The 57,671-nt window shown below is 43.9% G+C and carries 61 protein-coding genes and 2 tRNA genes (2 of these 63 only partly in view); 25 read left to right on the top strand and 38 right to left on the bottom strand.

Annotated features, from left to right (window positions below; all coding sequences use genetic code 11):
* Positions 1–550 carry part of the coding region annotated (locus VX730_01075; GenBank protein MEC9290973.1) for a thioredoxin family protein on the top strand (this coding region is incomplete at its 5' end). 975 nt of the annotated region lie to the left of the window's left edge, so 550 of the 1,525 annotated nt are shown.
* A 48-nt stretch (positions 551–598) separates the two neighbouring features.
* Positions 599–2,002 carry a sodium:alanine symporter family protein gene (locus VX730_01070; GenBank protein MEC9290972.1) on the top strand — a complete coding sequence of 468 codons (1,404 nt, stop codon included), beginning with the start codon at positions 599–601 and terminating at the stop codon, positions 2,000–2,002.
* A gap of 6 nt (positions 2,003–2,008) precedes the next feature.
* Here the strand turns inward: VX730_01070 and VX730_01065 are convergent, their stop codons facing one another.
* The 7 genes from VX730_01065 to VX730_01035 all read right to left on the bottom strand — a co-directional run bounded on the left by VX730_01065 (position 2,009) and on the right by VX730_01035 (position 12,241).
* Positions 2,009–2,476, bottom strand: coding sequence for a DUF192 domain-containing protein (locus tag VX730_01065; protein MEC9290971.1), 468 nt, complete (start codon positions 2,474–2,476; stop codon positions 2,009–2,011).
* Between the two features lie 9 nt (positions 2,477–2,485).
* On the bottom strand, positions 2,486–5,620 hold the full coding sequence (locus VX730_01060; protein ID MEC9290970.1) for an AsmA-like C-terminal domain-containing protein: 3,135 nt from the start codon (positions 5,618–5,620) through the stop codon (positions 2,486–2,488).
* A protein-coding gene (prfB, locus tag VX730_01055) for a peptide chain release factor 2 (protein ID MEC9290969.1) occupies positions 5,617–6,733 on the bottom strand; the annotation gives its coding sequence in 2 pieces (ribosomal slippage) (positions 5,617–6,663 and positions 6,665–6,733; 1,116 coding nt in all). Before prfB ends, VX730_01060 begins: the two co-directional genes overlap by 4 nt.
* Positions 6,734–6,749: 16 nt before the next feature.
* The gene (locus VX730_01050) at positions 6,750–9,161 is read right to left on the bottom strand and encodes a PBP1A family penicillin-binding protein (protein ID MEC9290968.1); all 2,412 of its coding nucleotides are present in this window, start codon (positions 9,159–9,161) and stop codon (positions 6,750–6,752) included.
* Positions 9,162–9,181: 20 nt separating this feature from the next.
* Complete coding sequence (locus tag VX730_01045) at positions 9,182–10,309, bottom strand: N-acetylmuramoyl-L-alanine amidase (protein ID MEC9290967.1); 1,128 nt, start codon at positions 10,307–10,309, stop codon at positions 9,182–9,184.
* A gap of 235 nt (positions 10,310–10,544) precedes the next feature.
* Positions 10,545–11,315, bottom strand: coding sequence for an ABC transporter permease (locus VX730_01040; GenBank protein MEC9290966.1), 771 nt, complete (start codon positions 11,313–11,315; stop codon positions 10,545–10,547).
* A gap of 2 nt (positions 11,316–11,317) precedes the next feature.
* Entirely contained in the window at positions 11,318–12,241 is a 924-nt protein-coding gene (locus tag VX730_01035; GenBank protein ID MEC9290965.1) for an ABC transporter permease, read from the bottom strand.
* A gap of 448 nt (positions 12,242–12,689) precedes the next feature.
* On the opposite strand from VX730_01035, the gene VX730_01030 reads away from it, so the two are divergent.
* The 6 genes from VX730_01030 to VX730_01005 all read left to right on the top strand — a co-directional run bounded on the left by VX730_01030 (position 12,690) and on the right by VX730_01005 (position 19,276).
* On the top strand, positions 12,690–15,326 hold the full coding sequence (locus VX730_01030; protein ID MEC9290964.1) for an Rne/Rng family ribonuclease: 2,637 nt from the start codon (positions 12,690–12,692) through the stop codon (positions 15,324–15,326).
* Between the two features lie 67 nt (positions 15,327–15,393).
* Positions 15,394–16,662 (top strand): M48 family metalloprotease, encoded by a 1,269-nt coding sequence (locus VX730_01025; GenBank protein MEC9290963.1) that lies wholly within the window; start codon positions 15,394–15,396, stop codon positions 16,660–16,662.
* Positions 16,663–16,668: 6 nt separating this feature from the next.
* Positions 16,669–16,923, top strand: a complete 255-nt coding sequence (locus VX730_01020) for a hypothetical protein (protein ID MEC9290962.1) — start codon at positions 16,669–16,671, stop codon at positions 16,921–16,923.
* 5 nt (positions 16,924–16,928) lie between these two features.
* Complete coding sequence (gene accB, locus VX730_01015) at positions 16,929–17,384, top strand: acetyl-CoA carboxylase biotin carboxyl carrier protein (GenBank protein MEC9290961.1); 456 nt, start codon at positions 16,929–16,931, stop codon at positions 17,382–17,384.
* Between the two features lie 17 nt (positions 17,385–17,401).
* Positions 17,402–18,742, top strand: a complete 1,341-nt coding sequence (gene accC / locus VX730_01010; GenBank protein ID MEC9290960.1) for an acetyl-CoA carboxylase biotin carboxylase subunit — start codon at positions 17,402–17,404, stop codon at positions 18,740–18,742.
* A gap of 6 nt (positions 18,743–18,748) precedes the next feature.
* A complete protein-coding gene (locus tag VX730_01005) occupies positions 18,749–19,276 on the top strand; it encodes a phosphoribosyltransferase family protein (GenBank protein ID MEC9290959.1) in 528 nt (175 codons plus the stop codon).
* A gap of 56 nt (positions 19,277–19,332) precedes the next feature.
* Here VX730_01005 and VX730_01000 read toward each other — a convergent pair whose 3' ends face one another.
* From VX730_01000 to VX730_00965, 8 genes are all read right to left on the bottom strand, one after another.
* Positions 19,333–20,016 (bottom strand): hypothetical protein, encoded by a 684-nt coding sequence (locus VX730_01000; protein ID MEC9290958.1) that lies wholly within the window; start codon positions 20,014–20,016, stop codon positions 19,333–19,335.
* Entirely contained in the window at positions 20,013–20,534 is a 522-nt protein-coding gene (locus VX730_00995; protein MEC9290957.1) for a DUF2155 domain-containing protein, read from the bottom strand. The genes VX730_01000 and VX730_00995 overlap by 4 nt, the downstream gene beginning before the upstream one ends.
* A gap of 70 nt (positions 20,535–20,604) precedes the next feature.
* The gene (locus tag VX730_00990) at positions 20,605–21,006 is read right to left on the bottom strand and encodes a MerR family transcriptional regulator (protein MEC9290956.1); all 402 of its coding nucleotides are present in this window, start codon (positions 21,004–21,006) and stop codon (positions 20,605–20,607) included.
* Positions 21,003–21,299, bottom strand: coding sequence for an integration host factor subunit alpha (locus tag VX730_00985; GenBank protein ID MEC9290955.1), 297 nt, complete (start codon positions 21,297–21,299; stop codon positions 21,003–21,005). Before VX730_00985 ends, VX730_00990 begins: the two co-directional genes overlap by 4 nt.
* A 150-nt stretch (positions 21,300–21,449) precedes the next feature.
* Positions 21,450–22,397 carry a beta-ketoacyl-ACP synthase III gene (locus VX730_00980; GenBank protein MEC9290954.1) on the bottom strand — a complete coding sequence of 316 codons (948 nt, stop codon included), beginning with the start codon at positions 22,395–22,397 and terminating at the stop codon, positions 21,450–21,452.
* 89 nt (positions 22,398–22,486) lie between these two features.
* Complete coding sequence (rpmF, locus tag VX730_00975) at positions 22,487–22,678, bottom strand: 50S ribosomal protein L32 (protein ID MEC9290953.1); 192 nt, start codon at positions 22,676–22,678, stop codon at positions 22,487–22,489.
* A 93-nt stretch (positions 22,679–22,771) separates the two neighbouring features.
* On the bottom strand, positions 22,772–23,323 hold the full coding sequence (locus VX730_00970) for a YceD family protein (protein MEC9290952.1): 552 nt from the start codon (positions 23,321–23,323) through the stop codon (positions 22,772–22,774).
* Positions 23,320–23,853 carry a ubiquinol-cytochrome C chaperone family protein gene (locus VX730_00965; GenBank protein MEC9290951.1) on the bottom strand — a complete coding sequence of 178 codons (534 nt, stop codon included), beginning with the start codon at positions 23,851–23,853 and terminating at the stop codon, positions 23,320–23,322. The genes VX730_00970 and VX730_00965 overlap by 4 nt, the downstream gene beginning before the upstream one ends.
* Positions 23,854–23,955: 102 nt before the next feature.
* On the opposite strand from VX730_00965, the gene bamE reads away from it, so the two are divergent.
* From bamE to VX730_00945, 4 genes are read left to right on the top strand one after another with little or no spacing between them, the layout of a single operon-like run.
* Positions 23,956–24,390: an outer membrane protein assembly factor BamE gene (gene bamE, locus VX730_00960; GenBank protein ID MEC9290950.1), complete on the top strand. Its 435-nt coding sequence runs from the start codon at positions 23,956–23,958 to the stop codon at positions 24,388–24,390.
* Between the two features lie 3 nt (positions 24,391–24,393).
* Complete coding sequence (locus VX730_00955) at positions 24,394–24,996, top strand: hypothetical protein (protein MEC9290949.1); 603 nt, start codon at positions 24,394–24,396, stop codon at positions 24,994–24,996.
* An 18-nt stretch (positions 24,997–25,014) separates the two neighbouring features.
* Complete coding sequence (locus tag VX730_00950) at positions 25,015–25,677, top strand: hypothetical protein (protein MEC9290948.1); 663 nt, start codon at positions 25,015–25,017, stop codon at positions 25,675–25,677.
* Positions 25,678–25,691: 14 nt separating this feature from the next.
* Positions 25,692–26,294, top strand: coding sequence for a hypothetical protein (locus VX730_00945; GenBank protein ID MEC9290947.1), 603 nt, complete (start codon positions 25,692–25,694; stop codon positions 26,292–26,294).
* Positions 26,295–26,351: 57 nt separating this feature from the next.
* On the opposite strand, the gene nusB is transcribed toward VX730_00945, so the two are convergent.
* The 5 genes from nusB to VX730_00920 form a co-directional block, all read right to left on the bottom strand.
* A complete protein-coding gene (gene nusB, locus VX730_00940) occupies positions 26,352–26,903 on the bottom strand; it encodes a transcription antitermination factor NusB (protein MEC9290946.1) in 552 nt (183 codons plus the stop codon).
* Positions 26,893–27,339 (bottom strand): transcriptional regulator NrdR, encoded by a 447-nt coding sequence (gene nrdR, locus VX730_00935; protein MEC9290945.1) that lies wholly within the window; start codon positions 27,337–27,339, stop codon positions 26,893–26,895. The genes nusB and nrdR overlap by 11 nt, the downstream gene beginning before the upstream one ends.
* 175 nt (positions 27,340–27,514) lie before the next feature.
* A complete protein-coding gene (gene glyA, locus VX730_00930) occupies positions 27,515–28,789 on the bottom strand; it encodes a serine hydroxymethyltransferase (GenBank protein MEC9290944.1) in 1,275 nt (424 codons plus the stop codon).
* Between the two features lie 2 nt (positions 28,790–28,791).
* A complete protein-coding gene (locus VX730_00925; protein MEC9290943.1) occupies positions 28,792–29,235 on the bottom strand; it encodes an RpiB/LacA/LacB family sugar-phosphate isomerase in 444 nt (147 codons plus the stop codon).
* A 102-nt stretch (positions 29,236–29,337) separates the two neighbouring features.
* Entirely contained in the window at positions 29,338–30,264 is a 927-nt protein-coding gene (locus VX730_00920) for a hypothetical protein (protein ID MEC9290942.1), read from the bottom strand.
* A gap of 206 nt (positions 30,265–30,470) precedes the next feature.
* Between VX730_00920 and VX730_00915 the strand changes: the two genes are divergently transcribed.
* Positions 30,471–31,001 carry a hypothetical protein gene (locus VX730_00915; GenBank protein ID MEC9290941.1) on the top strand — a complete coding sequence of 177 codons (531 nt, stop codon included), beginning with the start codon at positions 30,471–30,473 and terminating at the stop codon, positions 30,999–31,001.
* 7 nt (positions 31,002–31,008) lie between these two features.
* Here the strand turns inward: VX730_00915 and VX730_00910 are convergent, their stop codons facing one another.
* From VX730_00910 to VX730_00900, 3 genes are all read right to left on the bottom strand, one after another.
* Positions 31,009–31,668, bottom strand: a complete 660-nt coding sequence (locus tag VX730_00910; protein ID MEC9290940.1) for a hypothetical protein — start codon at positions 31,666–31,668, stop codon at positions 31,009–31,011.
* Between the two features lies 1 nt (position 31,669).
* The gene (gene murA / locus VX730_00905; GenBank protein ID MEC9290939.1) at positions 31,670–33,001 is read right to left on the bottom strand and encodes a UDP-N-acetylglucosamine 1-carboxyvinyltransferase; all 1,332 of its coding nucleotides are present in this window, start codon (positions 32,999–33,001) and stop codon (positions 31,670–31,672) included.
* 86 nt (positions 33,002–33,087) lie between these two features.
* Complete coding sequence (locus VX730_00900; GenBank protein MEC9290938.1) at positions 33,088–33,294, bottom strand: YdcH family protein; 207 nt, start codon at positions 33,292–33,294, stop codon at positions 33,088–33,090.
* Positions 33,295–33,490: 196 nt separating this feature from the next.
* Here VX730_00900 and glnA point away from each other — a divergent pair, with 196 nt between their 5' ends.
* Positions 33,491–34,903, top strand: a complete 1,413-nt coding sequence (gene glnA / locus VX730_00895; GenBank protein MEC9290937.1) for a type I glutamate--ammonia ligase — start codon at positions 33,491–33,493, stop codon at positions 34,901–34,903.
* Positions 34,904–34,943: 40 nt separating this feature from the next.
* On the opposite strand, the gene VX730_00890 is transcribed toward glnA, so the two are convergent.
* Positions 34,944–35,543 (bottom strand): CDP-alcohol phosphatidyltransferase family protein, encoded by a 600-nt coding sequence (locus tag VX730_00890; GenBank protein MEC9290936.1) that lies wholly within the window; start codon positions 35,541–35,543, stop codon positions 34,944–34,946.
* Between the two features lie 151 nt (positions 35,544–35,694).
* Here VX730_00890 and VX730_00885 point away from each other — a divergent pair, with 151 nt between their 5' ends.
* The 3 genes from VX730_00885 to parE all read left to right on the top strand — a co-directional run bounded on the left by VX730_00885 (position 35,695) and on the right by parE (position 38,681).
* On the top strand, positions 35,695–36,267 hold the full coding sequence (locus VX730_00885; GenBank protein MEC9290935.1) for an NUDIX hydrolase: 573 nt from the start codon (positions 35,695–35,697) through the stop codon (positions 36,265–36,267).
* Positions 36,268–36,351: 84 nt separating this feature from the next.
* On the top strand, positions 36,352–36,738 hold the full coding sequence (locus tag VX730_00880; GenBank protein ID MEC9290934.1) for a hotdog domain-containing protein: 387 nt from the start codon (positions 36,352–36,354) through the stop codon (positions 36,736–36,738).
* A complete protein-coding gene (gene parE / locus VX730_00875) occupies positions 36,738–38,681 on the top strand; it encodes a DNA topoisomerase IV subunit B (protein MEC9290933.1) in 1,944 nt (647 codons plus the stop codon). Before VX730_00880 ends, parE begins: the two co-directional genes overlap by 1 nt.
* 37 nt (positions 38,682–38,718) lie before the next feature.
* On the opposite strand, the gene VX730_00870 is transcribed toward parE, so the two are convergent.
* Entirely contained in the window at positions 38,719–40,227 is a 1,509-nt protein-coding gene (locus tag VX730_00870; GenBank protein MEC9290932.1) for a GH3 auxin-responsive promoter family protein, read from the bottom strand.
* A 3-nt stretch (positions 40,228–40,230) separates the two neighbouring features.
* Complete coding sequence (locus VX730_00865) at positions 40,231–40,545, bottom strand: 2Fe-2S iron-sulfur cluster-binding protein (protein ID MEC9290931.1); 315 nt, start codon at positions 40,543–40,545, stop codon at positions 40,231–40,233.
* Positions 40,546–40,623: 78 nt separating this feature from the next.
* On the opposite strand from VX730_00865, the gene VX730_00860 reads away from it, so the two are divergent.
* Positions 40,624–40,809, top strand: coding sequence for a hypothetical protein (locus VX730_00860; protein ID MEC9290930.1), 186 nt, complete (start codon positions 40,624–40,626; stop codon positions 40,807–40,809).
* Here VX730_00860 and corA read toward each other — a convergent pair.
* Together corA and VX730_00850 are read right to left on the bottom strand one after the other, a co-directional pair.
* Positions 40,806–41,918: a magnesium/cobalt transporter CorA gene (gene corA, locus VX730_00855; protein MEC9290929.1), complete on the bottom strand. Its 1,113-nt coding sequence runs from the start codon at positions 41,916–41,918 to the stop codon at positions 40,806–40,808. The genes VX730_00860 and corA overlap by 4 nt on opposite strands.
* A gap of 3 nt (positions 41,919–41,921) precedes the next feature.
* Positions 41,922–42,410 carry an adenylyltransferase/cytidyltransferase family protein gene (locus tag VX730_00850; protein MEC9290928.1) on the bottom strand — a complete coding sequence of 163 codons (489 nt, stop codon included), beginning with the start codon at positions 42,408–42,410 and terminating at the stop codon, positions 41,922–41,924.
* Between the two features lie 112 nt (positions 42,411–42,522).
* On the opposite strand from VX730_00850, the gene VX730_00845 reads away from it, so the two are divergent.
* Positions 42,523–42,597: transfer RNA gene (locus VX730_00845), tRNA-Gly, on the top strand.
* Positions 42,598–42,664: 67 nt separating this feature from the next.
* Entirely contained in the window at positions 42,665–44,284 is a 1,620-nt protein-coding gene (locus VX730_00840) for a PQQ-binding-like beta-propeller repeat protein (protein MEC9290927.1), read from the top strand.
* On the opposite strand, the gene VX730_00835 is transcribed toward VX730_00840, so the two are convergent.
* From VX730_00835 to VX730_00825, 3 genes are all read right to left on the bottom strand, one after another.
* Positions 44,281–46,167 carry an ATP-binding protein gene (locus VX730_00835; protein MEC9290926.1) on the bottom strand — a complete coding sequence of 629 codons (1,887 nt, stop codon included), beginning with the start codon at positions 46,165–46,167 and terminating at the stop codon, positions 44,281–44,283. The two genes, VX730_00840 and VX730_00835, sit on opposite strands and share 4 nt — an antisense overlap.
* 9 nt (positions 46,168–46,176) lie before the next feature.
* A complete protein-coding gene (locus tag VX730_00830; GenBank protein ID MEC9290925.1) occupies positions 46,177–47,010 on the bottom strand; it encodes a PhnD/SsuA/transferrin family substrate-binding protein in 834 nt (277 codons plus the stop codon).
* A 261-nt stretch (positions 47,011–47,271) separates the two neighbouring features.
* Positions 47,272–47,348, bottom strand: a tRNA-Glu gene (locus VX730_00825).
* Between the two features lie 105 nt (positions 47,349–47,453).
* Here VX730_00825 and VX730_00820 point away from each other — a divergent pair.
* Both VX730_00820 and rpoH read left to right on the top strand, forming a co-directional pair.
* Entirely contained in the window at positions 47,454–48,428 is a 975-nt protein-coding gene (locus VX730_00820; GenBank protein MEC9290924.1) for an RluA family pseudouridine synthase, read from the top strand.
* A 138-nt stretch (positions 48,429–48,566) separates the two neighbouring features.
* On the top strand, positions 48,567–49,433 hold the full coding sequence (gene rpoH, locus VX730_00815) for an RNA polymerase sigma factor RpoH (protein MEC9290923.1): 867 nt from the start codon (positions 48,567–48,569) through the stop codon (positions 49,431–49,433).
* Between the two features lie 59 nt (positions 49,434–49,492).
* Here the strand turns inward: rpoH and VX730_00810 are convergent, their stop codons facing one another.
* The 5 genes from VX730_00810 to VX730_00790 all read right to left on the bottom strand — a co-directional run bounded on the left by VX730_00810 (position 49,493) and on the right by VX730_00790 (position 54,910).
* The gene (locus tag VX730_00810; protein MEC9290922.1) at positions 49,493–49,945 is read right to left on the bottom strand and encodes a hypothetical protein; all 453 of its coding nucleotides are present in this window, start codon (positions 49,943–49,945) and stop codon (positions 49,493–49,495) included.
* Complete coding sequence (locus VX730_00805; GenBank protein MEC9290921.1) at positions 49,942–51,693, bottom strand: hypothetical protein; 1,752 nt, start codon at positions 51,691–51,693, stop codon at positions 49,942–49,944. Before VX730_00805 ends, VX730_00810 begins: the two co-directional genes overlap by 4 nt.
* Positions 51,686–52,627 (bottom strand): AAA family ATPase, encoded by a 942-nt coding sequence (locus VX730_00800; protein MEC9290920.1) that lies wholly within the window; start codon positions 52,625–52,627, stop codon positions 51,686–51,688. The genes VX730_00805 and VX730_00800 overlap by 8 nt, the downstream gene beginning before the upstream one ends.
* 96 nt (positions 52,628–52,723) lie before the next feature.
* Positions 52,724–53,239 (bottom strand): hypothetical protein, encoded by a 516-nt coding sequence (locus VX730_00795; GenBank protein MEC9290919.1) that lies wholly within the window; start codon positions 53,237–53,239, stop codon positions 52,724–52,726.
* Between the two features lie 123 nt (positions 53,240–53,362).
* The gene (locus VX730_00790; GenBank protein MEC9290918.1) at positions 53,363–54,910 is read right to left on the bottom strand and encodes an aldehyde dehydrogenase family protein; all 1,548 of its coding nucleotides are present in this window, start codon (positions 54,908–54,910) and stop codon (positions 53,363–53,365) included.
* Between the two features lie 96 nt (positions 54,911–55,006).
* Between VX730_00790 and VX730_00785 the strand changes: the two genes are divergently transcribed.
* Positions 55,007–55,492 (top strand): hypothetical protein, encoded by a 486-nt coding sequence (locus tag VX730_00785; protein ID MEC9290917.1) that lies wholly within the window; start codon positions 55,007–55,009, stop codon positions 55,490–55,492.
* Here the strand turns inward: VX730_00785 and VX730_00780 are convergent.
* Both VX730_00780 and VX730_00775 read right to left on the bottom strand, forming a co-directional pair.
* Complete coding sequence (locus VX730_00780) at positions 55,473–55,871, bottom strand: hypothetical protein (GenBank protein MEC9290916.1); 399 nt, start codon at positions 55,869–55,871, stop codon at positions 55,473–55,475. The two genes, VX730_00785 and VX730_00780, sit on opposite strands and share 20 nt — an antisense overlap.
* Before the next feature lie 7 nt (positions 55,872–55,878).
* On the bottom strand, positions 55,879–56,340 hold the full coding sequence (locus VX730_00775) for a nucleoside 2-deoxyribosyltransferase domain-containing protein (GenBank protein ID MEC9290915.1): 462 nt from the start codon (positions 56,338–56,340) through the stop codon (positions 55,879–55,881).
* 123 nt (positions 56,341–56,463) lie between these two features.
* Between VX730_00775 and gcvT the strand changes: the two genes are divergently transcribed.
* Entirely contained in the window at positions 56,464–57,546 is a 1,083-nt protein-coding gene (gene gcvT / locus VX730_00770; protein ID MEC9290914.1) for a glycine cleavage system aminomethyltransferase GcvT, read from the top strand.
* Positions 57,547–57,590: 44 nt separating this feature from the next.
* Positions 57,591–57,671, top strand: partial view of a glycine cleavage system protein GcvH gene (gene gcvH / locus VX730_00765; GenBank protein ID MEC9290913.1) — the 5' portion only. The gene runs 306 nt beyond the window's last position; 81 of the gene's 387 nt are visible here — the first part of the coding sequence; its start codon is at positions 57,591–57,593; the stop codon falls past the right edge of the window.

Genomic DNA, 57,671 nt, shown 5'->3' with positions numbered 1-57,671 from the left:
ATCATTCTTCTGTGCATGGTGCTACGGCAAACTCATGACACTTGGAGCCGGCCTTATGCGTAAGCTCTTTGCCTTCCTCTTCATGCTTGCTTCTATTGGTGCCTTCATGGGGTATGGTATGAATGATATTGAAGGGTCTCCTCTTTACCAAAAGCTATGGCCTACAGAAAAAACTGTAGAGGTTGAAGTCCCTCACACAACAAATGGCAAAGAAGTGACATGGCGCACTTGGACAGAAAAAGATTTCTACGCAAGCCTAAGCGCTGGTGAAGCTGTCTTTGTGAACATGACAGCAGACTGGTGCATAACATGTAAAGTGAACGAGCGTACGACGCTTAAAAGCAAACGCGTTATGGACCTATTTGCCAAGCATGACATTACCCTCTACAAAGGTGACTGGACACGCTTTAACGCAGATATCACAAAAATCCTAGAGACTTACGGCCGTAAGGGTGTTCCACTTTACCTTTATTTCCCTAAGGGTCAAAAAGATGCAATTGTTTTGCCTCAACTTTTGACACCTGCTATCATCAGCGAAATTTTTGAATAGGATAAAAGCTGCCTCAAATAAGCAGGCCCGACTTAAGGAGAGTTAAATATGTCCCAAACGCAAGCTTTGGATTTTTTCAATTACGTTAATGATGTACTTTGGGGCTGGCCGATGCTGATCATCCTAGTGGTGACAGCTCTTATCCTTACAATCGGCTTACGCGGCCTACAAATCACGCAGTTCAAATATGCGTGGGAGCTGATCTTCTGTAAAAAAGAGCGCCCTGACAGCAGTGGCGATATCACGCACCTTCAAGCCCTTATGACAGCACTTAGCGCAACGGTAGGTACAGGTAACATTGCTGGTGTAGCAACAGCCATTGCTATGGGTGGTCCAGGCGCAATTTTCTGGATGTGGATGACGGGGCTCCTCGGTATGGCAACAAAATTCAGTGAAGCCATTCTTGGTATTCACTACCGTATTCAAAATGAAAATGGCACAATGAGTGGTGGTCCGATGTACTACATCCGATACGGACTTGGTAGCCCTCTTCTTGCGAGTATCTTTGCAGCCTTCATGGCCATTGCAGCCCTAAACCTTGGTAACATGATCCAAAGTAACAGTGTGGCTGACATCATGGAATCTACATTTAATGTACCATTTGGCGTGACAGGTACAATCCTAGCTGTCACAACAGGCCTCGTTATCCTTGGCGGTATTACACGTATTGCAGCCGTAGCAAGTGCTATTGTTCCTGTTATGATTGCTGTTTATGTCCTTGCAGCTCTGTACGTAGTTGCAATGAATGCTTCAGCTATCCCCGGCGCCTTCGGCCTTATCTTTGAGGGTGCATTTAGTGGTACAGCTGCTGTAGGTGGCTTTATGGGCGCTGCAGTTAAAACAGCCATGCAACTCGGCCTTGCACGTGGTGTGTTCTCTAATGAATCTGGCCTTGGTAGTGCGCCTATTGCCGCTGCTGCTGCCAAAACAACGCACCCAACAGAGCAAGCTCTTGTCTCTATGCTGCAAACATTTATTGATACACTGGTTGTTTGTACCCTTACCGCACTGGTAATTCTCACAACTGGTATTTGGACAGGCGGAGAAAACGGAGCCTCTCTTACAGGGCAAGCATTCTCAAGTGTCTTCCCTTCTATTGCCGGCTTTAACATTGGTTCTGTTATTGTATCTCTTAGCCTTATGTTCTTTGCTTACTCAACACTACTTGGCTGGTGTTACTACGGTGAAAAAGCGACAGAGTACCTGATGGGTGTAAAATCTATTATTTGGTACCGCCTACTCTTTATCGCCTGCATCTTTGCTGGTGCAGTTCTGAAGCTAGAGCTTGTATGGGCAATGGCGACAACATTCACAGGCATGATGATTCTGCCAAACTTGTACGCTCTGGTACGCCTAAGAGGTAAGGTGTATGACCTTACAAAAGACTACCTGAGATACAAACACGTGGAAGATAAACCTTACGAAAATCCATTCCACTTTGAGAAAAATTAATTAGGTTTATTCACCATACGAGATTGTATGGCCAACCTGAATCCCGAGAGCTTCCACGCGTCCTGCTGGGAGCTCTAATACTTTATCAACAGATACAACACCACCAAGCTCTTCCAAAGAGTGTGGCACTGTACCAAGCGCCATATCTAAAATCGTATCATGTTTAATGAACAACATATCGAGAGAAATCTCTGTGTTCTTCATCCACATTTTATAAAAGTGAGGGCGTTCCCAAATAAAGAGCATGCCGCGGTCATTGGCCATAGATGTTCGATACATGAGGCCTTGGGCACGCTCTTCATATGTATCGGCAACCTCAACCTGAAAAGCTCCAATAACTTCATTATCAAAGCCATGAATCTCTAAAGGTGTCAGATCGCCAGAGTGAACCGTATCCACCTTATCTTCACTTGCAGGGGCACATGCTGTTAAACTTACAGCTAGAAGTGCACTCACGATAAAGTTCTTATGCATTCCCATCACCTATTTTTTATTTTTCTTAGTATTTCTCTTTTCGAGATACTTTTTCAAGTCATTTTGAACAGATTCAACAGATTCTCCATCGTCGCCCATAAGGCCTGAGAAGAAATCTTTAACTAAACCAGGTGTCAGAAGTGAGAGCGGGTTCACACTTACACTCGGGTCTTTCATGCTTCCGATAATTGAAAAGTTTGCAACGCTCACCCCTTCTTGTGAGCCTGTTAGAATTGTACCAATAAGTGGAATATTACTCACAGCCTTATTTAAGCCCTCAGCAGGAATCATCTGCCCGCGTGCAGCAAGCACATTTTCTTTCACATGAACACTTGCAAGAGCACGAAGCCCAATTGATGGGCCACTCATCTTAATGCGGTTTATATTTAAAAAGTGGTCTTTATAAACAAACTCACCATACGCCTCACCAAACTTAATGCCAGACTGAGAACTCAAAAGCTCTTCCAGTGAGAAGAAAGAAATCAGCTTAACAAGTAAAGGGGCTTTTACAATGCGGACATCGTTCAGGTTTACGTGCCCCTGACCTTCTGTAAAACTTTCATTAAAGTGAGCATTAAGAGACAAGCGTCCCCCACGCATTTTGTCATATATCCCAAGCGACCTCAAAAACATCCCTGCATGCTCAGTATCTACTTTAATATGCTTTGCCTGCTTCACTTGAGGGTTTTCAGTGTCTTTTAGGCTCATTTGAACAGGTGTCCCGTTAATTTGCGCAGAGACATCAGCACGATCCCAGTTTTCACCTTTTTTCTTCACGGTACCACGCACAAAATTCCAAAGCTGACCTTCTGCCAGAAAGGCATCATCTACATGTATATCTGCTGTAAAGTCCACAATATCCTCCAAAGGAGATTTTTCTTTGTTCTCAGACTTCTTAAGAAGATTTCTTACATCCAAGCTTCGGCCTTTAACCACAAGGTTCTGCCCATCAAAAGAGAAATTCTTTAAGTGATTCCGCTCACCCACATGAAATACAGATGCATTAAAGTGAGGAATACCTTCTTTATCTCTTAGGTCTTTACTGACAGTTCCCTGCACATCAACACCGTCACCCGTTACTTGAAGTGAGCTTAGCTTTACGCTCTTACCTTGCTCAAAGACACCTTTAGCTTTTGCAAAGAGAGGAACGCCTGCTTCCTTCTTCCAGTTAAAGAGCTTTAGGTCCACAACATTATTATTGAGAGTGCTTTCAACCCAAATGTTCTGCGGCTCTTTATTCTTCTGCATCATTTTAAGTGTAAATGGCACAACGCCCTCAATGCCGGCAATAGTTTCAGGGACATCCTTTAATAAAACTTCTGGCGTTTCTTCGCCTTTTAGCTCAAGAACTTGATGTTCATCCTCACCTTTTTTCTCGAGTGACCACACCAGAGAAACAGGCATATCTTCTAGAACTGCTGCCTCAGACTTAAAGTATGAATAGCCGTTGCGCCCATTAAACTCAGCCTTTTCTGTTTTAAGAGATCTTTTACCTTCAGGGATAACTAACTTTAAATCGGTCAGCGTGCTTGAAACATCATAACGAATATCATCCTGCTTTTCTTTACGCGTCGACATCTTTAATTTCACATGAGACGTATGATTCCCTTCAAGTGGAGGAATTTTACTATCAGGCACCATCTCTTTAATATGGCGCACAACCTCAGCTGCAGGGCCAGTCGCTTCTGTATCAATATAAACAAATGTCTCGCCCGTTGAGAACAGCTCATCCAACCTTACTTTAATATTGCTCGCAGATTGATTACTTAAAGAGCCGTACTTAGAGCTCACACGAATTTCGTTTTGGCCGAGGAAGAATTTACCCGCAAGGCCTGTCGCAGGAGGAAGTGTTTTAATACCTGAAACATTGAGACCCGAATAGTTAAACTGAATCTCAAATCCACAATCTACGCCACAAAACGGCATCGGTGCGGCTGGCTTAAACGTGAGAAGGAAATCTTTAACCTTCGCATCCATATTCAGGTGTTCATTCACCCACTTAATACCATTGGGAGAAACATTATCTGGCACATATTCAAGCACAGTTCCAAGATCAGCATCTGAAACACGCAGCGCAATATCCAACTGAGGGTCCTCTGAAAGAACCTTGCTCACATCACCTGTTGCAGTAAATGTCACACCTTCTGGGTCAACAGCGGTAAGCTTATTCAATGTTAAACGCCCAAAGCGATTTACTGAAAACTCACCATCAAGGTCAATTGAATTAAACATAAGAGACTGCGAAAAAACTTTAGGAATTGTCACCACAGTTTCAGGCGCCTGCAATTTAACCTTAAGGCCGTCAAATAAAGTAATATCATTCCAATCCGTTTCAACCTGACCAGACAGGCGACTCTTCACCATATCAGTCAGGTGGTTTGGAATATAACCTTTCACAATATCGCCAGAGAGTTCAGAAAACTCAGCTTTCACATTCAGGTTCTTCTCACCCCAGTTATGACTCAGATTAAGTGAGAGAGGAAGCTCTTCTGTAATACCAGAACGCTTCACAAGTCCTGCAAGCCTTGCAGAAATATTATCAAAGTCACTATCAAGGAAGATTGAAAGATCCGTAAACGCCCAAGATACGCCCTTCACAGAATCTTTAAACTGAATTTGCGCATCCTCAATTTCAAACTTTTGCCAGCCGGAAAGCGAGACATCCTTATGCATACTCTCAAGCATGGCAACAAGCGGTAGGTTCACCTGCACATCCCCTTGCCCTTTCTGGAGCGGGAAAGAATGCTTATCGCCAATTTTAACTTCTGTTTCTGTAAGCTCTGTTGCGACCTTCAACCCCTTTGCATGCACCTCACGTGGCACAAACTTTAAACGCAAAAGGTTTGAGTTAGAAAAACGCAGCGTTGCTGATTCAAGGTTCACGAGCCCTTCACGGCTCTTTTTGTCCACAAGCTTTACATTGTTCCCTGAAATCACCAAACGGCCATCATAGCTCATGGTCAGGTCTTGCATCTCAACAGCGTACTTGTAAAACTCTAAACGTTTTTCAACATACGGCAAAAGATGTGTGAGTGTAATTGGTGCCATCTGTAAACGAATGGCCACAATAGCAGACACAGCAATAAAAAGCCCAAGTGCACATAGACAGAGCATAAGAGTGTACTTAGAGAGCTTTTTAATCACGAATCAGCATTTCCTTTTGAAGCACTTTGTGACAGCATCTCTTGGATAAATGGATCAAGATCCCCATCCAACACGCCGTCTGTGTTACTTGTTTCATGAGATGTACGCAAGTCTTTGACCATTTTGTATGGATGCAGCACGTATGAGCGAATTTGGTTCCCCCATGCGTTATCTGTTTTAGAGGCTTCCATAGCATTTTTCTCAGCTTCTTTTCTTTGCATTTCAGCTTCAAATAGACGTGCCTTTAACATCTTCATTGCAGCATCTTTGTTTTGGTGTTGGGAACGCTGGTTTTGACATTGCACCACAATACCTGTTGGCAAGTGCGTAATACGAATAGCACTATCAGTCGTGTTTACGTGCTGGCCACCAGCACCACTGGCACGGAAAGTATCAATACGAAGATCTTTTTCTTCAACCGTAATTTCAATAGAGTCATCCACTTCAGGGTAAGCAAATACACTTGCAAATGACGTATGACGGCGCTGATTTGAATCAAACGGTGAAATACGAACTAGGCGGTGTACGCCTGACTCATTCTTGGAGTAACCATAAGCAAACATGCCAGAGACTTTAACGGTTGCTGACTTAATCCCAGCTTCATCGCCACGAGATTCATCTACGATCTCAACATTATAGCCACGACGTTCAGCCCAGCGCAGGTACATACGCAGCAGCATACTCGCCCAATCTTGAGACTCTGTGCCCCCTGCTCCTGCATGGATTTCAATAAAGGCATTGTTCCCGTCAGCTTCACCAGAAAGCAGACGTTCAATCTTCATTTCAGAGACTTTTTTCTCGAGCTTTTCAAGCTCTTTTGTTGCTTCCGAGGTTGTATCATCATCCTGCTCTGCTTCAGCGAGCTCAAATAGAACTTCTACATCACTCATACGCTCATCGAGCGAGTTCATACTGCCAAGGACAGATTCAAGGTACGATTTTTTCTGGAGAACAGTTTTGGCCTTATCCTGATCATTCCAAAGGTCTGGATCAGCCGCTTTTTCTTCTAGGTCTGCAAGGTCACTTTTTAACTGACCGAGGTCAAAGATACCCCCTCAGTAGCTCAACCTCTTTCTGGAGGGCTACTAAATTTTCTTTATAATCAAATGACATTTCTTCTTTTCCCCTCTTAGTAAATGCCTAGGTCTTCAAAATCTTCAACAGGTTCAGCTGTACCACCAAACGTATTTGGAATAGTCTTAAGTTCAGGCTCTGTGCCCGGTACAAAGGCTTCCATAATGGTGCGCTCACTTAGAGCTGTAGGACGCTCACCTGTATCGGCATCAATACGCACAAATGAGATGCCCTTTGGTACAACCATTTCACGACGCTCCACATGTGTCAGGGCTTGCCCCATAAAGTCGACCCAAATTGGTAGAGCCGCACGTGAACCACTTTCACCATGGCCGAGTGTTACAGGGTTATCAAAGCCAATCCAAACCCCAACAGCAAGCTCTGGCGAGAAGCCCATAAACCATGCATCAATGTAGTCGTTTGTTGTGCCTGTTTTCCCACCAACAAAGCCTGGAAGCTTTTTGGCACGGCGCGCAGTACCGCGTTCAACCACACCACGCAACATGTTTGCTGTCTGGTATGCTGCTGTTGCTGGCATGACCTGTACTTTTTCGTGGAAAGGCTCTGGGATATCAGTAACATCCGAGCAGTTACGGCAAAGCGAATCATGGCTTTGTAGTGTTTGGCCATGGCCAGACATCACACGCTCAACCATGTAAGGCTTCACAATAAAGCCACCATTTACAAAGCTTGCATAAGCTGATGTAAGGCTTGCAAGAGAAACGTTACCGGAACCAAGAGCCGTGGACAGGTCTGGCTGAAAATCACCATCAAGTCCAAAGCTTTCCGCAAAACGAATAATGCGACGAATACCAAGATCTTGAGCAAGACGAATCGTCATCAGGTTACGAGACTTTTCAAGTCCGACACGCAGTGGCGTATCACCGTAAAAACGCTTGTTGTAGTTCTGTGGTTTCCAAGCCTTACCAAACTCACCTTCACGTACAACAACGGGTGCATCTAGTACTGTTGTCGCAGGCGTGTAACCATTCATAAGGGCATAGCCATATACAAACGGCTTAAATGATGAACCAACCTGACGCTTACCTTGCAGCGCACGGTTAAAGCCTTTGGTATCACCAAAACCACCAACCAAAGCACGAATAGCGCCTGTTAATGGATCAATCGCAACAAGAGCCACTTGCACCTTTGGCATAAAACTGAGGGCATACGTGCCTTCAGGTCCAGAAGGCTTCACAGCAATCAAATCACCTACAGTCATAAACTCAGCAAAGCTCTTAGGCTCAGCACCAAGCTTTGGTTTTTCAAGAAGTTCACCATTCTCATCCATTGTGGTTACTTCTTTAGCCCACTCAACATCTTTAAAAGGCATAAACCCAATATCACCATCGCCAAGATAAAGCTCAACAACACTGTCAGAAACAGATGTTACAACAGCAAATGTACCGAAGGCTTGGTACTCTTTGTACTTCTCTTCGTACTTCATAATCAGCGCATCTGCCGCCTCTTCTTCAAACTCTTCCATCTGTTGGTAAGGTCCTTGGTAGCCGTGGCGCTTATGGTAATCTACAGCACCACGCATTGCAGCGTCTTCAGCTGCTTTTTGCAGAACAGGGTCAAGCGTTGTGAAAACGCTGTAGCCTTTTTCATAAAGGGCATCTGTTCCAAAATCATCTTCGACTTGGCGGCGTACAGCTTCACGGTAAAATCCACCAACTGGGAAGCTTGATCCTGCACGTGGCGCAAGGTTCAAATCTGATGCTTTAACGGTTTCGTATTCTTCTTGAGTAATCACATTTTCATCCAGCATACGCATCAACACTACATTACGACGAGAGATCGCACGCTCATAACGGCGGTACGGATTATAGCTAGAAGGTGCCTTTGGCAGACCTGCCAGCATGGCACGCTCACCAATATCAAGTTCATCAAGGCGCTTACCAAAGTAACCTTTAGCTGCTGCAGCAACGCCGTAAGTTCCGTTACCAAGGTAAATTTGGTTCAGGTACAGCTCTAAAATTTGGTTCTTTGTAAAATGACTCTCAATACGGCGCGCAAGGATAAGTTCTTTAATTTTACGTGTGTATGTACGTTCACTACTCAGAAGGAAGGTTTTTGCGACCTGTTGAGTAATGGTACTCGCCCCTTGTAGCTTGTTTGTCATAATGTTCACAAGCATGGCACGCACAATACCTTTAATATCAAACCCGCCGTGCGTATAGAAACTTGTATCCTCAGCCGCAAGGTATGCCGCAATCACATCTTTTGGAATTTCAGAGATTGGCGTATAAATACGCTTCTCTTTTGCAAACTCATCAATCAAAGTACCGTCTTCAGCGTACACTTTGGTAATTTGTAGAGGGCGGTAATCTTCTAGTCCTGTGAAGTCTGGCAGATCTTTAGAAAAGTGGATGTAAACACCCAGCACAAGTAGTACAGATGAAACCGTTCCAAACAGGAACAGGTAAAACATTTTCTTCCAAAAATTTCTAAAAATAAAACCCATCACTCTTACTCTTTTATCTGCTATTTGCGCATGTGGTTATTAATGTAATCTTCTATACCTTTTGCCACTGCTTTCGCAATTTTTTTCTGGCCTGCAGTCGATTTTAGAACACGCGCATCTGTTGGGTTAGATAAGTAACTTGTCTCTACAAGAGTACTTGGCACCACATGAGATTTAAGAACCTTAAACCCAGCAAACAGAACCTCCTTACGACGAAGCCTCACAACACCATTGAGCTTATCTAGCACAGAGCGTGCCAGTAGAGATGACTTATTCTTTGTTTGGCGACGGGTAAGATCAGCTAAAATATTACGAACAGCAGGCACTTCATTAGAGAAATCTACACCGGCCATAATATCACCTTTGTTGGCATCTCTTGCAAGGCGCGCTGCTTCTCTATCTGATGACTTTTCACTCAACACGTAAATAGAGCCACCCTTGGCGCGCGGATCATTGTGAGAGTCCGCATGAATACTCACAAATACGTCGGCTTGTTTGCGCTGCGCAAAGTTTACACGATCTGCCAGAGGTACAAAGATATCCTTCTCACGTGTTAGGTATACTTTCACATTCTTATTACGAGACAGCTCTTTCCTAATGTACTTGGCAATTTTAAGAACAATATGCTTTTCATAAGCACCATTCGCAACCGCACCAGGGTCAACACCTCCATGTCCAGGGTCAATTACCACAATAACAGGCGCTTCTTTTGGTTTAGGCGCTACCTTAGGCTGAATTGTTCTCACAGACTCAAGAGTTGGTGTTTTACGTTTAATCTTTGTGATTTTGCCCTTACGCGGCTTTAGATCAATCACCATACGGAAACCAAATTCTCCATTCGCAGGAATCGCAAATACAGTTGGCTCAACAGGACTGTTTAAATCCAAGACCATACGCACCACGCCCGGCTTAAATAAACCTTGGCGCATGCCCTTTAAAACAGATTTTTCAGGGATTTTAACTTTAGATAGACTGGTCTTGAATGAAATATTTTCAAAATCCATCACAAAGCGGTCAGGACTTGGGAGTACAAAGAAGTTTGATTTAATAGGCTGGTTTGCCTCTAGAACAACTCGGGTTGTTGTTCCGTTTTGCCCAACACGAATTTTTTCAACATTTGCAGCGGCAACAGCCTGCACAGAAAACATGCAAAACAAAAACAAAATAAGAGACTTATGAAACATTTCTAAACAATCAGTTCAACTTTGTTATTTTTATTAAACAGGTACAAATTCCTTAATCAAAATAAATTTAAACCTGTGTTTTAAGATGAATTTTTGGCTGCTTTATTTGTGTAAAGTATAGCTTCATACTTAAACCAATTAAAGAGACAAAAAGTCGCTTAAATAAATTATTTTGAAGCGCAGTGTAGCATGTAACAGCCTATCTGCTAACCCTTAATTTCAGCCTTTCGCCAGTCCAAGAAAAGGCTAGCAATAAAATCGCAAGCCCTGCACCTGAGCACACCACAATATGAGGCGCAATCATAATGGCACTTGCCCCCTCTTTTAGAAGGCTTCCAAGGCTTGGTGTTGGAGGCGCAAGCCCCACCCCAAGAAAAGAGAGTCCAGCCTCAGCCATCATAGCCCCTACAGCTGTAAATAGCCCCTCAACAAAAAGTACTGTTGAAATATTTGGCAAGATATGACGCATCAAAATACCAAATGAAGATACGCCTAGCAGACTTGACGCTGTAACAAAGTCAGCCTTTTTAATAATCTGCGTTTGCACACGTGCAAGCCTAGCAAAACCAACCCACCCTGTTAAGGAAAGCGCCAGAATAATATTAAAGATACTCGGTTCACTCAGAGCCACAAACATTACAGCCACTAAAATACCCGGCAAGCTTAAAACAATATCAGCAAAGCGCATCAGCAAAGTATCAACCTTACCGCCGCACCAGCCTGCAATAAGGCCAACGGCAATTCCAATAAGGCCAGTAAAGGCAACAACACCTACAGCAACAATAAGGGATGTGCCCATTCCATACACGATACGAGAAAGCAGGTCACGGCCAAGGCTATCATACCCAAGAAAAGCTGACCCTTGTGGCCCACTATAGGCAAGCTCAATCTCCATTGTATATGGGTCATACGGATAAAACAGAGCTATCACACAAAGACAAGCTAAAGGAATCGCGTAACGTAATTTCATTGTTACTCTCCCTTCAAAATTCTTGGATCTAAACATGCAGCCACAATATCGCTCAGCACATTCATAAGCATGTAAACAACACCAATAAACAGCACACACCCTTGAAGCACTGGATAATCACGGCTATGAATTGCCTCAATAAGCAAGCTCCCCACACCAGGCCACTGGAAAATTGCTTCAGTAAGAATTGCCCCTGTAAGCAGCGCACCCATTTGTAGAAACACCATTGTAAACACAGGAATACGCACATTAGGCCAAACATGCTCAGACAAAATAGCATCTTCCGTCAGCCCTTTTGCACGGGCAAGTTTCACATATTGCGTTTCTCCTGCTCCTAAAATTGAATCACGCACAAGCTTTGTCAGCACAGCACTCATTGGAAGACCTAGCGTTACACTTGGCAAAATCAAAGAGGAAAACCCATCTTGTCCGCCCAATGGAAACAATGGCCACCATACAGAAAACAGAAGAATTAAAATGGGTCCAAACCAAAAGCTTGGCATGCAGAATGCTGCTGTTATGTAGAATTTTGCAAACTTATCTAGCGCGCCTGACTTGTGTGCAGCTGCAAGGAACCCAAAAGAAAGCCCAACAGGTAAAGCAAATGAAAGCGCGCCAAAACCAAGAAGAATAGTACTCGGCAACCTCTCCCAAATCATCGACCAAACTGGCGCATCTGTTTTAAAAGATGTGCCCAAATCACCCGCCAAAACACCTGTTAAGGAATTGTAAAGCTGGACATGTACAGGCTTTGTTAGCCCCATAGCTTCACGCATCTTTTCTTTATCGGCAGGAAGAGCAAAATCACCAAGAAGTGCATCCACAGGATCACCCGGTGTAAAGTAAATCAACATAAAGGTTAGAACAAACAAACCAAGCAGTGCCGGCAACAATGAAAAAAGCTTTTTCATAACAAAGCCTAACATGGCTCCCTCCCCCGTAGTTTCCTTGTCTTTATCCCGTATCGAATTCAGACGTAGCCTAGCACATTTTTATTGCTTTTGTTTTTTAAAAGGAGTAAAAATATAAGAAGGCTTTTAAAAGCAAGCCCCATACAAGATTTTTTGGTAACCGCACCGTAAATAATGTGAACGAGTTACCGATTAAATATAAGACACAAATACATAACCCATTTGTGCACTAGATTTTATAAGCGAGATACAAGAATTTTCGTCCAGCATAATTTAGGCCTATCTGAGCAAAACAGCAGACGCCACCCAGTACTGGACACCAATAAGCAAAACAATAAGAACAAAAATACAGATACAATTTGACACTGTAATTTGTCTTAGAAGTGAAAAGCTTAAGGACCGTCATAAACGTAGACCTCCCTTCTCTAAAATCTCTGCACAAGGCACGTAAAGGCACAGGCAAATGGCAAAGAAAATGCTAATTGATGCGGCTCACTCGGAAGAGATCCGCGTTGTTGTTGCAGATGAAAATCAACGCATCCAAGAATTTGAAGTAGAAACCAGCGGTAAAGAAATGACAAAAGGCAATGTTTATATTGCTGAGATCAACCGTGTAGAACCTTCCCTTCAAGCCGCGTTTGTAAGCTATGGCGCAAACCGTAATGGCTTCCTTGCATTTGGTGAAATTCATCCAGAATACTTTGATCTTCCAAAGGCTGAAAAAAAAGCTCTCATGGAAGAACTTGATGAGATTGCTGATAAGCGTCGTCAACGCATGGAAGAGCGTGAGCAAGAGCACGAACGCCGTCGCGAAGAGCGTGAAGCACGCAAGAAGGCTAAAAAAGCTGCTGCAAGCAAAGCAAATACAAGCATTGATGACGACTCTACAGATGACGATGACGTGACAGATGCACAACCGAACAGTGCTCCTGATACACTCAACCTTTCTGCTGAAGAGCTTGAAGAAGACGCACGCGCCCTTGCCCTTGCTAACGCAATGGCTGATGACATTGGTGACGAAGGCAAGCCTACTGCTAAGCCAAAGCGTTCTCCTCGTAAAGCGCAAACACGTCGTCCACGTCGTCACTCTGATAAGAAGGCTCCTTCAACATCAGAAGACAATGACACAAAGAAAGATGCATCTTCTAACGAAGAAAAGCCTAAGCGTCAAACACGTGCACGCAAAAAGCCTGTAACAGAGGCAACTGAAGGCACATCTGAAGAGCAGAAGAAAAAGCCAACACGCGCTCGTAAAACAACAACTAAAGCCAAAGAGATTGTTGAAGACGAAAGCGACAAGACAAAAGAGCGTACAGTTCCAATTCACCGTCGCTACGCGATTGAAGACGTTCTTAAAGAAGGCCAAAAGATTCTTGTACAAGTCCGTAAAGAAGAGCGCGGTACAAAAGGCGCTGCCCTCACAACATACATCAGTATGCCGGGTCGTTTTACAGTTCTTATGCCAAACACACCATACGCTGGTGGTATCTCTCGTAAGATTAATGATGCTGAAGAGCGCTCTAGCCTGAAGAAGATTTACGACGGTCTAAAAATCCCTAAAGGTATGGGATTGATTATGCGTACTGCAGGTGGCGGACACGATGAAGACCTCATCAAACGTGATTTTAAAAACCTGACGTCTCGCTGGAAGAACATCCAAAAAGACTTTAAGGATAAAGAGAAGCAGCTCCCTGCTCTTGTACATGAAGATGGTAGCCTGATTGTTCGTGCTGTACGTGACATGTTTACAGACGACATTGAAGCCATCCATGTGAGTGGTAGTCGTGCATATGAAACAACCAAAGACTACATGAAGTTCCTAATGCCTGAGAGCGCAAAGGTTGTGAAAGAGTACAAAGGTACAACACCTATCTTTACTGAGCATGGTGTTGAGCAGGCGCTCAACAGACTTCACCATTCAAAAGTTGAGCTTCCAAGTGGTGGCTACCTGATTATCAACCCAACTGAAGCCCTTATTTCAATTGATGTAAACTCTGGTCGTAACACAACAGAAAAGAACATTGAAGAAACAGCCTACAAAACAAATCTAGAAGCAGCAGATGAAGTGGCGCGTCAACTTCGTATGCGCGACCTTGCAGGTCTGGTTGTTGTGGACTTCATTGATATGGAAGATCGCCGCAATGAGCGCAATGTTGAGCGTGCTATGAAGAAAGCTGTCCGCAAAGACCGTGCCCGTATCCAAGTGGGCGGTATTAGCGACTTTGGCCTGCTTGAAATGTCTCGTCAGCGCCTGCGCCCTTCTATGGAAGAATCAACATACGAAAGCTGCCCGCACTGTAACGGTACCGGCGTGGTACCAACGCATGCAACAGGTGCTCTTATGCTTCTACGCAACCTTGAAGATAAGAATGTACGTGGTAAGGCTGACCGTATTGTGATGACCATGCATACAGATCTTGCGATTTACATCCTAAACCACAAGCGTGAGCAAATTAAAGAGATGGAATCTCGTCTAAAAATTCAGATTCAACTGAAGACTGATGACAAGTACGATATTCCTGACCACCGCCTAGAGCTGATTGTTCTAAGTGCAGACGGTAAAGAGTCATCTCAGACAAAAGAAGTTAAACTTCGTGAGCAGGCTGAAAAAGGCCCAGAAGCGCGTTACCGCGGTAAGCCGAACAAGCGCAAATCAAACAAAGATAAGCGTAACAGCAAAAACGCAAGCGATAAAAAGCCTGACGATAAGAAAGACGTAAAAGGTAAACCTCAAAAGAACTCTGATAAAGATTCTAAATCTTCTCGCCGCACACCTGCTAATAAAAAAGCAGATAGCAAAAAGCCAGAAGAGAAAAAGGATCAGACGAAAGATAAAGCGGAAGCTAAATCTGATGACAAGCCGAAGAGAACACGTAAAGCCCCTGCTAAAAAAGCTGAAAGCAAAGAGCAGGATAAAAAGGCTGAAGTAAAGAGCACAGAGGCAAAAGAAGCAAAAGCTGAAAAAGCGCCTAAGGCTGAAAAACCAAAACCACCAGCAAAAGGCATTGTTGTTGAAACAATTGATGCTGAAGGCAATGCAGCCGTTTCTCAAAACAAAGAGAAAAAGTCTGTTGTAAAAAGTTGGTGGAGCCGCTCGTAATTCGAGCGCAGGGATTTATCCTATGAGAGCTAACTTCCTCACTAAATTGGCACTAGGACTCATCTTTATGAGTCCTTCTGCTTTTTCTGTAAACGTACCAGAGCGTTTATGGGATAGTGAGATTGATAGTTATCTCACCGAACTTGCCCTCCCCTTATGGCAGAGTGCTGGCTTTGAAAAAAAACCTCAATTTGACCTAATTTTAAGCCCAGATGTAAACGCCTATGTAACAAGTGACCGTACCATTCATATTTATAGCGGCCTTATTATGAACGCTGAATCTGATGCAGAAGTGCAAGGCGTTCTCGCTCACGAAATTGGCCACCTTATGGGTCGTCACCACATTCGTATTGCAACAACAGCTCAAGATGCCCGTGTACCAACTTTAATTGGTAGCGTCATTGGTGTAGGTGCTGCTCTTGCTGGCGCTCCTCAAGCAGGCGTTGCCATTGCCGCAGGCTCACAAGCTGCTGGCATCAGCAATATTCTCTCTTACTCTCGCACACAAGAACGTGAAGCAGACCAACTTGGCCTCACTCTTCTGAGAAAAAACGAGCTGCCTGTTGCCCCACTCCTCAACTTCCTTGACGGTATGCGCGGCAACCAATTGCTTTACTCACAAGTTGTACCTGCTTACCTTACAACGCACCCTGCCCTATCAGAACGCGTCACTCTACTAAGGCAAAACCTTTCAGAAGCAGACAGAAAAAAAAGCAGCGTTCAAACTCAAGATTTTAAGTTTGTGAAAGCAAAACTTACTGTTTTCCAGAATGGCCCATCTAGTGCACTCAGAACCTTAAAAGGCTCTGAAGCGCATGTTCTTTACGGTCGTGCATGGGCATACATGTTGCAAGGAAAAGAGCAGGAAACCCTTGCCTTGATTGAAAAACTCAAAAACACAACTGAGCCCCATCTCTTTCTCAAAGACCTAGAAGCACAGCTTGCCCTTATGCAAGGCCGCTACAATGACGCTGCCGATAAAATGCTTGCTGTCCTGAAAGAAGAGCCAGAACTTCCGGTGACATGGTTAGAAATTGCTGATATTTACTTAAAATCAGACCAGCCAACAAAGGCTCTACCCTATATTGAAAAACTGTCTCACCGCTGGCCGCAAACACCATTTATTCTTGGCCTTTACGGTCAAGCTTACGGTAAGCAAGGCAAACTTGCTAAAAGCCACAGGTACCTTGCAGAAGAGCAGTTGATTCGCGGTAACTACAAGCAAGGTTTGCAACACGTAGCTTACGCAAAAACGCAGCAACCTACGGAAAAACTTGCATCCGAGCTGAAGGAATTAGAAAATACACTCAACGAACTAAAAAAAGAGGCGAAATAAGCGGTTATGCCAAGAGGACGTCGTAAAAAAGTTGTTCAAGAAGAACCTGTTATTCCACAGTCTAAATACCCAGACCTAACAGGCGCTATTGAGAAGCTTAACACCGAAAAACCATTAGCAGATGGTGAAACGAGCGAAATTATTGAAAAATGGTGTAAAAGCTTGATGGACATTGAAGCCGAAATGAGGCATCTTGAGCGAATTGAGAAATTGAGTACAGCGCTAAAGAACGTAAACTCAGTTGAGACACAAGGAGAGTAAAGAGAATGACTGCTAAAAAACCAACGTTTGATTTTGATTATCTGCGCGAGCTAACAGACCTGATGAAAGAAACAGGCCTCAGCGAAGTAGAGATGACAGTTGATAGTTCAACAGTGCGTCTACAACTTGGCGGCACGCAAACAGTTGCACCACAAGTTATTCCTGCACCAATTGCAGCGCCTGCCGCTGTAACAGAAGCCGCTGCTGCAGAAGAACCAAAGCTTTCTGGTAAGGTACAAAAAGCACCAATGGTTGGTACGTTCTACCGTGCCCCTTCTCCAGAGAAGCCTGCATTTGTAAACATTGGCGACACAGTAAAAGCTGGCCAGCCTCTTTGCATCATCGAAGCGATGAAAACGATGAACCAAATCGAAGCAGAACACGATGGCGTTGTGAAGGACATCCTTCTTGAAAACGCATCGCCTGTTGAGTTTGGCGAACCTCTATTTGTTATTTCATAAAACGTAAGAGTTCTCTCATGTTTAAAAAAGTCTTAATTGCTAACCGCGGTGAAATTGCAGTCCGCGTTCATAGATCATGCCGTGAAATGGGCATCTCAACAGTTGCCGTACATAGTGAAGCTGACGCTGATGCTCTTCACGTTAAGATGGCGAATGAAACTGTTTGTATTGGCCCAGCACCAGCAACAGACTCATACCTCAACATGACAGCCATTCTCTCTGCTGCAGAGGTGACAGATGCAGAAGCTATTCACCCTGGTTACGGGTTCCTTTCAGAAAACTCTAAGTTTGCAGAAATGTGTGAAGACCTAGGCTTTGCCTTTATTGGCCCTAAAGCTGAGCATATCGATCTAATGGGTGATAAAACAAGTGCCATTGCTTACGCTAAGGAACTTGGCCTTCCAACAGTACCAGGCTCTGATGGCGTTCTACGTGATGAAAAGCACGCTGAAGAAACAGCTGAGCGTATTGGCTACCCAGTTCTTATTAAAGCCTCATCTGGTGGCGGTGGCCGTGGTATGAAAGTGATCCACGAAAAGAGCGAACTGGTAAACAACTACAACATGGCCATGACCGAAGCAAAGGCTGCTTTTGGTGATGACCGTGTGTATATGGAAAAATACCTCATTACCCCTCGTCACATTGAAGTACAAGTTATGTGCGACAAACACGGCGGTGTTTGGGTGCTCGGCGAGCGTGACTGCTCTATGCAGCGTCGCTACCAAAAAGTTATTGAAGAAACACCTAGCCCTGCCCTAACAGACGTACAGCGCAAAAAGCTATTTGAACTCTGTGAAGACGTATGCCGTAAAATGAAATACGTTGGCGCAGGTACATTTGAGTTCCTATACGAAAATGGTGAGTTCTACTTTATTGAAATGAATACAAGACTACAAGTAGAGCACCCAGTAACTGAAATGGTAACAGGCCTTGACCTTGTGAGCTGGCAAATTAAAGTTGCTGCCGGTGAAAAGCTTCCTCAAGTAGATGGTGGTTACAGCCCACGCGGACACAGCATTGAGTGCCGCATTAACGCAGAACACTCTGAAACATTCCGCCCTAGCCCAGGTAAAGTGACAGAATACTTTACACCTGGTGGCCCAAATGTACGTGTAGATAGCAGCCTGTATGCTGACTGCGTGGTTCAACCTTACTATGACTCAATGGTTGCAAAGCTAATTGTGCATGGAAAAGATAGAACAGACGCCGTGGCACGCATGAAAAGATCACTCGAAGAATTCATCGTTGGCGGGATTGACACAAACCTTGACCTACATAAGCGATTGATTGCAAATAATGCTTTCTTGTCAGGTGATTATAATATACATTCATTACAGAAAATGATCGATGGAGAATAAGAAGTCATGATGACCAGCCTTTACAGTGCAAGCGCAATTGATGAACGCGTGAAGGACATTGCAGAAGACATTAACAAAGAATTTGCAGGCCAAGACAGCATTCATGCAGTGGTAACACTAAACGGTGCTTTTGTATTTGCAGCTGACCTCATCAGACACCTTAAAGTTCCTCTTGTGATGCACTTCGCTGGTGCAACAAGCTACTTCGGCACAAACCAAAAAGACCTCCGTATTAACGCAGACGCACTTCCACCTTCTTTTGGTGGTAAGCCTGTTCTTCTTATTGAAGATATCGTAGATAGTGGTAACACAATCGCCATGCTTCGCCAGATTATGGCTGACCGTAGCGCTGGTACCATCCGCGTTGCGACACTGCTGAAGCGTCAAGGCAGCAGCGGCGTTGCTGACTTCTACGGCTTTACAGTTCCAGAAGGTCTATTTGTGATTGGTTACGGTATGGATATTGATGGCCGTTACCGTGAACTTCCAGAGATTCAGACTCTTGGTACAGCAACATCTTCTGGCGCTTGCTAAGAAACGATAGATTCAAAAAAACGCTGCATGAGCAGCGTTTTTTTATTTAGAAAGACTTACTTCTGCCCGACAGGCTTTGTCTTCGCTTCTACCATTGGAATTTTTTCCGCTGGATTAATCAAGAAATCTGTTTGCCATGCAAAATCGTTTAAAGGACCAAAGCCACGCATTGGAATACGAATCCAGTCCAGTGTATCTGCAATCTTCTGAGCATCAGCTTCAAACCAGTCCGCATTATCAAACACAACCAATTTGGCACCATGTGCTTTCACCTGCTCAATGACAGCTTCTGCACATTCAGGACGCTTAATCGCATCAATCACAATCACATCAAAGCGCTGCTTTTGTTCTGCTAGTGTTTCAACATATGCCGCCTCTTCTGCATGAATGAGGTTCACAGATTCTGGCAGCACTTCATCTTTACATTTTTTAAACCAGTGCGTATTATGCTCAACAGCTGTCACAGCCTTTGCCCGTTCTGCATAATAAAGTGTTGAGTAACCAGAGCCGTACTCGAACACCGAACATTCAGAGAGATCTAAACGCGCTAAATAATCCAGTGCAGGGAACGTGTACCATGGGCAAATTTCACCGTTTGCATCTAGGCAAGTGCCCTTCATAAGGCCTTTGTAATGGCTATATCCTGAAGCAAGGTTTTTAAATGCTTTCAATTGCTTGCGCTGTGCATTTAACACATTAAACAAACCTGAAGGCATTACGCTTTTAATTTGTTCTTTCATGAAACCACCTCACAAGACAGGAGGCTAATATCGTAGTTTGGATGCTCAGGCGCATGGAAGCCCGGTGCATCTGCATAAGTCCATCCACTAAAGAAATGCGCGCCATCTGCGTCAACAATATCAAGGAAAGCGCGGTCCTTCATAATACGACCAACAGATGTTTTCTCGTACGCGCGCTTACAACCGCGCAGGTAAAATGTGATGCCATGCTTTTCAACAGGTCGACCTACCGGCAAAAAGAAAGGCTCAGAGGTATCCATAACCTTCTCAATCAAACGGACACGTGCAGCCATGAGTTCACCATGCGGACGAGGGAGCGATGCAAAGTCTGGCATCTCTTTTTTCACCTGTGGCACAAGTTTTTGTACAGCGCGCGTTGTTGAAGGCTCTACCACCTCTTCCACTGTCACCTGTGGGCGAACCACTGACGATTCATATGTGCTTTCAGGCTCAAGTGAGCGCTCCGAAGCGGCTTTAATGTCATCCATCAAGGCACCAAGAGGGTCTGCACCCTCCATAAAGTCACCTTGTGCCCATAAAGAGACGAAGGGGCTCAAAGCCCCTACAGTCAAAATTATTTTAAAAGTATTACGCATGAAGTGCGTCTCGCATATCCTTTAGCTCAGCCAGCACATCACGTAGCGTGTTCTCCATATCTGTGCGCGCACCACGCTCTTCAGATACTACAGATGCCGTTCCGCCCTTTTCAAAGAACGTCTGAAGGCCTTTAATTGTGTAGCCTTCATCATGCAGCATTGTTTTAATTTTAAAGAGAACAGCCATTGTGTCTTGATCGTAGTAACGACGACCGCCACCACGTTTCATAGGCTGAATTTGAGTGAACTTAGATTCCCAGAATCTTAAAACGTGTGTTGCAACACCAAGTTCCTTGGCTGCTTCACTAATTGTTCTATACGCCTTACGAGACTTTTCAGAAGAGGCTGAATCAGCAGCCTCTCCGAAAAGGTTCAAAGGCGTTTTATCAATCATTTACGTGTTCCGTTTACACGGTCTTTAAGAACGTGAGAAGACTTAAACACAACAACTTTACGTGCTGTAATCGGAACTTCCTCACCAGTCTTAGGGTTACGGCCAATACGCTCGTTCTTGCTACGTAGTGAGAAGTTTCCGAATGAAGAAAGCTTAACAGTCTCCCCTTTTTCAAGAGTTGTAAGTACCTCTTCCATCACATCTTCAACCATTTGAGCTGCTTGCTTACGAGACAAGCCAAGTTCTTGGTAGACAGCTTCAGAAAGATCCGCACGAGTCACTGTTTGAGACATATGTTTTTTCCATTCTTCTTTTAATGAATTAATTTTATTGTAAAACTTTTCTGTTGAAAAGTAAATTCTCAGCTTTTCAAGGCTCAGTCAAGCTTTCGGGATAAAATTTTTCGCAAAAAACATCTTGACAGCAACAAGCTCAACCATAGGTTACCAGCGGAAAAGCGCCCCACCCCACGTAAAACCAGCACCAAATGCAGCACTCAAAATAAGGTCACCATTCTTAAAGAGACCTTTCTCATTGCTCGTATGTAAAGCCAATGGAATTGAGGCCGCCGACGTATTTGCGTGCGTTGCAATCGTTGAAATCATCTTCTCTGTAGGCAGGCTCATTTGCTTACCAATTGCGTCAATAATACGCTGGTTGGCTTGGTGCGCGACAACAAAACTCACCTCACTTGTATCATAGTGATTACGACTTAAAAGCGTATCGCAACTGTTCTGCATTTCACGTACCGCATGCTTAAAGACTTCACGGCCGTTCATTTCAGCACCATCTACGTTATTCCCGTAAAGAAGCTCTTTATCTGTTCCTGTGCCACCAATATGGAAATCAATAAAACCGCGTGAATCTTTCGCACTTCCAGCTTGGCGCTCAAGGATCACAGCACCGGCCCCATCACCAAAGAGCACACATGTACCGCGGTTTTCCCAGTTGATGTAGCTGCTCAGTGTTTCTGCACCAATCACAAGTACTTTGTTCCACTTCTGATGAAGCGCCCAGCGCTCTGCCGTAAAGGCTGTGTAGATGAACCCACCACAAGCTGCCGCAATATCCATACCTGGGCCGTGGATACCTAACTCAGTCTGCACATGAGATGCCACAGATGGGAAACCATTGTTTGGTGCACATGTTGCCACAAATACCGCGTCAATATCAGCGCCTGTAAGGCCTGCATTCTTAAGCACATCTCTTGCAGCGCCAACTGCAATATCCTTCACAGTTTCATTCTCACCGACTAGATGACGGCTATGGATACCCGTACGCTCCACAATCCACTGATGCGACGTATCGACAAACTCAGCGATCTGATCGTTTGTTAGTGTTTTTTCTGGGAGGCATGCGCCTGTTGCAATAATTCTTACAGATTCAGTCATAAGACTCACTTTTCATTACTTGTTAGAAATGTACTATGCAGAAAGAAAAATGAGGCGTCAAGACGCCTCATTTTTTGAAATCGCTAAACTTACAGAACTACGTCTGATTTAGTTTTGATCACTTTTTTACCTTTGTAGTAACCAGTCTCAAGGCAAATGTGGTGAGGACGCTTAAGGGCACCAGTATCCGGGCACTCTTGGTAAGTTGTACCTTTCAAAGCATCCTGTGAGCGACGCATGCCACGACGAGATTGCGAAATTTTCTTCTTTGGAACTGCCATTTTAATTGTCCTTCATTTGGGCCGGAATTCCGGCAAAAATCTATTTAAGTCCTGCTTATATACGATAGCGGGGCCTATTTTGCAAGTGTTTATTTAAGAATTTTCACCATTTTTCGTCTTAAGCTGTTCTAAAACTTGAAAAGGATTCGTTTTACCTTCCTTTTCTGCAAGCTCTTCAGGACTTAACGGATCTGCATAAACGGTATTGCCTTCACTGCGTTGTACATCAGGATGCACTGCAAACTCATCAATGCTCAAAAGTACTTGCTGGCTTACAAACTCACCCACATCAAAGGTATCAGTCAGAACATCATCGACTTTTTCACCTTCAGCAGCTACATCAATGGCCATGGCATCTTTCACCTCAACAGTTTCAGCTCTTTTAAAAGGCTTCCCTGTTACTGAGCACAAATATTTCATCTTCAACTTAATAGTGCCCTGCACATCAACATGGCTAGAACTCTTTTTCATATCAAGGTCAGCTTTTAGACCTTGTACCATGGCATTCTCAATACGTTTGTTCAATGCCTGAATAGAAGCCTCATCCGCCTCACCTTCAACGTGATACAAACCACTTTTAAGACCTTCAATATCGATATCAAAAGCAAGAGGGTTCTTTGAAAAAGTTGCTCTGTAATCCTTCATGATGCCATTTTTTCCTGTTTGATATATCCAGCAGCCCAGTCACGTGCAGATGTCATTCCTGACCATTCTTTCACCCAAGCCTGCATTGTTTCAGAAACTTCTTTTGACTTCTCCGCCTCATAGCCTGCGTTTTTTGTTACAGATTCAGTCAGCGCCTCAATATCACCCGCTGTTAACAGCTCTGTATAACGGTTTAAACGACCAGCAAATGCAGCAGCATATTTCTTCATACGGTGGCTCATCGCAATATCACCCACGCCCTGCTCTCTTAGCGCCATGTCAAAGCGGTCAAACAGCTTATCATGCACAGCTTGGCAGAGGCCTGCTTGCTCTTTAAAAGCAGTCATAAAGCTAATCGCAACAAAGGAAATCGCCTCAAAACGGGCCTGATGGCGCTGTTTATCAGAAAATTCTTCACTATACGCCCAAGGGAAAGTTTTCCCAGAAAGCGTTAAGATACCATTACAGACAAAATCAGCCTCAGCGGCGTATTTTCTAACCTTCAAACGTCTAAAATAGGTAAGAACCATGCGTTTTTCCTTTTTCTTGTGCTTGTAGCACTGCTTATGAATTGTCTTTTCCTGAAAGGGGAGGTAAACTCACCCCAAGCAAGTAACAAGGAATAATGGATAATGCTCCTCAAAAACACAAGCACTTTTGCAGTTTTTCTCAGCCTGATTCTCGTGTCAGGTTGCACAACAACGAAACATACTCACGGACAAATTCTAACGCAGGAACGCATAAGTTATTTGAAGGAAGGCGTTCATAGAAAAGATGATGTGCTCCAATTACTCGGAAGCCCATCAACCGTTGATCCATTTGACAAGAATACTTGGATCTACACATCGAGCGCAAGATTAGAGGGAGCATTTAAAAAGAACCAAATGCTAGACAGACAAACACTTAAGCTTACATTTACCGAAGACGGTACGCTTAAGAACGTCGTAGAACGTACTTTAGAAGATACACGTGAGCTAACGCCAAACAGTGAAATTACTGAAACTCAAGGTCAATCTCTAGGCCTTATTGAGCAGCTCAGCAATACTGTTGGCCTAGGAAACCTATAAACCATGTTCAAACGTTTTAACCAAAAAGGTGCCATGTTTGGTATTGATACAAGGCTCAGCCTTGGGATTATGGCAGCTATTAGTGTTATTGCAGGTTATTACAGCATTGGCCGTATTCAAGTTGCAAGAGACGGCGCCCTACTCCGAGAACTCAATAACTACGAAGAAGCGTTCCTCTCTTACCAAGCTGATATGGGTACATTTATTATGTTCACTTTAAATGGCGGTTCTGATGGCACACGTGATGTAACGGCTCTTTGGGATCAATCAGAAGTCGCTCCTGGGTTCAGAAAACGCTGGGGTGGCCCTTACTACAAATACAGAGATTACACGAACGAACACGTAAGCTATGGCGAATTTTCTATGACTTACGGCCAATCAGATAGCAGTATGAGCGCTTGCACAAGCTCAACAGAATGTCACGCATGGTTGACCCTTACAGATGTACCTTTAGGTGTATGGCTCATGATAAATGAAGCTGTAGATGAATCGTTTGGAACAGCCCCTGAAGGCACACCTCATGAAGAAGGAAAAGTCCGTGCTGATAGCTCTAGCTCAGACCCTGTTACTCTATACTACCGTGTACTTGAGCGCCCCAACAACTAAAAACACCAGGAGATAGAGATGAAAGCCTTAACCAAACTTTTCTTAAGCCAAAAAGGCGCCATGTTTGGAATGGATGGGCGTATCTCCCTTGTTATTTTTGCTTCTCTCAGCGTTATTGCAGGAGCAAGTATTATCTTTAATAGAATTGATGCACAAGCAACTGTTCTTCATGGTGAGCTCAAAGCTTTGCATGAAGCCATTAAAGTTATGCAAAGTGATTTTGAAAACGATCTGTATGCTTCACTTGATAGCCTTGCAGCCAGACACCAAAACGCTGTAGACGTGCTCTTTGATGATACCGAGCTGAGCGCTGCCTATCAAAATGATTGGCACGGCCCATATATTGATGAGTTTATCCAGCCTGGCGCACGCCTTTACAGATCACAAAACAATGTTGCAGGCGTAACATTTACAAATATTATGAAACATGCAAATGGAACAGGCGTCAACAATGCAGTAGTGTGTAGCAATGCAGCTCCTTGCTATTACTGGGTACGTATCAGCAATCTCCCAGAAAGGCTCCTTGAAATTTTAAATGAAAAAATTGATGGAACTGCGGAAACAACCCCAGAAGATGAAGGCCGTTTACAGTGGAACGACTCAGGAACTGCTGGCGTTGTAAACTTGTGGTACCTCACTGAGCGTGCACTTGATAATAATAACGGCTCTGTTGGCTTATAAGAAAGATCCTTTTCATGTCTTTACACAAAATACTCTTCCAGCAAAAAGGTGCCATGTTTGGCCTAGACGCCAGAATTGCCCTTGCCATTATGGGTGCAATATCAGTACTTGCTGGTAGTTACTACTTTTCAAGTAATTTTACTGCGCGCGCAAGAGCTATGAGTGAAGAGTTAAGACAATATGGCCTTGCCATTGATGGTTACCAATACGACCTAAAAGAAGACCTTTCAAGCACAGTAACAACTCCTAATGGAGCAAATGAAGTCACAGCCCTTTTCGATGATAGTGTTATTCAAGCCTCTTTCCGCGGTCTATGGAATGGCCCTTACCTAGACCATCAAGACGCAGGAAGTTTACTCAACGCCCCAGGAGCAGTTATGACATTTGTCAAATCTCCAACAGATAGCACCTCTTCATCTTGCACTGTCATCACGTCATGCAACTACTGGATCAGACTTCAGCCTTTCTCTGAGAACACTGCTATAGAGTTAGATAGAATTTTTGATGGCGGCACTGAAGGCACACCTGAAAATGAAGGCATTCTTCGCTGGAATAACCACTCTGATGCCAACATGGTTGATCTCTGGTTTGCTGCAAGCCAAGCTTTCTCTATGTAAGAAGCAACATACTAAAAAGCGAGCCCATGGCTCGCTTTTTTAATTCCATAAGGCTATTTAAGCTTTTGCTTCTTCGCCATCAAATTCTTCTGGACGAATTTTACGCGCAGCCGTGTTCAATACAGCGGCAATAAACTTATGCTCATCTTCTTCCACGTAGCTCGCAGCAATTGTCACGTACTGCTCAAGAATCGCTTTTACAGGCGTCGCAACTTGAGAAGACAGTTCTGCAAGACCACACACAAGAATTGCTTTTTGCACGTTTCCAATACGGTCCATGCTCCAGCCTTCTGTTAGGTGAGCTGCAAGCAACGCCACGTAACGCTCAAGGTTGGCGTTTGCATCTTCAAAAAGCACGCTAAAGAGCTTCTTATCAGCATTTTGCTTCTTAATACGGAAGTTCACAAATTCACGTAGCACTTCTGCACTACTTTTCTCCATTAGGAACACTTGGAATAGAGCCTGAATGGCGCAAAGGCGTGCTTCAGTACGTGTATCCTTTGTTAAAGGCGTGTAAATTGGTGGAAACTGATCGTCTTTAGCAGACGTCTCGCCATGCACACTTCCTTCAAGTGCAGCAAGAACTGGATCCATCGTCTCATGACTCATTAAGCATAATCTTTCTAAAATCTTGTTCATTATTGAACGAGTTATACACAGAGGCATACCGCACAAAGCCAACAAAGTCCAACTCTTTTAGCTTTGGAAGCACCGCATCCCCAATATCACGGGATGTCACTTCACTTTTACCTTCTTCAATAAAGTCCTGCTCAATTTCACCCACCAGACGGTAAACTTGCTCACGGTCTACAGGGCGTTTTCTAAGAGCCATCATCAAGCTATGTACCAGCTTGTCTCTATCAAAGAGCTCACGGCGGTCATCACGCTTCACCACAATAACCTGTTGAACTTCAAAGCGCTCAAAGGTCGTAAAGCGGCGGTTACAGTCATTACACTCCCTACGACGACGAATCACTTTTCCGTCTTCAGAAGGGCGAGAATCTTTAACCTGCGTGGCCTCGCTTCCGCAAAATGGGCACTTCATTTGTTCTTATTCCGTTTTTATTCTTAAAAATTAATTCAGCGCGAAAACCTATTCATACATCATTAAAAGCAATCTTTGCTGGTTTGGGGATAAGTTTTTGCCTTTTTGGTGTCCGTAGAGTCTACTTTAAGACTTAAGCGGCGGCAAAAATGCAAAAAATTGCCCCAATAATGGTTTATGAAAGCGGTTTTCCATAAATTGGAAATCTATCACAAAGCTCTTTTACCTCAAAACGTATACGGTTTTCAAGCTCTTTATCACCATCCTCGTGTTGCTTTAATCCCCTAAGCACATCACCAATCCAGTGGCCAATCATTTCAAACTCTTTTTCCTTAAAGCCGCGCGTTGTGCCGGCTGGAGAGCCAAGACGAATACCGCTTGTCACAAACGGGCTTTCTGTATCAAATGGAATTGAGTTCTTGTTACACGTCAGGCCTGCACGCTCAAGCGCCGCTTCAGCCGCCTTCCCTGTTACACCCATTGGGCGTAAATCAACAAGAATAAGATGCGTATCTGTACCGCCAGTTACAATACGAAGCCCTTCTTTTTCAAGAACTTCTGCCATGGCCTTTGCATTTGCAACAACCTGCTTACCGTACGCTTTAAATGAAGGCTCCAACGCCTCTTTAAATGCAACAGCCTTTGCAGAGATGACATGCATAAGTGGACCACCTTGAAGACCCGGGAATACTGCACTGTTAATCTTTTTGGCAAGCTCTTCGTCATTTGTCAGCACAATACCGCCACGTGGACCGCGTAATGTTTTATGCGTTGTTGACGTTACAACATCTGCGTATGGGAACGGGCTTGGGTGCTCACCTGCAGCAACAAGGCCAGCAAAGTGTGCCATATCCACCATAAGAACAGCCCCAACCTTGTCACACACTTCACGGAAGCGCTTAAAGTCAATTGTACGAGAATAAGCACTTCCGCCAGCAATAATCACTTTTGGCTTGTGCTCAAGCGCCATTTTTTCCAGCGCGTCGTAATCAATAAGCTCATCGTCACCAAGGCCGTAGCTATGGGCATCAAACCATTTACCCGACTGGTTCACTTTTGAGCCGTGCGTCAGGTGGCCACCATGGTCCAGACGCATTCCAAGGAAGCAATCTCCCGGTTTCATCACAGCACTAAATACCGCTTGGTTGGCTTGAGAGCCGCTGTGTGGTTGCACATTGGCGTACTTACAACCAAACAGCTCCGTAATACGCTCAATTGCCAGCTTTTCAGCAACGTCCACATATTCACAGCCACCGTAGTAACGCTTATCTGGGTAGCCTTCGGCGTATTTATTCGTCATCACGCCACCTTGTGCCTGCATTACAGCAAGGGATGTCATGTTTTCTGAGGCAATCAACTCGATTTGCGAGTGTTGGCGCTCATACTCATCTTCAATTGCGCTAAAGACATCTGGGTCCACTTTACTAAGTGGGCTTGTATATAGACTCATACCTATTTCTCCCCTGTTGGTGCATCAAGTTGTTCAAGGCGCGGAATATGTCTTCCTCCCTCAAACGGCGTATTTAAAACAATATCTAACAGCGCGCAAGCTTTTGTAGATGTAATGACACGTGATCCCATGCACACCACATTGGCATTGCTATGAAGTGCGGCCATCTCAGCTGTAAAGGCATCATGAATCAGTGTACCGCGAATGCCTTTATGACGATTCACGCGCATGCTAATACCAACACCAGTGCCGCAACATGCCACACCGAGTACATTTTCATCTGCTAAAACACGCTCAACTACCTTATCAGCCGCTTCTGAATAACTAAATGCGCTCTCCCCTACAATCACTTCTGTTTCATAACCAGAAGCTTTTAGGTGCGCAGAAATATCCTGAATAAAATCAGAGGCAGCGTGGTCGCTGGCAAGGACAATCTTTTTCTTCAAAATGCTGAGGCCTTTGACTGTTATTATTTTTATCCGCCTATTAAAACATATTTTCCATAAAAAAGAGAGCCAAAAAGGCTCTCTTTAAGATGCGTTACACCTCTATACGAAAGTTTGTACGCGCGCCGCTTCTACAGCGCCCTCCGAAAGTTCTGAAGCATCGTCAGCTCCCGGCAGATCAACTTCAACTGCCGCAGCCACCTCTTCCACAGGAATCTCCTCTACAGGAATCTCTTCAGCAGCAAGGCCCGGTGCAGCTTGAACTGGAATATCCTCAGCAGCACCTTGACCTGGCAGATCCACTTCAGCTGTTTCACCGCCACCTGGCAGCGCAAACTCAAGAGCTTCAATATCAGCCTGGCCTGGTAGAGGAATTTCTTCACTGCTCGCAGAGCCCGGTAGTGCCAATGACACTTCTGACGCCTGCCCCGGAAGATTTAGTTCTACAGGTTGTGCTTCAGCACGTCCTTGACTTGGAATTTCTGGAACGTTTTGCTGACGATTCACATTTACTTCAACAGAATCACGTACATTTGCATTCTGTCTTGTTTGTGTCTGAATCGCCTCTTGTACGCTTACCCCACGGCTTTGCTGTACAATGTTTTCAATATTCTGCTCGACACGCTCCACAGTTCTTGTTTGTTGTGGCTGCTGTTGCGCGGCCTGCTGTGCACGTTCAAACTGCTTAACAGCTTGATCAATTGGTGTCGGTTTGTAAGAAACTTTTGATGTTTGCTCCATAAAGCTGGCAACTTGTTGCACGTTAGAAAGAACGTTCTTACGTACAATACCTTCAGCTTTGACTGTATCAAATGTAGCAAGCTGGCGAATAAGACCTGATTTTTCCGTTGGGGACAAACGGCGAGATTTAGCAATATTCGTCAATACACTTCCACTATCACTTGGGATAGTCCTGAGTGTAAACCCATTCTTTGCGGATGCGTTTTCAACAGGCTGATTAGCCTGCTGCTGTCTTGTGTTGCTTGCTTGTGCGCTTGCAACACTTGCGTTCTGTGTTATATCAAGCATATTCGTCTTCCTGACTTCTCTTTTCCCCATCGAGCCTACTTAGCTCTACATATATTATGGTAGCAGGTACAAGCATTGTCAACATTTGCCTGACAGGTATTTCTTTTTGTTTACAAAGCCTTCCTTCGTAAACAGTACTTTTTGCTCGTACAAAGCCCAAAAATCGGCTAAAATAGGAAAAATAAAAATAAAACAAAGCGTTAAAAATGCATCGCAGAGATTTCTATAGTTCACTTGCTAAAGTTAGCACTGACGTATTGAAAAATAACACTTTTTTTGGTGACATGGACGGTGTAGGTTACACGTTCGTTCCTGCTCAAAAGGCTGATGCGCCAACGCTTATCATCATCAATATCAATTTGCATGCCCCAATCTATACGCCGCACTTTAATTTGATCTTTATGAAAGAGTGGCCGTCAGTTGGGCATACCTTCTGGACCAAAGTTTTTGCAAGGCATGATCTCATCTCCGAAGCACACCTTCTGAGCTGGACAGTTCCTTCACGCCTCCCATCATTTGTGAAGAAAACCATTCAAGTCAGCCGTGATGCACGCAAGCTCAGCAGCCGCGTAGACCGCCCTATTCTTATGATGCAAGATGGTGGAAACATGGGCGTTACAACTCTACCTAAGCCAGAAATGCTGCCAGATGGAAGCGACATTTTTGTAGGCTTTATTAACGGGCTTAACAAATCAGACAGTCCTGCCTATACAAGAATGCAACAGTTTTTGAATTAGAATACTCTCAACCGCCCGACAAAAACTTCTGATTTTGATGGTTTTTTAATACATTTCCCAATTCAAGAAGTACTTTAATTCCAATACGTATAAGCTGGTAATACAGCGCTTCAACGTCATCTTTATTAATAAAATAATGCGTTTTAACCGCTTCAAACTCTTCCGACATAGAAGAGAGATTGCCATGTAAAATTTGATCCCTGATTCTCAAAAGCTCAAAATCTTGAGGAACTTTATCTTTAGAAGCAAAGCTTTCACCTTCCCATTCAAAGCACGATAGATTAACGCCATAATGATTCCTAAGCCTTTTCAAAGCACGATAAGAAATCAGGGCACCTCTATGAAATGCGTGAAGGGGATCAATATTTTCTGGGGCACCATTTAAAACAACTCTAATTAAAGCCTCAATCCCGCACAATAAAGATGTGGCACCAGCCAAATACAACCCTTGAGCACCACATTTTAGCCCTTCAATAAAAAAAGAATGAACAAAACATGTTTGAGACTCTCTACAGATTAAGGACTCAATATGAGCAAGGTATTCTTTTCTGTTAAGAAACTGGTTAGCGCCTATAGAGTAAATTTTTGGATCTGACGGATTACCATAATGTTTAATACACGTACAAATAGAGTCTATATCGTGGTCTTTTAACGCTTTAAGCTGCACCTTACGCACTCTTTTTCATTTGAGTGGATTCAACAGCTTTTACACCAATCGCTTCAAGGCGCTCACGTACAGGGCCGTAACCGCGCTCTAGCATATCAATGTTTGTAAGCGTTGTATCGCCTTCTGCCACTGCAGCAGCAATGACATATGCAAGACCAGCACGCAAATCTGGAATTTCCAGAAGGTCAGATGTTGCTTTTAGGTTGACCTTACCTTTAATCAGGGCGCTGTGCGGGTAATCATGATTTTCAAAACGGCAAGGCTTACCAAGGCAGTGTGTTGTCAGCTGCACATCGGCACCAAGCCCTTTGAGAGCTTCAGTATAACCAAAGCGGCTCTCATAAACCGTTTCATGAATCACGCTAATCCCTTCAGCTTGTGTCAGCATGACAGCAAATGGCTGCTGCCAGTCAGTTGAGAATCCAGGGAACACATCTGTTTCAAGCGTAATAGATGTAAGCGGGCGCTCTCTGTAAAAACGAATTGAATCTGGGCCAATCAGATCAAAACCACCACCTACTTGTCTAAAGTAAGACAAGAAGTTGCTCATTGTGTTGGCACGAATACCATGTACGGTAATCTCACCATCAGCCGCACAAGCAAGCGCTGCCCATGAGCCGACCTCAATACGGTCACCTAAAATTGGCATATGCGTGCCAGAAAGCTTCTCTACACCTTCCACCCGAATTTCACGGCCTTCTTCCATGAAGATAATCGCACCCATTGCACGAAGCATTGTCACAAGTTCTACAATCTCTGGCTCAATTGCTGCGTTAGAGATCACACTTGTCCCTTCAGCAAGTACACTTAGGAAAAGCGTTGTTTCAGTCGCCCCAACACTTGGGTAAGGCAGTTTAATATGAGCTCCCTTTAGGCGGCCATCTGCTTTTGCGTGGTAGCCTTCTTCATCCTGCCACACTTTAGCACCAAACTTACGTGCTGATTCTAGGTGATAATCCACATTACGGTTACCAATTTTACAGCCACCTAGTGCTGGAATATGTGCTTCACCAAAACGGTGCAGTAGCGTTGGCAAGAGAAGGATTGGAATACGGTTGTTACGAGAATCCGGCATTGTCAGCGTAGAAGACGTCATGCCTGATGGATCAAATGTCATTGTTTCTGCGTGTTCAGAGCAGTTGACCCCTGCCCCAACAAGAAGTGCGCGCGTAATATCTACATCACCAATTGGCGGCACATTTGTGAGCGTGCTTGGAGAATCACCAAGCGTTGTTGCAACCATTGCTTTTGTTGCAAAGTTCTTGGCACCAAAACATGTCAGCTCACCTTTAATTGGCTGACCACCCGTAATGGTTAACGTACGCTCTGACATAGGCTCTCTCCCTTTTTGATGAATGCCAATATGCCATAAAAAAGGCCGCTGTACACGGCCTTTTTCGGGTATTTATTACTTTAAGGTTAGTTTTCTAGCTCTTTAAGTCGATGTTCCATCTGGTCTGCCAGCCTTAGCTTCATAATTTTAAGATGCTTTAGCTCACTCGTATCCGTCGATGGAATATGCCTCATGTACTCAATTTTCTCATCCAGATTACGATGCTCCTGCATCAGACGTCGGTATGTGTAGTCATCATTGTTATCTGTTTGAATTGCATGGTTATGACTCATGGCATACTCCTTATTTTTAGCATTTTGGCAGTTTAGCGCTAGAAACCAGAACAGTTTCTCTCGCCCATAATTCTTTTATGGGGATCCCTACAATTCATATCTACACATCTCACTGACATTTATGCTTTTAAAAAGCCTTTCAAAAATTTATGCTAGTTGCCATAGGCCATACAGAGCAAAAAATAAGAGCATATAAATGAAAACAATTACTGACGTAATTAACCATCTTAAAGAAAACAGCATTCAGTTCGTTGATTTCCAGTTTACTGACCTACACGGTATTTCCCGACATATCACATACCATATGGACAATGTATCAGAGAAAACCTTTACAGAAGGTGTTGGCTTTGATGGATCCTCTTTAGAAGGCTGGTGTACCATTAATAAGAGTGACATGGTTCTTATGCCAGATGTAACAACACTCTACATTTCACCTTTTACAGCTCATAAAACAGCTATCATTGCCTGTAATGTTTATGACCCGACCACTGAAGAAGCTTACAACCGCTGCCCACGTGGTATTGCAGAGCGCGCTGAAGAAGCTCTCACAAAATCTGGTATCGCTGAAAAAGCGCTCTTTGGTCCAGAGCTAGAGTTCTTCCTCTTTAATGAAACACGCTACAGCACAAAACCTGAACATACATTCTATGAGATTAAATCAGATAAAGGCCATTGGAGCTCAGCTGAAGAGCGTGCAGCCCCATCTAGTGGCCACGCCCCTGATATCAAAGGCGCTTACTTTATTGCAGGGCCAGAAGATAAACTCCAAAACGTACGTAGTGAAATGGTTATGAAGCTAAAAGCTTGCGGCCTAAGCCCAACACTCCATCATGCTGAAGTCGCATCAGGCGGACAGTGTGAAGTGGGTATGGAAGGCGCAACGCTTAAAAAGGTTGCTGACCATGTGCAAACCTTTAAAGCAGCGATTCACCAAGTGGCGGGCGTTTACGGCCTCACAGCGACGTTTATGCCAAAGCCTCTCTCAGGAGATAATGGAAGCGGTATGCATGTGCACCAGTCTCTATGGACAGGCACGTCTCCTCTCTTTGCAGGTAAAGATTATGACGACCTCAGCGAGATGGCTCTATACTATATTGGCGGTATTATTAAGCATGCCCGCGCACTCAATGCATTTAGTAACCCAGCAACAAACAGTTACAAGCGCCTTATTCCAGGATATGAAGCCCCTGTTATGCTTGCTTACGCTGCTCGTAACCGTAGCGCGTCTATTCGTATCCCAGCAGCAAACACGGCAAAAGCGAAACGTATTGAAACACGCTTCCCAGACCCAATGGCAAATCCGTACCTTTGCTTTGCAGCTATGCTTATGGCTGGCTTAGACGGCATTAAGAATAAAATTCACCCGGGCGACGCTAGAGAGGAAGACCTATATGAACTCTCTCCAGCAAAAGCAAAACGTATCCCACAGGTTTGCGGCTCTCTAAGAGAAGCGCTTGAAGCATTGAATAAAGATCGTGCCTTCCTAAAAGAGCACGGCGTATTTGATGATGACCTGATTGACCATTACATTGATATCAAGATGGCTGAGGTTGAAGCCCTAGAGCACACCCCTCACCCAATTGAGTTCCAAATGTATTACTCAAGATAACAAAAAAGCCCCGCAGTTGCGGGGCTTTCTTTCAATCGATTTATTTGGCTTCATATGCAGCACGTGCATTACGATATTGCAAATGGTAATCCCAAAGAGTATAGAGCGTCATAACCAAGGCAACAGTAGTTAAGAGCCAAAAGAGCACCATAACGCCCCCCCACGTCAAAGACATCAGCCAGAAACCTAAAGCGAACATCTGTACGCCCGTTTTCCTTTTAGCAATATCTGTGGAATTTAAAGCAGGAAGCCCTTTAGAGCGGAGCCAAGCACGCATCGAATTCACAAGATAGTCTCTTGCAAAAAAGATTGTGGTTACAATAGCAATTCCAAAACTCACAACCAGACTTTCGCCATAGTAGCCAGTATAAAGGCTTGCAAAAATAAGAAGGGCTAACACAAGCACCTTATCAGCTTCTTGATCAACCTTTTGGCCAAACTCACTTTGGACATTCCATAAGCGTGCAAGATAGCCATCAAGCCAGTCAGTAATAGCGGCACAGGCATAACATACTAGCGCCCAGAGAGGATAACCTGCCAGCAGTATGGCAATAATCGGAATCCAGGCAAACATTCTGAACAAAGACAGAGCATTTGGGATATAAGCTTTCATGCTTGATTCTCCAGTTAAACGTTTCATCAGATATATAATACCTCGTCTTTAGCATACCCCATAATAAAACACCACAAAATACGTATACAACTCTTGAAAAACATTCCTATTTTCCCATATGAAGGCTGAAGTCTTATCTTCTCACTTTTCCGTTTCTCAAGATATAAGGAGCCTTAATATGGCTTTTGCATGCGAGTTCCCTTACGCAACGGTAGGTACAGGTCTGCTGCCTGTCATCCCCCAAAAGCAAGGATTGCTTGGTACCATTCTAACGTTTCTTCGACTCAAGAAGAAAAAAGCCGGCCGCATCATGCTGGTTAAACGTGCTGATACAATGGCACTACATGGCGGTCTATGGGGCGTTCCCGGCGGTTATTGGCGCGTAGGAGGTGAACCCTCTCCCGCTGATGCCCTCTTCCGTGAAAACAAAGAAGAGCTTGGAGAAGCTTTTGCAAAAAAGGCCGCGCAACTCAAAATGAAAGATGTCACCCATGTGCGCATCAACCAAGAGCCCAACAGCCTCTTTGGCCTCCACGACGACGCTGCCGAATTCCAAACCAACATGCACCATTTGTGGCGCGTGTGGGTGAATGAAAAAACCTGTCGCCTGGCAGATGTTTCTTTTGACAGGGAAGAAGAAAATACCGCTGTCGGTTTCTTCACAATTGAAGAAATTCTGGCAGAGCCGGACAAATTTGCTCCATGGCTGCCTGAAACTCTAACCCTCTTCCAAGAAGAAGGCCACATTTAAGAAGATCGAAAAAACTTTGAAAAGCCCCAATTTACGGGGCTTTTCTACTTGCAAAGGCTTATAATTCCTCGTATATTCTTTGGCATGGAAACACTTAAACACCCCGACAACTTAGTCCTAAAACAGTTCGTTATGCCTGACGAGCTTAACTATAACGGTACGCTTTTTGGCGGACAGCTCCTCTCTTGGATTGACCAAGCTGGTGCAGTCGTTGCCATCAGCCGCTCAAGCAGTAAGGTTGCTCTTCTGAAAATGAACGAAGTTCTTTTCAAAAAGCCGATCATGCCAAGTGACAGCGTAACCATCTACGGTAAAGTGACAAGTGTTGGCCGTACCTCTATGGAAGTAACTATGGAGATCTGGCGTACAAATATTTTTGATGATAACGAAGAGATTCTTGCGGCAACAGCCAGCGGAACGTACGTTGCAATTGATGAAAACCTTAAACCACAACGAGTGGATCGCAAATAATGGCAGATGCAGCAATGACAGAGACACAAAACTATACAGCAGCTGATATTGAAGTCCTTGAAGGCCTCGAACCCGTTCGAAAACGCCCAGGGATGTACATTGGTGGTAGCGATGTTAACGCGATGCACCACCTTATTGCTGAGGTACTAGATAACAGTGTCGATGAAGCCGTTGCTGGTTATGCTGATAAAATTTGGGTGACTCTTGAAAAAGATAATAAACTGATCATTCGTGATAACGGTCGTGGTATTCCAACAGACCCACACCCGAAGTACAAAAACAAATCAGCCCTAGAAGTGATTCTTACAACGCTTCACTCTGGTGGTAAGTTCTCTAACAAAGCGTACAGTACCTCTGGTGGCTTGCACGGTGTAGGTATTAGTGTGGTCAACGCCCTCTCTTCTCTTGTAGAAGTAGAAGTTGCTCGTGATGGCCAGCTCTACAAGCAAAGCTTCAGTCGCGGTCTTCCGCAAGGCCCACTTGAGCACGCTGGTGAGATTCGTAACCGTAAAGGAACGCAAGTTGCCTTTATTCCAGATACAGAAATTTTTGGCCATGAAGACTTTAGCGCCAAGCGTATCCGTCGTATGGTGCGCGCAAAAGCCTTCCTAACACGTACAGTGACCATCATCTGGTGCGATGCGACAGGTGAAGAGAAGCAGGAAGAAAAATTCCACTACCCGAATGGTCTTGCAGACTTCCTCAGCGAGCAAATTGCTGAAAAGCCATGCTACACAGAAACACCATTTGCGGGCACAATTGCCATTCAAGAAGACGGAAAAGAAATTGGCCGTGTAGAATGGGCGATGGCTTGGCCACTAAACAGCGAGACGTCTCTGACATCTTACGCCAACACCATTCCAACAGGGCAAGGTGGTACGCACGAAACAGGTATGCGTGCAGCCCTTACAAAATCGATTCGTGCTTACGCTGAACTGCGTAGCAAAAAAGGTGATAAGATCACCGCTGACGATATTATGTCTGGTTCACAGATTCTTCTCAGCGTGTTTATCCCTGATATTCAATTCCAAGGTCAAACTAAGGATAAGCTCACAACGCCATCTGCGTCACGCATGGTTGAGAATGCTCTTAAAGACCAAGTTGACCTATGGCTCAGCGGAGACCTTACAAGCGCTGACTCTCTACTAGAGCGCATTCTTGAGCGCGCTGAAGAGCGCCTGCGCCGCAAGAAAGAACAAGAAGTTAAGCGTAAAACTGCGGTAAGCCGCAAAGTGCGCCTGCCTGGTAAGCTATCTGACTGTTCATCAAACTCTAACATTGATACAGAAATCTTCATTGTAGAGGGGGACAGTGCCGGTGGTACAGCTAAGCAAGCACGTGACCGCCACACACAAGCAATCCTTCCGATCCGTGGTAAGATTTTGAACGTTGCCAGCGCAACACGCGACAAGATTATGGCCAACAGTGAAGTACGTGACCTCACACAAGCACTAGGCTGTGGCACAGGTAAAGATTTTAACTTGAAGCACCTGCGTTATGATCGTGTGATTATCATGACCGATGCCGATGTCGATGGCGCACACATTGCAACGCTACTTATGACATTCTTCTACCAAGAAATGCCAGACCTGATTCTGAACGGCAACCTATACCTTGCCCTCCCTCCTCTCTATAAGATGAGCTACGGCGGGACATCTGTATTTGCCCTAGATGATGCTGAGCGTGAGCGCCACATGCAAACAACCTTTAAAGGTAAAAAGAATGTGGAAGTAAACCGCTTTAAGGGTCTTGGTGAAATGCCAGCCTCTCAACTGAAAGTGACGACAATGGATAAAACCAACCGTCGCCTACTACAAGTGTCAATTGACTCTCTGGCTGATAGCGCCCTCACAGTGAAACGCCTGATGGGTAAATCTCCAGAAGAGCGCCTTAACTTTATTAAAGAAGAAGGCTCAAATACAAAAGCTGAGCTAGACCTCTAAGAATATACATTTAGCCCCGCAGCTGCGGGGCTTTTTTTTAAAGAGCTTTACAATCAATAAGCTGTTTTTGCCAAGCGAGATCTAACACAGCTTTAATCATGACATTCTTCTCTGTACTATCTAGATGACTAAACGTAAATCGCTCAGGCAGTGATGAGAAGGTTCCGAGCGGAATAAAGGCCATAAGCGGCTGCTTTACAAAGTGATCTTTATAATAAAGCTTATACTCCTCACTCAAGAAAGCAATCTCAGTATGCAAAAGATATGAGATATGCTCTAAGGCATCTTTGGGAATATTATCTAGCGATCTATTCAGCTCAAGCGCCCACTCTACTTGACGTGTCAGAACATTAAATCCAACCATATACTCACGCACATAAAAACCATAGTTATCGAGTGACTGGTTCAGCTTATGCATGGCTTGATTCGTAATATCTTCAGTTAAGAACGGGACTTTAGGGTCCAAAATTCCTGTTGTGCGCTTAGGCTCAAACAATGCTTTATGCTCATCTTTAAATGTAAGAACCTGCAGTGAGTTATACTGCACAGCACCAGAAATAGAGTTCAGAAGTGTCAAGTAGCTTACGCCCTCAATCAACTCATCATAGCGTAAAATTTCAGCACGCCTCATAGGGCTACTTGAGTTTTTCAGCGCATCCTCACGAATGAACGAGTAGTGATAGCCTACCTCATCTGAAAGGTGAAGTTCATCCCCATTACCCAGAGATTCAGGTGCTTCAATCATACCCGTTTCATGTACAAACATAGAGATGCGGATCACTTCTTGCCCTTCAAAGAATTCAGCAAGAACTTTACGGTACGGCAGGCTTTCATCATAGCAGTAACAGATCACCTTAACATTTGGACACAAGTCACGAATCGTCACAGACCTGCTCAAACGTTGACTGAGAAGCATGGCGAGATCACTGAGCGTACGCGGTGATACAATTAAAAGCTCAACATCATCTTTTACCAGTTCAATCTGATCTAAAAAGGCGTGAAGTTTTTGATAATGGCTTTTCCCCACCTGCTCAATTGATGAGAATGATGGTGCAATTTTTCGGTTTAGCCTTGAAGAAAGAGAAGAGTGCAGCAGCGAGCTTAGGTTTGAAATCTTTAATCCGTAGCGCGACTCTACTTTTTCATAGTCAAACACATGAAAGGCTTTCCCTTTCAAATTGTGTTGTTTTTGAATGGCTTGAACATTTTTTAAGAAGGCTTGCTGAATGAGCTTAAATTGCTTTTTAGAATACGGTACCACGCCGTTTTGGAACTTAGCGAGGTATTGAACACGATCTTCATTAATGCTGTTACGCATCGCGAAAACAGATTCATAATCAGGTGTCCAATCAGAAAGCTGGGCGCAGTAATCCACATAAATACGCGGTTCAAAAATAGGAACTTCTGATGAGAAAATTTGCCAGAGAATATCTTCATCAGCCTCAAGGTAAAGCTGGCCAATTCCAAGTCTATCAAACAGGCGGCTCTTTGAGCCTTTCTTCAAGATATCTTTTAAAGTTTTGTCTTGGTGCCTGCTAAAATTCACGTCTTAACTTTCTGGGAGTCGTACCACTATTTTTTCTGCATCCGTCGATACTTTCAACTGGCATGCCAATCTTGAGTTATCTTCAAGATTAAATGCTGTATCAAGCATATCTTCTTCTTCAGCAGTAGGCTCTTCAAAACCTTCAGCGCCCTCTTCCACATAAACGTGACATGTGCAGCATACACAGTTACCGCCGCAGTCTCCAAACCCATAACGCACGTCCATTTCAAGCGTGTACGCACCTTTTAACAGGCGCTCTCCTGGTTTAAGATCTACTTTTTCATCACCTTCAGGGGTTTTGAAAATTACTTCGGCCATATCTACACTCCTTGGCATCAATTTATAAATTCGCTATGGTGTATAACATAAACTGTAACAAAAAAAAGTAATATTGACATGCATCCTTTTGCTTACGTAATGATTGTAACCTTCTGCTGTGCTCTAGCAACCCTACTTCTAGGTGTTGGCACTATGGGGTCTCAGGATTCAGAAAAAGGCAACAAGCTCATGATGATGCGTGTTGGTTTTTGCGCAGCCCTTCTGGTTGAAATGCTGATTTACGCTATATTTATTAAAGGCTAGTCGTCTGCACTCAAGCGTGTAGATTTTAACCAGCCCTTTCGGTAGAAATAGCCCAATAAACCAAACCCAATGGTCAACATAACTCCAATTAAAATTGGGTATCCATACCTATAACTTAGCTCTGGCAAGTTATAGGGGCTGGCTTGGTCAAAATTCATACCGTAAATACCTGCAAGAAATCCAAGCGGCATAAAAATTGTAGCCACAAGAGTTAAGAGCTTCATAATCTCATTCATACGGTGAGACACGACATTCATATACATATCAATGAGCGCACCTGAACGCTCTCGCAAACTCTCAAGAATATCATGTAAACGGATCAGGTGATCACTACAGTCTCTCAGGTAAACAACTGTTTCTTTATTAAAAAAGCTCGCATGATCACGAATTGCAGAATTAACCGCATCTCTTTGAGGCGCAATCACGCGCCTTAACGTAAGAAGCTCTCGCTTTGTACGATGCACTTGTTTAAGTAAAGCTTCATTAGGGTCTTTTAGCACTAAATCTTCTAGCTCATCCATATCATCACTTACATCATCAAATAGCGGAAAATAGCTATCAACAATGGCATCAATTAAAGCATAAAGCAGGTAATCAGAGCCCCTTGTACGCAGGCGACCGCTTTGATTTTCAAGACGTTTGCGAATCATACCAAAAACATCTTCTGGCATTTCTTGGAAAGTAATGAGTAGTCCTTTTTGATAATACAAAGATATCTGCTCTAAATTAATAGAATTTTCCCCTTTGTGTGGAATGCGTAAATAAAAGATAAGGTGATCACCAAACTCTTCAATTTTAGGGCGTTGCCCTTTATTTACAATATCTTCAAGACCCAAAGGGTGAATATTTGCATGATCTGCAATTTGCTGTATGCGTTCAAGATCAGATGACCCAACAACATTGAGCCACACCTTCTTTTTATTCTCAAGAGCAGCTTTAATCTCTTTATCTTCAGGATTTAAAACATGCTGCAAACTTGCTTCGTCGTAAATATACATATCAACATGCAGAGGTTCTGCTGAAGCTGTTTTATCCATAAGCACACCTGGTGATGTACCAGGGGCATGGCGTTTACGGTTATAAAGGTTAAAATCTCTGATCTGAGGCAAGGTTTAGGCTCCCATTTTAATCTTTTCAACAAGGTTGGTTGTTGAGAATCCATCAACCAATGGAATTGCATGCGCAGAGCCACCGTTTTCCATAACTTCTTTCGCGCCAACAATGGTATCAATTGTATAGTCACTCGCCTTGGTAATCACGTCAGGCATAAGCGCGTTCACCACATCAATCGGTGTCTCTTCACTAAAGAATGTTACGTAATCTACACTTCTAAGGCCTGCCAACATAAAGGCGCGGTCCATCTCACTCACGTACGGACGCTCAGGACCTTTTGTTTGGAAGAAAGGAGAATTATCAGCATTAATGGCAACCACCTGCACATCACCAAGAGAGTGACTTTCATCCAGATATGTTACATGACCGCGGTGCAGAATATCAAAGCATCCATTTGTAAAAACCACTTTTTTTCCAGTAGCTTTTTCAGCATCTAATTTGGCCTTCAGCTCTGTCCAATCTTTAAAAATTCGGTCTTTGGTTTGCATACACATTACTCCTGTTTGCTCTTAGATAAGAACGGTAACATAACTTTTCAACTTTTTCGTAAAAAACCTCTTGCATCGTCTCTCAAGTTGGAGTAAAAACATTCCTGTCCGAGCGGGAATAGCTCAGTGGTAGAGCACAACCTTGCCATGGTTGGGGTCGAGGGTTCGAATCCCTTTTCCCGCTCCAAATAAAACACCTCCCTTTGGGAGGTTTTTTATTGCCATTCTGCCATGAAAAGCAGATCATATTCCCCATGCTGAACGATCTAAAAAACTACATTCAAACTCAATGCGTCCATGATGCAAAAGATAAACCTATGACCTCTTCAACAGGAGAAGGTTTAAACTGGCTGATAGACCTACGTCCTCTCTTTCTTTCACCTGAGTGGCTAAATGTAGTTACAGAGGCCTTCTGGGCCCATTACAGTGATAATGAGCCTGTACAGGTCGGTGGTATGGAGGTTGCAGCTATTCCTCTTATCACCGCCCTTGTTATGGATGGGCATAAACGCGGCAAGAATGTTTCTGGATTCATCATTCGTAAACAACGCAAAACTACGGGACTTGGTAAACGTATTGAAGGTGATTTGAAACAAGGCGTCAGAACGGTTCTGGTTGATGACTTGATTAACAGCGGCACGAGCCTTGAAAAATGTAGACTTGCCCTCCTCCAAGAAAATATCACCTTTACAGATGTTTTTACCGTCATAAATTTTGAAAACATAGCAGGTCAAAACTGGCAAAGCGACCATAACATTCAGCTTCACAGCCTTTTCACAGCACAAGATTTTAATCTGCCTCACCCTAAAAAACAGCCAGGCATGAAACGCGGATACGGCATCAACTGGCGCTTTTATCAAAAAGGCGCGTTCCCATTCCATATTGTTCCCAAATCAACGCCGCTCTATCATGAAGGCACAGTTTACATGGGTACGGATGATGGCCTTATGCATGCAATCAATGGTGAAACTGGTGAGCGCATTTGGGCGTTTGATACAAAAAATAGCGCAAAACATAAAGGCATATGGTCTTCTCCTGCCATTCATAATGGCAAACTATACTTTGGCGCGTACAACGGGAATGTGTATTGTCTCGATGCAAAAACAGGACAGCAAATCTGGCATAACCCAGCCTGTGAATGGATCGGCTCATCTCCTCTTATTGTGCCGAAATATAACGCTCTTTATCTTGGACTAGAATATGAGCGTAGCCGTGCGAAAGGTAGCAATGCCGCCTTTAACCTTGATAACGGCAACAGACTGTGGGAAACACCACAAAAGAAATACCAACATGGCTCTGCCGTATATGACTCTGTCCATGACACCGTTATTTTTGGAAACGCCAACCATGATGTTTCGGCCTACAATGCTAGAAACGGCTCCCTTGTTTGGCAACACCAGACAGAGCGTTCAATAAAGTACCCACCAGCCATTGATATTGACCGTCAGATCGTTGCTGCAACTTCATTTGATGGCAACATCTATATTCTCAATAGCAAAACAGGCGAAAGGCTTGCCGCCATTCAAACTGATGATATTTGCTACAGCACCCCTCTTCTCACTCATGGTAAACTGTTTGTGGGCTCAGGTGATAAACACATGCATGTGATTGATCTGGATACTTTTGAGGTTATTTTGAAACATAATCATAATGCACGCGTTTTCTCATCCCCTCGTCTCATTGATGGCTACGTGGTGTACGGAGACGCCTCAGGTAAACTTCACCATATGCACCCAGAAAGCTTAGAGTTCCATGCCATCACACACCTGCCTGATGCCATTACCAATGCCGCAGCACATACGCCAGATGGCTCAAGGCTCTATGTCAGTACACATATGAATGAGCTCTTCGCTCTTGATAAAGTGAACCTTTAAGATTCCTCTTCTTCTGAGGCTTTCATCATGCTTTCTTTAAGAGCCTGTTCTACAGATTCTTTACGAATAGGCTTACTTAAATAGCCGTCCATACCAGCTCTCAGGCACTTTTCCTCATCTCCAAGCATAGCATTCGCTGTTACGGCTACAATTGGAAGCCGGAAGGCGCCGCCCTCTTCTTTTTCACGAATCTGCCTGGTGGCTTCATAACCGTCTAGGTTTGGCATCTGACAATCCATAAAGACAATGTCATAATCTTTATCTTGAATCTTCTCCAGAGCCTCATGGCCATCATACGCCATATCACAATCCTCTACCCCAAGATGCCCCAGCATTTTTGTAAGAATATGGCAGTTTAGCTCTTGATCATCTACAACAAGAGCTTTGACACCCTTAGGGATTACAATGCTCTCAACACCCTTCTTCTGGTCCATTTCCGCAAGGTTTTTCAAATCATTCTCATGTGCAGCAATAAGCGGCAAACAAACCGTAAAAGCAGATCCTTCTCCAAGCGTACTTTCCACCTCGATATCCCCTTTAAGAAGATGAACAAGTTGCTGTGTAATCGCAAGACCAAGCCCCGTACCACCAAAGCGTCTGGTTACAGAAGCATCTACCTGAGAGAACTTCTCAAAAATCTCTGTCTTCTTATCTTCTGGAATACCAATTCCAGTATCCTGCACCTCAAAGCAAATAAATGGAGATCTGTTTCTTTCTTCCGTTCTCACCAAAATTTTAACAACGCCCTTTTCAGTAAATTTCAGCGCATTCCCAAGTAGGTTTCTTAAGATTTGCTGAATGCGTCGTGAGTCACTTTGAATCAGTTCAGGTACACTCTCCTCACAGTCAAACATCATTTCAATGTCATTCCTATCAGGGCTAACTGAATATCCATGCAATACATCCTCTACCAGTGTACGTATATTCACAGGCGCCATTTCCACATTCACTTCATTCGCTTCAATCTTAGAAAGGTCTAAAATATCATTCAAAATAGAGAGTAAGCTTTCACTTGAACTGTAGACATGTTTTGCATTTTTCTGCTGACTGTCATCCAAATTAGAGCTCATTAACATTTCACACATGCCCATAATCGTGTTCATAGGCGTACGAAGCTCATGACTCATATTTGCAAGAAACTCTGACTTAGCAAGGTTTGCTTCTTCTGCTTTCTGCTTCGCTTCTTTTAGTTTTTTCAGATATTTTTTCTCTCGAATGAAGTAACCATGTAGCACTTCTGCAGAGTGACCTAGTTTATGTAATTCATCTGAGATAAACCCAGAAAGCTTAAGCCTTTGTTCCCCATCTTGGGAAATATTCTTTAAATATGCATTAATTCTGCGAATTGGCTTAATCAATGCAAAAAAGATAAATACTGCAAATAAAAGTGATAATAGCAAAATTAAGACCACTGTAATCCCCGTCAAAAACAAGCTATGCCTTGCAACAGAGGCATAAAGTGCTGCAGTATCAATGGAAATATAAAAAGTACCAAAAAGCTCCCCTTCAAAACGTGCAGGATAAGCAAAAGAGCGCATTTCAGAGTTAATATCCCTCTTCTTCCCTTCCACATTTAATAGAAGCTGACCTTCTTCATTGGTAATTTTAATTTCAATAACATTGGGGTCATTCTCAACCACTTGTTCTGTAATTGTGCGCAACAAAGAAATATCTTCTGTAATTAATGCATCAGAAGCACTAAAAGCTAAAAGCTCAAAGCGTGTTTCAATATTCTTTTCCATCTCCTTTAAGAGATACTCTTTTTCAAACGTTTGAATGAGGCGTGCCGACACAAAAATTGAAAGTACAGAAACAGTACAAACAACGAGAATCAACTGAAACCACAGAGACGTTTTTTTACGCATCGAGTGATGATTTAACATGACTTAACCCTACTCTCCCTTAAAAAACACCCTATTTCCTTGAATAGATTTTCTGATTTCACTGAAATCATCATCACTCCCTTCAATAAATGATCCATCTGCCACAATTTTAGGATTATCCATTTCAAGAAGCGCTAAACGAAGTGCCCTTGCTACATGTGGCGACATGCCTCCCGCATAAAGCCAAGGCTTCGTTACATTTGGGAAGCGTGCAACCTCTCGCAGGGCTACACCACTTTCAATTTGTTTCTTGAAAGTGCCCTCCTTCAAAAAACCTGCATCAAATGTTCCAATACCAACAGCTTCACCAACCGCATCATGACGATCTAAATAGTCAAAATTCTCTAAATCATAAGCATAAATCTTATTCTCGGCCAGATATTGCTGAGCCAAATAACGCCCAATGGTTGACCCCTTATTCCCAAAAGCAACTTTTTTGCCTTTCAGGTCATCCACAGAATTAATGGTGCTATTCATGTGAGTCGCAAGAATTCCATAAAAAGTTTTCTCACCTTTTATGCTTTCCAGGGCCAGAATCCCGATTTTAGGGTTTAAGCTCTTTGCTTCTACATAACTTACAGGTCCAAAACGTGCAAAATCAACGTGTCCTTCAACAAGGTCACTAATTCCTTGTTCATAAGTTCTCGCAACATGGATTTTAATTTTTACAGGCTCATTAAGTGTCACTTCCATATGCCTCTCAATTTCTGAGAGGGTATGGCGAAACTTTTTGACCATTGTTAAAGGCTTATCAGAGGCATAAACCCCAAAGGTAAGACGAACATCAGCTTGAGCCGTTAAGCACAATACAGCAAAACACATCGTTAAAAGCAACAGCCTCATAACTATCCTTACACCTATTTTTCTTTAACCTGTACTTTTATGGTGCACCATTTGAAAAAAAAATCAAAAAAATATACTCCTTATCTTTTCTCCTGACACGTAAGGCTCTCTAAAACTAAGCTATTGTTAAAATAAAGAAATATCTAAAATCATAAACAGCCGAAAAACATGACACATAATGAGACACAATAAAAAAAGCAGCCCGCAGGCTGCTTTTTACGAATCGTGCTATTCTATAAAAACGTTTCCATTTTCATAAAATGGCATCCCCAAGGGGATTCGAACCCCTGTTTCCACCGTGAAAGGGTGGCGTCCTAGGCCGACTAGACGATGGGGACTTGGACAGCGCTTTTTATACATAATTTCCCCCCCACGTGCAACCCCTAAAATTACAAAAAAAACAAAAAATGACATTTTCCTTAAAAAAGGGCATGATAGCCCCTATGAAAAATGAGCACACAATATCTGTTGAAGGCGCCCTACTTGGTAAGAGGCTTGATAAAATTCTGTCTGAAGCCCACCCAGATATGAGCCGTAGTTTTCTGCAAAAACTCATTAAAGATGGCCAAGTTACTTTTAATGGTACAGCCCTCACCCAACCTTCCAGTAAGATTAAAGAAGAAGGTAAGCTTATTCTTATTATTCCTGAAGCGAAGCCCTTAGATGTTGTTGCTGAAGATATTCCCCTAGAAATTCTCTATGAAGATGAACACATGCTGATGCTCAATAAACCTGCAGGCATTAGTGTTCACCCATCAGATTCAGAACCATCCGGAACCCTTGTAAACGCCCTTCTCCATCATTGTACTAACCTTTCTGGCATTGGCGGTGTAGAACGTCCTGGTATCGTTCACAGGCTTGATAAAGGCACAAGCGGAACGCTTGTTATTGCTAAAAGTGATATTGCTCATAAAACCATTAGCAAACAATTTGCTGACAGAACCACTGAGCGCTATTACCTAGCTCTATGCTACGGCAACGTCACAAAGAAAACAGATACAGTCGAGACGCTCATTGGCCGCCACCCAACAAACCGTAAAAAAATGGCCGTGGTAGAGCGTGGCGGTAAAAATGCCATTAGTACTTATACCAAGCTTGCTACTTCAGAGTGTGGCGTATTCTCACTGCTTAAATTTAAGCTCCATACTGGTAGAACCCACCAAATTCGCGTACATGCACACCATATTGGCCACCCTATTGTTGGGGATCCCGTGTATGGTAGCGCTAAAAGCCTGAAAGGTACTCATGAAGAGGTCAAAAATCTTGTCAAGTCCCTCGACCATCAAATGCTTCATGCAGCCTATTTAGGCGTAACGCATCCTGTCAGCCAGGAAAAAATAATTGTAAAAAGTCCAGTCCCTGAGGACTATTCAGCTTTATTAGACGCATTATTAATAGTGCAACCCTTTGATTTTTAAGAATTCAAGGTTTTTTGTCAGATTTTTTGTCATTTTCTTTTTTGGACCCCCTATAAGTTTTTAAGGCGCAGAATAAAAATAATCACAACAAACAAGCGCAGGGTGATTAAATAGGGAAACCGGGGGGAAAATAAACCGATGGCCGTAAATTTTGAAGACAGCAGAAGTGTACTCCAAGATTACCTAAAATCTATTCAAGATTTTGGTACTCTCGAATTTGAAGAAGAGCAAGCACTTGCCAGAAAATGGCGTGATGAAGGCAGCCGAGCATCGGCAGAACGCCTTATCAACGCACACCTTCGTCTGGTTGTAAAAGTTGCAATTGGCTTTAAAGGGTATGGACTTCCAATTACAGAAGTTATTCAAGAAGGAAACATTGGACTTATGCAAGCAGTCGCTCGCTTTGATCCAGATAAAGGTTTCAGACTTTCTACATACGCAATGTGGTGGATTCGCGCAGCGATTCAGGAGTACGTACTCCAAAACTGGTCGCTTGTAAAAATTGGTACCACAGCAGCACAAAAGAAACTGTTCTTTAACGTACGTAAGCTTCGTAACCGACTGCAAGAAGCGACAGCAGAAAACCTATCAGAAGATATGGTGAGCTTCATTGCAAACGAACTTGGCGTAAAAGAGAATGAAGTTGTGGCAATGGACCAACGCATGATGGCCAATGACCAAAGCCTGAACGGTACTGTAAACGATGATAGCGGTAGCGAATGGGTCGACTGGCTTGAAGAAAAGCGTCCAAATGCAGAGGAAGTTTTTGGTGACCGTGAAGAATCTATGAGACGCCGTAAGATGCTCCTTGGTGCGATGGAAGTGCTAGATGAGCGTGAGAAAGAGATCTTTATCTCTCGTCGCCTCACAGAGTCTGAAGTGACACCAACACTCGAAGACCTGAGCGGAAAGTTCGGTATCTCGCGTGAGCGTGTCCGCCAGCTTGAGCAACGTGCATTCCAAAAGGTTCAAAAGCACATGCATGAGCAGCTAGCCGTGGCATAGCGCTTAAGCTCTCGCTTTCTTTTATTACCAAACAAAGCCCTCAAGAGAGGGTTTTGTTGTTATGTATTATAAAGTTTTAAACTTAGGCTAAGCATATCTTCTAATGAATCCACAAGATGCAAACACTCCAAATACATTTGCTGCTTAAGGTGTGCTTTCACAAGAGCTCTTGTTCTTAGAGATTCTCCAGCAAGAGTTTCATTTTCTAAAAGGGCATCGCTCAATTTATCATCAATAAAAATAATAAGATGTTTCTGAGGATTCTTTTGAAGATTTAAAAGAGCAAATCCAATTTCTGCAAGAGAACCTAGTGCATAGCTCTCTCTTGTAATTGGGAATAAAATAATGGCATCAGAAGCCAGATGCTCCGCTTCTTCTGTTACATACTCAGGCTTCCACTCTTCTTTGTAGGGGTTATAAAAAGAAACGTTTTTTTCCTTATATACCTTTACAAATGGCTCGCGCCACCGACTTGCCCCACAACTACCAAATAGTCCAATACATTTATTCATTTTTTAAATAGCTCCACCACTTGGTCTACAAGCGTCTCCCCAAGAGATTCCGGGTCAGAAATCATCACTGCATTAGAATAGTATCGGCCGACATCGTGGCCAATACCAATCGCACAAAGCTCAATAAGTCCACCATGCTCAATACTATGAATCACCTCATTTAAATGGCGATCCAAATATCCAGTTCCATTATGACGGTCCGTTGCGTAATCCACAGGTGCTCCATCTGAAATCACCATGAGAATTTTACGTTCTTCTGGGCGCTTCATAAGGCGTGATGCCGCCCAAAGCAGAGCTTCGCCATCAATATTTTCTTTTAAAATATCATGGGCCAGCATGCCAGCAAACCTTGCACTATGGCGGCGCACAGGCATATCGGCTTTTTTATACACCACATGCAAAATATCATTTAAACGGCCAGGGTTATCAGGTTTTCCATCAGATACCCAATCGAGGCGACTTTGCCCGCCTTTCCAGCCCTGTGTGGTATAACCAAGCACTTCAACCTTCACACCGCACTGCTCCAGAGTTGTCGCAATAATATCTGCTGAAATGGCCGCCATCTCAATAGGACGTCCACGCATAGACCCTGAGTTATCAACCAATAAAGTCACTGATGTATTGGTATGTGGCTCCATATGTGGACGCTGAAACATATGCTCGCTCCCCCCAGCAATAAAGCTAGAAAGCTTACGTCCATCAAGATAACCATGATCTTTATCAAAATCCCAACCAATTTTAGCTGGTGCTAAGAGGTGCTTTTTAAGCTGATTAGTCAAACGACGCACTAAGTGCTTATGATTATCTAAAATCGCATGGTAGCGCTCTAACATAAGCTCCATTTCGCCTTTAGTTACTAAAGCCTCAATCGCAAGAACCTTGTCATAGCGTTTGGTAAATACACTGTAGCGCTCAACATTTTCGCCTGTAAGCTGAGGTCGCCCTGAAACTGCTTCAGGCTCATCCTGTTTTTTAGAATCTACACTATCTGTCAGAGAAGCGGTATCTTCTCCCTTAGACTCATCCATTTCCTCTTCACCGCTACGTGCCTCCTCCTTATCAGAAGGCATTTGCATCATGTCTGAGGTATCTTTCGTGCCATCATCAGTGCTAGAGGGCTCCTCCATATGAATATTAAGAAGCTCTAAAAGCTGGGCATATGCCAGCTGGCGTTTTTCTGGATCAGCTAAAAGTTCAGGCGCTTTTTTGAGCCACTTCTTAATATCCTTATCAAAGAGGTGCTCACTATCAGCAAGGAAGGACTTCTGCGTAGGGAGAAGCTTTTCCCCCATCGCCTGCCTAAGCGAGAGAGACAAGGCAAAAGCCTTTGTAAATAAACCATCTGCGTACTGGCCGCTATAATAGGCCACCTCTTCTCTCGCCATGGTTTTTAGATAATCTTTTGTGCCCTGAAACTCCTGTCTGCCCATATGCTCTGTACGGGCTGTTTCAAGAATCGAAATTACTCTGGCAGGTGTTTCATGCGTATGCCCCAGCCACCATAGAAAAGATTTTGTACCACCGTCCCCTACATAACGGTGCAGAAACGCAAGACGATCTGCCTGTGCACGATACATATCAGCACGTTTGTTGCTGAGCTTTTCAGGAAGTTCTGGCAGCGTAATTTCATCTGCCTCTACACGACTTTTATCTCCAAAAGAAACTGTTAAATCTGCGCGGCCAGAAAGCGCCCGCGTGGTGTGCTGCAACGCACGACGAAAAGCTTCTTTGTCCGTATGCTTAGTCAAGGAGCTGAATCTCTCCAAGCACACGTGCATAATACTCATCTAGCGTTGCTAAATCTTCTACGTCAGCACGGTTCATAAAACTTAGCTTATAAGCTTCATATACGTCTCCAAGAATGTCTGCATTCTTCGCCCACGAGATCACTGTACGCGGAGACATAACAGTTGAAATATCACCGGCTGAAAAACCAGTTCTTGTAAGCCCTGCTACCTGAACCATACGTGAAATCAGGTCTGTTTGGTTATGGAAACGCGGCACATGTGAAACTACAATTTTCACTTCAATTTCTTCACCTAAATAGTTGAGATGACTTACAATTGACCATCTATCCATCTGCGCTTGGTTAAGCGTATGCGTCCCATGGTACAGCCCTGTACCGTCTCCAAGACCTACCGTATTAGAAGTTCCCATCAAACGGAATCCAGCATGTGGATGAAGCACCTTATTTTGGTCTGGCATAGCTAGCGCTCCGTTCTCTTCAAGGAGCCTCTGAATGATAAACATCACCTCTGGACGTCCTGCATCATATTCGTCCAAAACAAGCAGCATCGGACGCTGTGTCGCCCAAGGAAGAATCCCCTCTTTAAAGGCTGTCACTTGCTTTCCTTCTTCAAGCACAATTGCGTCACGACCAATGAGATCTAAACGAGAGAGATGACCATCCAAGTTGAGGCGGTAACATGGCCAGTTCAGGCGTGCTGCCACCTGCTCAATATGAGTCGATTTACCTGTACCATGATACCCCTGGATAAGGACACGCAAGTTATGCGCAAGGCCTGCAAGAATAACTTTTGTGGTTGCAGGATCAAAATAGTAGTCATCTTGAATCTCTGGAACAAACTCATCACGTTCCACAAAACCTTGTACGTCAAAATCAACATCAAATCCAAAAAGCTTTTTGGTATCAACACTTTTCATAGTGAGTGCTTGGCTCATATATATCCTCTCTTATAGCTCGGGCATGTATTATGACAACTTTTTATGGGTTTGTGCAAAAAAGCCGCCCATAAAGGACGGCTTTTCGCATTCGTTTTACTGGTATTGACGAGGTTTGCCAAATTTCAAAGGCTTTTTCATAGGCGCGTAAGCTCGAGACGGCAAGCTTGTCATTTCTTCCAAACAGTCTTCTGCAAAACAGGCCAAGCGATGAGCAATAGCCATCTCCTCTGCAGCAACCATGATCTTGTGTAAGTATTCGGCATCCATTCCAATAAACAGGGCTTCAGCCTCTTCGCAAAACTCTGTTTTGGCAAGCTGCCGTTCACAGTCCAAAAGTTTCTGATCAATCACTTCAGCAAGACGCTCAATAAAACATTGACCGTACTTTCCTTGAACCACCATTTCAAAGTACTGATGGCTCATCATATGTGATTCGGAAACTTGTTCCATCAGATCACTAATGGTACGAACTGTTTTTGCCACGTTGCCCCAAGAGGCGCAGTACTGGTACAGAAGCCCTGCATGGCTTACAGCTGCAATAAAGGCTTTTGTACTTTGTTCTGAGCCGGGATTCAGGTGCAGATCTCCCTGCACAATTGCATAGGTCATATCAACCTCCTCTACAAAAGAAACACAGATAGACGTTATAGCTGATATAGGTCTCTCTCATACACTTTCAAGCCCTAAAACAAAAAAGCGCCGGAAATACCAGCGCTTTTAAGATGTTTAGGTTTAGATGAACTCTACACCTTGAGCCAGAGGAAGTTCTGTCCCCCAGTTCAATGTGCATGTCTGGCGACGCATGTATGCTTTCCAAGCATCAGAGCCTGACTCACGGCCACCACCAGTTTCTTTTTCACCACCAAAGGCACCACCAATTTCAGCACCAGATGTCCCAATGTTTACGTTTGCGATACCACAGTCAGAACCTCTGTGAGACAGGAAGTTCTCAGCTGTGCGCATGCTGTTTGTAAAGATCGCACTTGAGAGCCCTTGTGGCACATCGTTTTGGATCTTAATCGCTTCTTTCACATCTTTAATTGGTGTGATGTAAAGAATTGGTGCAAACACTTCTTCTTTCATCATTGGGATTGGCTTTTGGCAAAGTACGATAGCAGGCTTCACGAAGAATCCTTTACCTTCAACAACCTCACCACCACAGATCACTTTACCACCCTGCTCTTTAATCTTCTCAAGAGCATTTTGCATATGATCTACAGAGACACGGTCAATCAGTGGGCCCATAAGCGTTTTGCTATCTAGAGGGTCACCAATGCTGATGCTGCTATAAACTTTTACAAGCTTCTCAACCAGCTCATTTTCAACAGACTCATGTACAAGTACGCGGCGTGTGGTTGTGCAACGCTGACCAGCTGTACCAACAGCACCAAAGGCAATGGCACGCATCGCCATTTCCATGTCTGCATCTTCCATAACAATCAGAGCGTTGTTACCACCAAGCTCAAGGATAGACTTACCAAAGCGCTCAGCAACCACTTTACCAACACTACGGCCCATACGTGTTGAACCTGTTGCACTTACAAGTGGGAAGCGCGAGTCAGCAGCCATCTTTTCACCAAGTTTGCTGTCGTTACCGATCATCATACCCATAACACCCGGGTGACCAGCTTCGCTAAATACGCGGTGTGCAATCTTCATCATTGCAATAGAAATAAGAGGTGTTTTTTCAGAAGGTTTCCAAACCATTGTGTTACCACACACAGCAGCAATCGCAGCGTTCCAAGCCCATACAGCACATGGGAAGTTAAACGCTGTAATAATACCAACAACACCAAGTGGGTGCCATTGCTCGTACATACGGTGCTCAGGGCGCTCAGAGTGCATTGTCAGGCCGTACATTTGACGAGAAAGGCCAACAGCGAAGTCGCAAATATCAATGGCTTCTTGTACTTCACCCAGACCTTCAGAGTAAATTTTACCCATTTCTAGAGAAATCAGCTTACCAAGCGCATCTTTGTGCTCGCGTAGCGCTTCACCAAGCTGGCGAATCACATCACCACGCACAGGTGCTGGCGTCATGCGCCATGTTTCAAATGCTGTTTCAGCATCACGTACAATATTTTCGTAATCATCTTCAGTGGCGCAAAGAACTTCGCCAATACCAGTTCCCGTAGAAGGGTTAACAGATGTAAGTTTAGCGCCAGCAGGGTGCTTATTCCACTCTTTGCCAAGCGCACCAGAGAGAACTCCCGTTAGGCCCAATTCAGAAAAAATCTCTTCTACTTCAGATCGTTCAATAATAGATGCAGTGTTACCCATCCGGTCTCTCTCCTTATTCTTTTTTGTAAACTTGCCTAAGTCGCCTTTAGACAGTAGCATGCTGCCACAAGGTATGTGCCCCCACAAGGAGAAATCATGAAAAAAAACATTCTGACTAAAACATGTGCAATTGCTCTTATTGGAGCGTCAATTTCAGCCTGCGTTCCTAAGTACGCAGATGAAAAGCCTGTTATCGTGAAAAAGCATTATGGCATTTGGAATGTCTCAGATTGCATGATCTCATCAAGACGTGCAGATATCTCTTTAACTTCAGATGCACGCCTCAGTGCTGAAACATACCGTGTACGTATTAAATCAGATGTACCACTTGAAGGTATTCCTCTTGTGCGACATACCGCTCAACCCAAATATGTGCCTGCTGTAGAAGGCGCCAACGGTGTCTTTAGCTTTGATGTACCTTTCCACCCTGCTCTTGTTTCAAGACTTAACAAACAAGACGGTTTTCTCGTGATTACATATCGTCCCGCAGGTGAAGGGTCACAGAAAAAACAAGCGTACTTTGCCACGCACCAACTTGCTGACGCGCTCACAGACCTGAGCGTTAGCCCTTGCGTGAAATAAGAGCAAACATTCCGCCCCAAACCACAATATATGTGAGAATCAGGCACAGCTCAGTTTTTTGAAGGAGTGCTGTACTGTTAAAGAGCGTGAAGAAGCGCATATTTAGCCAGTTGTGAATCATAAAAATATGTAGAAGTGCTGCAAATGTTGCGCACAGAATAAACTGAACCGTACGGCCATACTTAGGTGGCAGCATTAGGCCTAAGCCACAAATCCCGCCCCAGAACATTGGGCCATAAAAGTTATCAATTTCAAGATCTCTCAGAAGAAATCCCCAACCAGAGAGAATTTTACCAAGAATCCAGAAAACAAAAACAGTTAAAGCGCTAGAAATTGCTCCTGTTCCGTATAAAAAGCAAGCCTGCATATAAAGGCGCATAGGAAAACTACGCTTTCAGTTTGTGTTCTTCAACAAGGCTTGTCAGTCTCGCCATGAGACCTTCTACACTTGTTGAAAGCACCATACCGCTAAAGGCACTCAGGTGCTCAAGACCAAGGAATCCATCAGACGCACCAATCAATGTTGTACATCCTTTACCAAGTGCGTAACCAATCTCTACACGAGAGGCTTGGTTTGCAAGGCCTTCACCCAGCCAGAATAGGCATACATCAGCACGGTCAATCGCCTGACGCTCCCACCCGACTTGGTTGGCATGGCTTACAGGGTCCATATCAGGATCAGCAAAGCTATCGCGCTTTGGCGTAATAAAGATAATTTCTTCTGATGAAAAACGGCGGTAAAAATCAAGGCGCCAATCGCGTCCTCGACAGTTTCCTCCAAGGAAAACCCGTAGGCGTCTTTCGCCTACCGGAAGGTTTTCGTCTGCTGATACCAATGTGTATGTCATACCCTCTATTATGGCGCCTCACACAAGGAAAAACCATACTTACCTTAAGACATTTTCTTCATCTTTATTCTTTTTAAAGAAGAAGCGTTGCAGAGATGTCAATTTCGGGGCATGATATGCCCTATGGATAAGAAAAATTTAAAAACACCACTTTACGATCATCACGTTCAACTTGGCGCCAAAATGGTGAGCTTTGCTGGCTATGACATGCCAATTCAATATGAGGGCATTAAAGCAGAGCACCTACATACACGCGCGTCTTGTGGTGTATTTGATGTGTCTCACATGGGGCAGTTCCTTCTGAAAGGTAAACGCGCTTGTGAAGAGATCAGTAAACTTACCCCATATAACTTTAGCCACCTCCCTGTTCATAAGTGTCGTTACACGGTTCTATGTACACCCGAAGGCGGAATTATTGATGACCTGATTGTCACCAAACTTGCAGAGGATGCCTTTTACCTTGTTGTAAACGGGGCAACACTTGATAAAGACCGTGCATGGCTCTGGGAAAACCTGCCTGCAGATGTCACTTTAGAGGATATGGCAGAATACGGCCTCATTGCTGTTCAAGGCCCCAAAGCAGAAGAAGTGATGCATCTTATTTTTGATGAAGTTGAATTTTCTGTTCTAAAGAAGATGAGCTACGTTGACGCCGCCTTTGAAGGACACCCTTGCCGCATCACTCGTACAGGCTACACAGGTGAAGATGGCTTTGAAATTAGCATTGCCAATAACATGATCCCTGCCCTTTGGGAAGACCTGATGGCAGAACCTCATGTTAAACCAATTGGCCTTGGCGCAAGAGACAGTCTCCGTTTGGAAGTTGGCTTCCCACTTTACGGCCATGACATGGATGATAAAACAACGCCACTTGAAGCCTCTCTCGGCTGGATTGTTGATAAAGCACATGACGGCTACATGGGTTGCGAGATGATTGAAGGCCAAATGAACCAAGGCCTGAAGAAAAAGCGCGTTGGCCTTACGCTTGTTGATAAAGGTATCGCTCGTGAAGGCGCTGCCATCTTCTCAGAAGACGGTGAAGAAATTGGCAAAGTCACAAGCGGTGGATTTTCTCCAACACTTGAGCGTGCCATTGCCATGGGCTACGTATCCACGTCCCACAGCGCCATGAACACACCTGTAGAAATTGATGTACGTGGCCGCAAACTAAAGGCAAAAGTTTCAAGCCTAAACCACCTAAAATAAGTTTTAATTTTAAACAAAATTTACATAAACATAGGAGCACACAAATGGATATTCCATCTCATTTGAAATACACAGCTGAACATGAATGGCTGGAAATTGAAGGCAACACAGTCACAATTGGTATT

The organism is Pseudomonadota bacterium (assembly GCA_036141575.1).
In the GTDB taxonomy this organism is placed as follows: Bacteria; Pseudomonadota; Alphaproteobacteria; order UBA2136; family JAPKEQ01; genus JAPKEQ01.
The sequence above is the reverse complement of the archived record's forward strand: the minus strand, read 5'-3'. Positions and strand labels throughout refer to the sequence as shown.

Bases quoted from the DNA above. Each gene is read 5' to 3' on its own strand.
- VX730_01070 (MEC9290972.1), top strand. From the start codon at position 599: ATGTCCCAAACGCAAGCTTTGGATTTTTTCAATTACGTTAATGATGTA.
- VX730_01065 (MEC9290971.1), bottom strand. From the start codon at position 2,476: ATGCATAAGAACTTTATCGTGAGTGCACTTCTAGCTGTAAGTTTAACA.
- VX730_01050 (MEC9290968.1), bottom strand. From the start codon at position 9,161: ATGGGTTTTATTTTTAGAAATTTTTGGAAGAAAATGTTTTACCTGTTC.
- VX730_01045 (MEC9290967.1), bottom strand. From the start codon at position 10,309: ATGTTTTCTGTGCAGGCTGTTGCCGCTGCAAATGTTGAAAAAATTCGT.
- VX730_01040 (MEC9290966.1), bottom strand. From the start codon at position 11,315: ATGAAATTACGTTACGCGATTCCTTTAGCTTGTCTTTGTGTGATAGCT.
- VX730_01035 (MEC9290965.1), bottom strand. From the start codon at position 12,241: ATGTTAGGCTTTGTTATGAAAAAGCTTTTTTCATTGTTGCCGGCACTG.
- VX730_01030 (MEC9290964.1), top strand. From the start codon at position 12,690: ATGGCAAAGAAAATGCTAATTGATGCGGCTCACTCGGAAGAGATCCGC.
- VX730_01025 (MEC9290963.1), top strand. From the start codon at position 15,394: ATGAGTCCTTCTGCTTTTTCTGTAAACGTACCAGAGCGTTTATGGGAT.
- VX730_01020 (MEC9290962.1), top strand. From the start codon at position 16,669: ATGCCAAGAGGACGTCGTAAAAAAGTTGTTCAAGAAGAACCTGTTATT.
- accB (MEC9290961.1), top strand. From the start codon at position 16,929: ATGACTGCTAAAAAACCAACGTTTGATTTTGATTATCTGCGCGAGCTA.
- accC (MEC9290960.1), top strand. From the start codon at position 17,402: ATGTTTAAAAAAGTCTTAATTGCTAACCGCGGTGAAATTGCAGTCCGC.
- VX730_01005 (MEC9290959.1), top strand. From the start codon at position 18,749: ATGATGACCAGCCTTTACAGTGCAAGCGCAATTGATGAACGCGTGAAG.
- VX730_01000 (MEC9290958.1), bottom strand. From the start codon at position 20,016: ATGAAAGAACAAATTAAAAGCGTAATGCCTTCAGGTTTGTTTAATGTG.
- VX730_00995 (MEC9290957.1), bottom strand. From the start codon at position 20,534: ATGGAGGGTGCAGACCCTCTTGGTGCCTTGATGGATGACATTAAAGCC.
- VX730_00990 (MEC9290956.1), bottom strand. From the start codon at position 21,006: ATGATTGATAAAACGCCTTTGAACCTTTTCGGAGAGGCTGCTGATTCA.
- VX730_00985 (MEC9290955.1), bottom strand. From the start codon at position 21,299: ATGTCTCAAACAGTGACTCGTGCGGATCTTTCTGAAGCTGTCTACCAA.
- VX730_00980 (MEC9290954.1), bottom strand. From the start codon at position 22,397: ATGACTGAATCTGTAAGAATTATTGCAACAGGCGCATGCCTCCCAGAA.
- rpmF (MEC9290953.1), bottom strand. From the start codon at position 22,678: ATGGCAGTTCCAAAGAAGAAAATTTCGCAATCTCGTCGTGGCATGCGT.
- VX730_00970 (MEC9290952.1), bottom strand. From the start codon at position 23,323: ATGAAGGATTACAGAGCAACTTTTTCAAAGAACCCTCTTGCTTTTGAT.
- VX730_00965 (MEC9290951.1), bottom strand. From the start codon at position 23,853: ATGGTTCTTACCTATTTTAGACGTTTGAAGGTTAGAAAATACGCCGCT.
- bamE (MEC9290950.1), top strand. From the start codon at position 23,956: ATGCTCCTCAAAAACACAAGCACTTTTGCAGTTTTTCTCAGCCTGATT.
- VX730_00955 (MEC9290949.1), top strand. From the start codon at position 24,394: ATGTTCAAACGTTTTAACCAAAAAGGTGCCATGTTTGGTATTGATACA.
- VX730_00950 (MEC9290948.1), top strand. From the start codon at position 25,015: ATGAAAGCCTTAACCAAACTTTTCTTAAGCCAAAAAGGCGCCATGTTT.
- VX730_00945 (MEC9290947.1), top strand. From the start codon at position 25,692: ATGTCTTTACACAAAATACTCTTCCAGCAAAAAGGTGCCATGTTTGGC.
- nusB (MEC9290946.1), bottom strand. From the start codon at position 26,903: ATGAGTCATGAGACGATGGATCCAGTTCTTGCTGCACTTGAAGGAAGT.
- nrdR (MEC9290945.1), bottom strand. From the start codon at position 27,339: ATGAAGTGCCCATTTTGCGGAAGCGAGGCCACGCAGGTTAAAGATTCT.
- glyA (MEC9290944.1), bottom strand. From the start codon at position 28,789: ATGAGTCTATATACAAGCCCACTTAGTAAAGTGGACCCAGATGTCTTT.
- VX730_00920 (MEC9290942.1), bottom strand. From the start codon at position 30,264: ATGCTTGATATAACACAGAACGCAAGTGTTGCAAGCGCACAAGCAAGC.
- VX730_00915 (MEC9290941.1), top strand. From the start codon at position 30,471: ATGCATCGCAGAGATTTCTATAGTTCACTTGCTAAAGTTAGCACTGAC.
- murA (MEC9290939.1), bottom strand. From the start codon at position 33,001: ATGTCAGAGCGTACGTTAACCATTACGGGTGGTCAGCCAATTAAAGGT.
- VX730_00900 (MEC9290938.1), bottom strand. From the start codon at position 33,294: ATGAGTCATAACCATGCAATTCAAACAGATAACAATGATGACTACACA.
- glnA (MEC9290937.1), top strand. From the start codon at position 33,491: ATGAAAACAATTACTGACGTAATTAACCATCTTAAAGAAAACAGCATT.
- VX730_00890 (MEC9290936.1), bottom strand. From the start codon at position 35,543: ATGAAACGTTTAACTGGAGAATCAAGCATGAAAGCTTATATCCCAAAT.
- VX730_00885 (MEC9290935.1), top strand. From the start codon at position 35,695: ATGGCTTTTGCATGCGAGTTCCCTTACGCAACGGTAGGTACAGGTCTG.
- VX730_00880 (MEC9290934.1), top strand. From the start codon at position 36,352: ATGGAAACACTTAAACACCCCGACAACTTAGTCCTAAAACAGTTCGTT.
- parE (MEC9290933.1), top strand. From the start codon at position 36,738: ATGGCAGATGCAGCAATGACAGAGACACAAAACTATACAGCAGCTGAT.
- VX730_00865 (MEC9290931.1), bottom strand. From the start codon at position 40,545: ATGGCCGAAGTAATTTTCAAAACCCCTGAAGGTGATGAAAAAGTAGAT.
- VX730_00860 (MEC9290930.1), top strand. From the start codon at position 40,624: ATGCATCCTTTTGCTTACGTAATGATTGTAACCTTCTGCTGTGCTCTA.
- VX730_00850 (MEC9290928.1), bottom strand. From the start codon at position 42,410: ATGCAAACCAAAGACCGAATTTTTAAAGATTGGACAGAGCTGAAGGCC.
- VX730_00840 (MEC9290927.1), top strand. From the start codon at position 42,665: ATGCTGAACGATCTAAAAAACTACATTCAAACTCAATGCGTCCATGAT.
- VX730_00835 (MEC9290926.1), bottom strand. From the start codon at position 46,167: ATGTTAAATCATCACTCGATGCGTAAAAAAACGTCTCTGTGGTTTCAG.
- VX730_00830 (MEC9290925.1), bottom strand. From the start codon at position 47,010: ATGAGGCTGTTGCTTTTAACGATGTGTTTTGCTGTATTGTGCTTAACG.
- VX730_00820 (MEC9290924.1), top strand. From the start codon at position 47,454: ATGAAAAATGAGCACACAATATCTGTTGAAGGCGCCCTACTTGGTAAG.
- rpoH (MEC9290923.1), top strand. From the start codon at position 48,567: ATGGCCGTAAATTTTGAAGACAGCAGAAGTGTACTCCAAGATTACCTA.
- VX730_00810 (MEC9290922.1), bottom strand. From the start codon at position 49,945: ATGAATAAATGTATTGGACTATTTGGTAGTTGTGGGGCAAGTCGGTGG.
- VX730_00800 (MEC9290920.1), bottom strand. From the start codon at position 52,627: ATGAGCCAAGCACTCACTATGAAAAGTGTTGATACCAAAAAGCTTTTT.
- VX730_00795 (MEC9290919.1), bottom strand. From the start codon at position 53,239: ATGACCTATGCAATTGTGCAGGGAGATCTGCACCTGAATCCCGGCTCA.
- VX730_00790 (MEC9290918.1), bottom strand. From the start codon at position 54,910: ATGGGTAACACTGCATCTATTATTGAACGATCTGAAGTAGAAGAGATT.
- VX730_00785 (MEC9290917.1), top strand. From the start codon at position 55,007: ATGAAAAAAAACATTCTGACTAAAACATGTGCAATTGCTCTTATTGGA.
- VX730_00780 (MEC9290916.1), bottom strand. From the start codon at position 55,871: ATGCGCCTTTATATGCAGGCTTGCTTTTTATACGGAACAGGAGCAATT.
- VX730_00775 (MEC9290915.1), bottom strand. From the start codon at position 56,340: ATGACATACACATTGGTATCAGCAGACGAAAACCTTCCGGTAGGCGAA.
- gcvT (MEC9290914.1), top strand. From the start codon at position 56,464: ATGGATAAGAAAAATTTAAAAACACCACTTTACGATCATCACGTTCAA.